Raw genomic sequence first — 57671 nt, 5'->3', positions numbered from 1 at the left:
GCGGAGTCCTGGTCGAGGAGATCGGTTTCGTCATTCCGCTCGATGACGGGGTGCAGGCTACCTATTCCCTGATGCGCGGCCGCGGCGGCTCGCCGTTCAGCGACGACGAACTGGAGCGCCTGAGGATCTACGAGCCGATCGTGCGAGAGGCCGTGCGCTCGAACTGGCGCCAGAAAAACCACGCCGCCCCGGCACCACCGAGGGATGACGACGCGATCGAGACCGCGTTCGACAGCCTCTGTGCCGATCGCCTGACCCGGCAGCAACGCAACATCGTGCGGCTGATCCTGCGGGGGCACAGCAACCTGTCGATCGGCAAGACGATGAACATCGCCGAAGGAACCGTCCGCATTCACCGCAAGAACATTTATCGCCGGCTCGACATTTCGAGCCAGGGCGCATTGTTTCGGATTTTCATTGATCATTTGAACCGGCGTCAGCTCTACTGACAGCCGGTTGAGGGCCGCTTCAGGCGGCGTGAGAGGTCGTGTCCTCGTTGAGCAGCGTGTAGATCGCGCTGGCGGAATCGCTCGATCGGATCTTTACCACCATGTCGTGGTCGCGCAATACGCGGGCGATGCGCGACAATGCCTTGAGATGGTCGGCGCCGGCGCCTTCGGGCGCCAACAGCAGGAAGACGAGATCAACCGGCTGGTCGTCGAGGGCTTCGAAATCGACCGGCGTGTCCAGTCGCGCAAAGATCCCGATGATCGAAGGCAGGTTGTTCAGCTTGCCGTGCGGGATGGCAATGCCGTTGCCCACACCCGTGGAGCCCAGCCGCTCACGCTGCAGGATGACATCGAAGATTTCGCGTTCCGGAAGTCCGGTAATCTTTGCCGCTTTAGCCGCCAATTCCTGAAGGAGCTGTTTTTTCGAGTTGGCCCTCATGGCCGGGATGATCGCATTTTGGTGCAGTAGACCTGCCAATGCCATTCTTTTGTCCTCGTTCGCCGGTTAGAGCCGGACAACATCATCACAAATGCGTCGCAATGGCTCTAACCATCTTTGTCTTGGCGGGCGCCATGCACAGAAAAGTCGTACTTTCCGGCCTGTCCGCTGATCCAAGTGGCGGGAGCGCCGACACACCGGCACTCCCTCTTTCCACTCATCCCTTGATATTGGCAGCGTCAATCCAGCCAATATTTCCGTCGTTGCGTCTGTAGACGATATTCAGTTCTGCCTTGCCGGGCGTGCGAAACATCAGGACGGGTTCATCCGTCATGTCGAGCGCCATCACAGCGCCCGCGACAGACATCGTCCTCAATTGTTTCGAGCTTTCGGCGACGATCGTCGGTGCGTAATCCTCGGGGACTTCGTCATCCTCGAACGGCACCGAGTCCATCACTGTGTAAGCCACCTCGGTACCTAGACCGTTACCGTTGTGGTGATCCTTGAGCTTGCGCTTGTAGCGACGAAGGCGCTTTTCGATGCGCTCCGACGCCGCGTCAAAGGCAGCCTGAGGGTCGTTCGCTTGTCCACTCGCCTGCATAACCACGCCCGTATCGAGATGAAGCTTGCAGTCGGCGCTAAAGCGCGGCCCAGACTTTTCCACAGTGACCTGGCTTGAATATCCTCCGTCGAAATATTTGGTAACGGCCTGCTCGATCTGGTCGCCGATGCGGGCGCGGAACGAATCGCCGATTTCCATCTGTTTACCGGATACACGCACACTCATGGAGTTTCCTCTCTCGTTCGTGATTTGCGTAGCCAGTCTATTCCAAGCGGTCCCGTCATCCAAGCCTTTCACGCTTGCGGGAGCCTCTCTGTCGCACCTGCCGGCCGTGCGGCCGCCCGAGGAAGACCGTGTCCTCGGCAATTGCGGCGGGCTCATATCCCCTGCGTCGCGGAGAGTCAATTGTAGGTCGCAAAAAAGTTAACGCGCCTTAACCTAAGCCATCGCCTCGGGCGTGCTTAGAAGCCCGATACTTTGGCCATTGCCCGCTTCTCGCGCCGTCGTTGCACGGACGAGGGGATGTTCATCGCCTCGCGATATTTCGCCACCGTGCGCCGCGCGATATCGACGCCGGCCTGCTTGAGGCTGTCGACGATATCGTCGTCGGAAAGCACCGCGTCGGCCCTTTCCTGCTGGATCATCGTGCGGATGCGGTGACGCACGGACTCTGCCGAATGGCTGTCGCCGCCCTCGGCCGAACCGATCGAAACGGTGAAGAAATACTTCAGTTCAAACAGCCCGCGCGGGGTCAGCATGTACTTGTTCGAGGTGACGCGGCTCACCGTCGACTCGTGCATCTTGATCGCATCGGCAACGGTTTTCAGGTTCAGCGGCCGCAGATGCCCGACGCCATGGACGAGGAATGCGTCCTGCTGGCGAACGATTTCGGTCGCGACCTTCATGATCGTCCTGGCGCGCTGATCGAGGCTGCGGGTCAGCCAGTTGGCGTTCTGCAGGCATTCGTTGAGAAACGCCTGGTCGGCGCTGTTCTTCTCGGTGCCGCGTGACACCGTGGTGAAATAGGCCTGATTGACGAGGACGCGCGGCAGGGCGTCGGGGTTGAGCTCGATGAGCCAGGTTCCGTCAGGCGCCGCCCGCACGACGATATCGGGAACGATCGCCTCGCTGACGCTGGTCTCGAAGCTCGTTCCCGGTTTCGGGTCGAGCTTGCGGATCTCGGCGAGCATGTCGATCAGGTCTTCTTCGTCGACGCCGCAGATCTTCTTGAGGCTGGCGAAATCGCGCCGCGCCAGAAGCTCGAGATTGGCGACGAGGGCCTCCATCGCCGGATCGAGGCGATCGCGAAGGCGCAGCTGAATGGCGAGACATTCGCTGAGTGTGCGCGCAAAGACGCCCGGCGGGTCGAACTGCTGCAGGGTGAGCAGGACGCGCGTAACGTCGGCACCGGATGCGCCGAGGCGTTCGGCGACCTCGTCCAGATCGGCCTGAAGATAGCCCGCCTCATCGAGTTGGTCGATCAGGTTCTGGGCAATCAGCCGGTCGGATGCGTCAGACAGCGCAAAGGGCAATTGCTCCAGAAGCGTCTCGCGCAGGCTCTTGCGGCCGGCAACGAAGTCATCGAAATCGTAGTCGCCGCCTTCGCCGCTGCCCGGCATCGATTTCCATTGGCCGAGCAGCTCCGGCGCGTCGGCGCGTTGCGGCGCCGTGTCGTCTTGGTAGACATTGCCGAAATCCGCATCGAGCTGTTCGTTGAGCCGCTCGCCGCCGGTCGCCATGGCGTTGTCGTAGAGATCGCGCTGGCCGGGCGTGTCATCCGTTCCGCCGAAGTCTTCACCGGATGTTTGCCCCGCGTCTTCGCGGCTGCCGTCCTCGTAGCTCGCACCGAACTCGTCGTCATTGCCGTGAAGCTCGAGCAGTGGATTCTTCTCGACTTCCTGCGCGATGAACTGATTGAGTTCGAGATGCGTCATCTGCAGCAGCTGAATCGATTGCATCAGCTGCGGGGTCATGACCAGCGACTGTGACTGGCGCAGATGAAGGCTGGCCGACAATGCCATGCGGACGTGAAACTCCCGATGAGATCTCCACCGGTCGCGTCATTGCACGGGCCGGTTTTTCATTTGGCCCAAAAATTGCTTATTGGAGGGGTTTGGTCAAGCGCGACCGCGGGGTGAGGTGCCGGATTCGCCCGCGGATCGCGTCAAAGGCTGAAATTATCGCCGAGATAGAGCCGGCGCACGTCCGGATTGGTGACGATATCGTTGGCGCGGCCGTGGGTCAGCACCTCGCCGGCATGGATGATATAGGCCCGGTCGATCAGGCCGAGGGTCTCGCGCACGTTGTGGTCGGTGATGAGTACGCCGATGCCGCGCGATGTCAGGTGCCGCACCAGTGCCTGAATGTCGGCGACGGAAATGGGGTCGACGCCGGCAAAGGGCTCGTCGAGCAGCATGAAGGTCGGGTCGGTGGCAAGCGCACGGGCAATTTCGAGACGTCGCCGCTCGCCGCCGGAAAGGGCAATCGCCGGCGATTTGCGCAGATGCGTGATGTTGAACTCGCCAAGCAGGTCGTTGAGCTTGCTCTCGCGCCGTTCCAGGTTCTTGTCGTGCACTTCCAGCACGGCGCGGATGTTTTCTTCCACCGTCAGGCCGCGAAAGATCGAGGCTTCCTGCGGCAGGTATCCGACGCCGAGGCGGGCACGGCGATACATCGGCATCGTCGTCACGTCGTTGCCGTTGATCTCGATCGAGCCTTCGTCGACCGGCACCAGGCCGGTGATCATGTAGAAGCAGGTGGTCTTGCCGGCGCCGTTCGGGCCGAGCAGGCCAACGGCTTCGCCCCGGCGAACGACCAGCGACACGCCGTTGACCACGCGCCGCTCACGATAGGCCTTGGTAAGGCCGCGGGCGATCAGCGTGCCGTCATAGCGCGCCTTGTCGACCGCGTGACCGGCTGCGGCAGGTGTGGCCGCCGACGGCTTGCGGACGCGCTTGCGCTTGTGAAGGAAGGGGAGTTGCACGAGCGGGTCTACGTCAGTTCTTTTTCTGCGACTTCGGGTCGAGCTGGATCTGCACCCGACCGCCACAGGCTTCGAGCTGCGCTTCACCCGTGTTCATCTGCACATTCAACTGGCAGCCGACGAACACGTTCTTTCCTTCCGACAGAACGACCTTGTCGCCCTTCAATACCAAGGTCTGCTTGGTCATGTCGAACTCGCCGCTGTCGGCGGTTGCCTGCTGGGTGCCGGAGCTGAGGAAGACGCGCTGGCTGACTTCGATGCGGTCGATGTCGGCGTCGCCGCTCGAAACCGAGCCGGCGCCGGACTTGTAGAAGACCGTCATGCTGCCGGCCTGGAGCGTCGTCGTGCCTTGCACGACCTTGACGTTGCCGGTGAAGATCGCCTTGCTTTCCGGATCCTTGATTTCAAGCTTGTCGCTTTCAATCTGGATCGGCTTGTCGTTCGACAATTCGAGGCCCTTCATCTTGCTCGATGTGGCCTGGGCGGCAGCGCCCGAAACAATCATCAATGCGCCGATGCCGGCAACGGCCAGGCTGGCTGAAATCCTGAAAAAAATAGCGGGTCTAACCGACATGGATGCACCAGATCCTAATTCGTGTTCTTGCGAATGGCGGTGGGTTCGAGATTGACCCGCACCATGCCCTCAAATGTTACTATGCGTCCCTTATCCGTCATTCGCAGCCGCTGCGCAATGATCGAACCGCCCTTCATGCTGATCGCAATCGGTTGTTTCGTTTCCATTTCGCCGGCATTGATGTCCAGATAGGCCGACTGGAAGTCGGCGTTGACGCCATTATTCATTGTAATCGTGAACGGGGCGTTCATATCGAGCGTGTTGGCGCCGCGGTCGTAAATGCCGTTGGTCGCGTCCACCGTGGCGATCAGCTTGTCGTTCACCGGCATTTCCGCATGGATCGTCTGCAGCGTGATGATATCAGGATTGGCGATATCCTGCAGCGCGCGCTGCGCCTTCATTGAATAGCTGATGCCCTGTTTGTTGCGACCGGCAATCGCCGGGTTCTGCATGACGATCTTGCCGTCCTCGATCGTTGCGCTATCGAGTTGCAGATCGACCGGCATGAAGGCGCGCACGAAGGAAATCACCGCAAAGATTGCCGCGATGATGCCGGCGACCACAGGCAGAATGATCTTCAAACGTCTGACGCGCGCCGAATGCCGCGCGGCGAGCGCGTAGGCGTCCGAAGAGCTCGCACCCGTATCGGCAAAGAAGCCGGGGGCTGGCGCATGATCTAACATGTGAAGACCTGTTGGTTCCGTTGCTTTTCCGCGGGCCCGCGCGAACCGCATTTTACATACATTCGTGTAAGTCGTCGCAAATATGGATACTTTTTGCCGCCGTACAATGGCGCCGCAAAAAACTTCGTGAAGACAGGAAAACGGCGGGCACGGCTTTTAACCGTGACCGACCGCGTCTATTGAATATGCCACTTGCCGCGCAGATAGCATGTTCCATCGGAAACTGACAGGAGCTGCGCCAACAAATTCGGGAGAACCCACATGGATGAACTTGCCATCGCCGATCGTCGCAGCCTGCGCAGGAAGCTGAGCTTCTGGCGCTGGATCGTCGCCGGCCTGCTCGCAGTCGTGGCTCTGGTAATCCTGTCCTGGTCGGGTTGGGCGGATACCGCAGGGCGCGCCCGTGCTCATGTCGCCCGCGTGAAGATCTCCGGATTGATCCAGGACGATCGCGAGTTGCTGGAGCGGCTGCAGCGGATCGAGGACAACGATTCCGTCAAGGCGCTGGTGGTCACTATCTCGTCGCCCGGCGGCACCACCTATGGCGGCGAGGTTATCTACAAGGCGATCCGCAAGGTCGCCGCCAAGAAGCCGGTCGTTTCCGATATTCGCACGCTGGCCGCCTCAGCCGGTTACATGATCGCGCTTGCCGGTGATACGATTATTTCCGGCGAAAGCTCGATCACCGGCTCGATCGGCGTCATCTTCCAGTATCCTCAGGTCAAGGAGCTGATGGACAAGCTTGGCGTTTCGCTGGAATCAATCAAGTCCAAGCCGCTGAAGGCCGAGCCGTCCCCCTTCCATCCGCCGAGCGATGACGCCAAGGCGATGATCCAGGCGATGATCGACGACAGTTATGGCTGGTTCGTCGATCTGGTCGCCGAGCGCCGCAAGCTGCCGCGCGCCGAGGCTCTCCTGCTTGCCGACGGGCGGATTTTCACCGGCCGCCAGGCGCTTGGCCTCAAGCTTGTCGACAAGCTCGGTGGCGATGACGAAATCCGCACCTTCCTCGCCGACAAGAAAGTGTCGAAGGACCTTCCTGTGGTTGATTGGGAGGCTCCGAGCCACACCCTGCCTTTCGGCCTCGGATCGGCCGTCTCCGAGTGGGTCAAGATGTTGGGATATGACGCTTTTCCGGCCATGAAAGGCCTCGAAAAAATCGGGGGTGACAAGTTGTTTCTTGACGGTCTTGTTTCGGTTTGGCAGGTTGATGCTCAATGAGGATGGCAGCATATGCCCAGCCTAATCCGTGACATGGCCGCCCGCGCCAGGTGAGCGCCGGCCATATTCTTGCGGCAATCACAATGCAGACCGAAAAAGCAAAACAAACAAGAATTTAAGGGGGCGATAGTGATCAAGTCAGAACTGGTGCAGATTGTTGCAGCGCGCAATCCGCATCTCTACCACCGCGACGTCGAAAACATCGTCAACGCGGTGCTCGATGAGATCACAGACGCGCTGGCTGCCGGAAACCGTGTCGAACTGCGCGGTTTTGGCGCTTTCTCGGTCAAGAACCGGCCGTCGCGCTCCGGTCGCAACCCGCGCACCGGCGATTCCGTTTTCGTCGAAGAAAAGTGGGTGCCGTTCTTCAAGACCGGCAAGGAGCTGCGCGAGCGGCTGAACCCGGGCATGAACGGGGACGATGAAGACTGATCATCCCGCCCGATCGTCATGAATCCGGATTGTCCTCATCGCCGCCATGGCCTGTGCGACGATCCGGAAAACTGGAGCGGCTGAATGCTCAAGAAACTGGTCAACATCGTTGTTCTCATTCCGGTCGGCGTCATCCTGATCGTGCTCAGCGTCGCCAATCGCCAGAGCGTCACGCTGGCCCTCAATCCGTTCCGTCCCGAAGACAGCGTCCTGTCCGTCAGCGCGCCGTTCTTTGTTTTCCTGTTTCTGGCGGTCGTCGTTGGTTTGATCCTCGGGGCCGCCGCCACCTGGTTCAGCCAGGGGAAATACCGTCGCCGCGCCCGCAATGAGGCGACCGAGGCGCTGAAATGGCACCGCGAAGCTGAAAAGCAGCGCAGCCAGGCCGAGAAGCTGGCCACCCAGGCGACACTCGCAGCCCCACAGAACTAGGGCATTTCCAGGAAAAGTGCGAAGCGGTTTTCCGTCAGGAAATGCGTAAAAACAGAGAGATAGAGCGTTTCTGCGACTCCGTCTGAATCGGAAACGCTCTACTGCATGTTTCCTTAAATCGTATCCGATTTAAGGACAAAAACATGCAGCGATTCAAAGTGCTACAGCGACCTTTGCGCGTCTGATAAGACGCGCGGCGCTGTAGGGTCGAGGGCGGCTATGCTCTTCAGCCGGCCGCTTCCGCCGGGCCGCCGACTGCGGCGCCGAAATCCGTAAAGAACTGCTGCGCCAGCTTCTTGGCGGTCGAATCGATCAGCCGGGAGCCGAGCTGCGCCAGCTTTCCACCGACCTGGGCCTTGACGTCGTAGCGCAGCAGGGTCTCCGCACCGTCGTCGACCAGGGTTACATCCGCACCGCCCTTGGCAAATCCGGCAATGCCGCCCTTGCCCTCTCCGGAGATCGTGTAGCTCTCGGGCGGATTGAGGTTCGACAGGATCACGTCGCCGGTAAACGAGGCCGAGACCGGGCCGATCTTGATCTTGACCACGGCCGAAAGCTCGGTCGGAGATTTCATCTCGATCGACTGACAGCCCGGGATGCATCGCTTCAAGATTTCCGGGTCGTTGAGGCCACGCCACACGGCATCGCGCGATGCCGAGATGCGTTCTTCGCCGGTCATGTCCATGCGCTTTCCTCCCCTTGACGGTGCCGCGCATCGAACAGGACGCGCGAGGTTGATGTAATCTTTTGAATTCGTTGTACAAACGTGTCCCGGCGTCGGTTCCGGCCGATTAAATTATGGCAGCGTCGCTCCCGCACTGATCTTGGCAAATCGGAAACGGCTTTGCCAAGAGCATGAGCGGTGCTATTTGCACCAACAGAAGACGCCATGCCTCGAAATCCGGGGTGCGGCGGCATACCTCATGGTGCCGGCTCATTCATATCCGATATTCGGGGGAGGGCAGGCGCCTCGTGACAAAACTAAGCCCAGGGATCTCAGCGTGAAGGAAAAGGATCGGCGGTCGAAGAATGCCTCCGTGACGACGGCTAAGGGCCGTGGAGCCGAGGCGCGCGGCGGTGGCCGCCATGAAAAGAAGCGTCCGCCTTTTGCCAAGTCAGGCGATTTCAAGGAACGCGCCGCCGGCCATGCGCCGGCGAAGGCCGCAGAGCCGCGCGAGAAGGCCACACGGGTGCAGCCCGAGAGCGAGGCTTCGGTTCGCCTCATCCCGCGGCGCTCCGGCGACAAGCCGGGCGAGCACATCCCGCTCATTCTCGAGACGTCAGGCGTTTCCGGTTATCACCTGATCGACAGCGGCGCTGGCGAAAAGCTCGAGCAGTACGGACCGTACCGCATCGTGCGCCCCGAGGCGCAGGCGCTCTGGCCGCGAAACCTGCCCGACGGCGTGTGGGCGAACGCGGACGCGATCTTCACTGGTGACACCGACGAGGACGGCATGGGCCGCTGGCGCTTCCCGGGCGCCGTTCTTGGCGAGACTTGGCCGATGCAGCTTCTCGGCACGGATTTCCACGGCCGTTTCACCTCTTTCCGTCATGTCGGCGTGTTCCCCGAGCAGCTTGCCCACTGGAGCTGGGTGAAGGATCAGGTGGAGGCGTCCCGCCGCCCCCTGAAGGTCCTCAACCTCTTCGGTTACACCGGGGTCGCCTCGCTGATCGCGGCCAAGGCCGGCGCCGAGGTCACCCATGTCGACGCCTCGAAGAAGGCGATCGGCTGGGCACGGGAAAACCAGGCGTTGGCGCGCGCGGAAAAGCTGCCGATCCGCTGGATCTGCGACGACGCGATGAAATTCATCCAGCGCGAGGAACGTCGCGGCAGCCGCTATGACATCATCCTGACCGATCCGCCGAAGTTCGGACGCGGTCCGAACGGCGAGGTCTGGCAGCTTTTCGATCACTTGGCCGCGATGCTCGACATCTGCCGCGAAATCCTGTCGCCCGAGGCGAGGGGCCTGGTGCTGACGGCCTATTCGATCCGAGCCAGCTTCTATTCGATCCATGAACTGATGCGCGAGACGATGCGCGGCCGCGGCGGCCGGGTGGAATCGGGCGAACTCATCATCCGCGAAGGCGGCCTCGACGGCCACGAGCCCGGACGGGCGCTTTCGACATCTCTCTTCAGCCGCTGGGTGCCGCAATGAGCAATGACAGAAGCGAACACGGCGCGGGCCGGGTCGGGCAGGTGAAGGAAGTCACCAGCCTCACCAATCCGATCATCAAGGACATCAAGTTGCTGGCGCAGAAGAAGCACCGCGACGAGACGCGGTCCTTCATGGCCGAGGGCTTGAAGCTGGTGATCGATGCGCTCGATCTCGGCTGGAAGATCAAGACACTGATCTACGCCAAGGCGGCCAAGAGCAAGCCGCATGTGGAGCAGGTCGCGGCAAAGACCTTTGCCCGCGGCGGGCTGGTGCTGGAAGTCAGCGAGAAGGTGCTCTCGACGATCACCCGGCGCGACAATCCGCAGATGGTTGTCGGCATTTTCGAACAGCGCTACCGGGCGCTGAAGGAGATCCGTCCGCAGCTCGGCGAGACCTATGTGGCGCTCGATCGCGTTCGTGATCCGGGCAATCTCGGCACGATCATCCGCACGGCTGATGCTGCCGGTGCCGCCGGCATCATTCTCATCGGCGAAACCACGGATCCGTTCTCGCTCGAGACGGTGCGGGCGACGATGGGCTCGGTTTTCGCCATGCCGGTCGTGCGCGCCAGCGCCGACGATTTCGTCAAATGGCAGAAGCAGGCCGGGGTGAAGGTCGTGGCCACGCATCTTGCCGGTTCGGTCGACTACCGGACGATCGACTACAAATCGAAACCGGTCGTGCTCCTGATGGGCAACGAACAGGCTGGCCTTCCTGAAGAACTTGCCCGTGAGGCCGGAGCGCTTGCCCGCATTCCGCAGGCGGGGCGCGCCGATTCCCTCAATCTGGCGATCGCCACCGGCATCATGCTGTTTGAGGCGCGACGCCATCTGCTGGCGCTGGATGCCGGCGCATGACCGAAAAGCAGGTGTTGTTTTCCCGGCCGCTGCCGATCGCGGTCTTCATCGTCCTTGCGCTCGCCGCCGACCAACTGATCAAGTATCTGGTCGAAGCCTATCTGCCGTTCAATGAAGCGGTTCCTGTCGTGCCGATGCTGGCGCTCTACCGCACCTACAACTACGGCGTCGCCTTCTCGATGCTGTCGGGCATGGAAGGCTGGTTTATCGTTGGCATGCGCCTTGTCGTCGTTGCCTTCGTTTTGTGGCTCTGGCGGCGCACGCCGAAGGACAGGTTCTTCGCGCATTTCGGCTATGCCTTGATCATTGCCGGCGCGCTCGGCAACCTCGTCGACCGGCTGATCTTCGGCTATGTCATCGATTATATCCTCTTTCATACGCAGACGTGGTCCTTCGCCGTCTTCAACCTGGCCGACAGTTTCATCACCGTTGGCGCCGGCGCGATCATTCTCGACGAGCTGCTGCAGGCGAAAAAGACCGACGCTTAAGATTTTATCGATGCGCTGAAGCCATTCGGAACGCTTGCCATGTTAACCCGGATGGCATGAGCGAGCCGTCACGATTGCTAGAGCAGATCGAATCCGGTTTCGGTGCGGGAGCCCGAGCCAGTGGTGCGAGACCTGCTGCCGGCATGGCGGATGGCACCAGGGCGATGTCGAAGCCCGCGGCGCCGGCTTACTCCCTGCGCCGCCTGTCGCTGGCATCTCTCGGGGTCATCGCCTCCGGCCTCGTGCTTGCGATCGGTATTGCCGCCGGTCTCTACCTGTTTTCCGCGGCGGTTGCGGCGGCCGGCCTTGCGGGCGTGCTGCTCCTGATAGCCGATGGCATCAGAGCGGTCGACGGCGACAGGCAGAGCGTGGAAACGAGGCAGGACGGCGACTGGGACCGCCTGGAAACCTCGACCCTGCTTTCGACCATTCATGATGCGCTCGGAGACCTTGCGATCATGCGTGGCATGGATGGCAAGATTGTCCACGCCAATGCGGCCTTTCATCGGGCCTGCGGCCTCGACGATGCCAGGGGGCTGACCTGCGCCGCCATCGGCTTGAACTTTGAGCCGAAGATTGAACCCAATCACTACCCCGTGCGGATTACCGCGCCCGAGGGCCTCCGCCTCTACGATTGGCACGACGTCATCGCCCGGGATCCGGCAAGCGGACGGCTGATGCGCCACAGCATCGCGCGAGACGTGACGGAGGAGGCCCGTGCCGCGCGTGAACGCGAAGACGCGCGGCGCCGCGCCGAAGAGGCAAGCCAGGCGAAATCTCGCTTGCTCGCAACCGTCAGCCATGAGATCCGCACGCCGCTTTCCGGCATTCTCGGCATGAGCCACCTGCTCGGCCAGACCCGGCTGTCGAGCGAGCAGAAGAACTATCTGGCCGGCATGCAGCAATCCGGCCGTGCCCTGGTACAGCTTGTCGAGGACCTGATCGATTTCTCGTCGCTGTCGGCTGGGCGGTTCCAGTTCCGCCCCTCGCGACAGGATCCGCGCGCCGTGATCGAGAGCGTCGTCGAGATGCTCTCCAATCGGGCGCATGAAAAGGGCATCGAGATCGGGGCAACCGTGACGGCCGACGTGCCGGCGTTGATGGAGTTCGACGCGGCGCGTCTGCGCCAGGTCCTGTTCAATGTCATCGGCAATGCGGTGAAGTTCACGGAGGTCGGCGGCGTCTTCGTCAGTGCCGACATCGTCGAGGATTGTGTGCGCATCCTCATCGACGACACCGGTCCGGGCATGGCGGGCGACGACCTGAAGCGCATCTTCGACGAGTTCGAGCAGGCCGGTAGTGACGAGCAGCGAGCCAAAGGCACCGGGCTCGGGCTGGCGATCTCGCGTCGGATCATGCAGGCCTGCGGCGGCAGCCTGACGGCATCGAGCGCCCCCGGCCGCGGCAGCCGCTTCGAGATCCGCCTGCCGCTTGCCGAAGTCGAGCGGGTAACGCCGGAACGACGCCTGAGGCTTGCACGATCGCACGTGCTGGTGATGGCGCCGGATGGGCCGGCGTCCGCAGCGCTCTCTGCCACCATTGCCACGCTCGGCGGACGCTGCCACCGGGCAACGACGCTGGCGGCCGCGCAGAATGTCATCTCGGATGTTCTCTCCGGCGGTGCGCCATTGACCGACATCATTGTGGACCATCGCCACGCCGACCAGTTCAAGCAGCTTCTCGCCCTGCAGCCGGCCGTCGCCCGCCTCGACGTCCGCCGGACTTATCTGATCAACCCGGAGGAGCGCAACACTCACCCGGTCGACCAGATGGACGGTTATGAGGCCTGGCTGATCCGCCCCTTGCGCGAGAAGTCGCTGGTCGAAGTGCTGCTTGGGCGATTGAAGGGCATCGAGAAGCGCGACGCCATCAATGACAACCGGCCGATCCTTCGCGAGGAGCCGACGATTGCTCCGGTCAAGTCGAGCCCGCGCGGCATCCTGTTGGCAGAGGACGATCCGGTGAATGCGCTGATCGTGCGCACCGTGCTGGAGCGTGCGGGACAGACAGTCCGGTTGGTGACCGATTTTGGCGCCGTCGATCAGATCCTTTCCGGGGCCGGCGATCAGGCTCAGCCGATGCCGAAACTGATCGTCACCGATCTCAACATGCCGGGCGGCGACGGATTTTCGATGCTGAAACGCCTGCGTGAGAACGAGGCGAGGGGATCGGAACGACGTCTTCCGGTGGTCGTGCTGACATCGGACGCGCGCCTGGAGATCAGGGACCGGCTCGTCGCGGCCGGTGCGGATGTCGTGTTGCCGAAGCCGGCCGATCCGCAGCGGCTGATGGCGGAAATCAGCAGCCTTCTCGAGATACGGTAAGCGCTCAGGTCGTAACGGTATCAACGTCCGAGCGGGGGTTGTATGCCGTTTTTCGTGTCACTATGTTGTTGCAGAAACGTGGTCTAAGCCCGGCAGATATGAATGATTCGGGATGACGCGGATGACGATCGAGCTTCTGGATTCGACGAGCGTGGTAGACACTTCTCAGGCTTGCGTCGGCAAGACAATGACCGCCCCGGCGACCGACGTTCTCGGCCGAATAGCGAACCTTGAGACCCGACTTGCACGCAGCGCATCGGAGATCGATGCGGCGCAGGCGGTGCGTTACAAGGTCTTCGTCGAGGAGATGAAGGCGCAGGTCGGCCCTGATCTCGATCGCCGCAAGCGCGACGTCGATAGCTGGGATGCGATCTGCGACCATCTGCTCGTGCTCGACACGGCGATCGAGGGCGATCCGGAAGATCAGATCGTCGGCACCTATCGCCTGCTGCGCCAGGACGTGGCCGAGCGTGCCGGCGGCTTCTACTCCGCTTCGGAATTCGATGTCGGCGCACTTCTCTCGCGCCATCCCAACAAGCGCTTCATGGAGCTCGGTCGCTCCTGCGTGCTGCCGGATTACCGCACGAAGCGTACGGTGGAGCTGCTCTGGCAGGGCAACTGGGCCTACGCGCTCAGATACGGCGTCGATGCCATGTTCGGCTGCGGTTCATTCCCGGGCGTCGTTCCCGCCGAGCATGCATTGGCGCTTTCCTTCCTTCACCACAATATCCGTGCTCGCGATGAATGGGCCGTCAGCGCCCGCGCCGAACTGCACCGGACCATGGACATGATGCCGGTCGAGGCCATCAATCCGAAGAAGGCGCTGGCCGCCTTGCCGCCTCTGATCAAGGGCTACATGCGCCTCGGGGCCATGGTCGGCGACGGCGCCGTGGTCGATCATGCGTTCCGCACCACCGACGTGCTGATCGTTCTGCCGATCAGCAATATCTCCGGCCGCTACCTCAATTATTACGGCGCGGATGCCGGACGGTTTGCCACGTCAGTATCCTGACAGGCGGTCGACGCAATTAACTAGATATTAAGGATGGGTTTGACTTTCGATCCCGAAAGAGAGACTAGTCTTGTCAAGAAGTGTTTTGGTTTCATGACGAAAGAATAGAACAAATAACGGAGAGAACCGCCAGCTTCACATGAGATTGGCGTATATTGCGCTCTATCTCCATATTATTTTCATCGCAGCGGAAGTAAGTCTTCCATTATGTATTGAGCTCGCCCCCTTTCCCAAGGGTGTCGAGCTCTTCTTTTGTGCGCAGATCCATGCAGTTTCTGCGTCGGCCCGACACACCCTGTTCGCCGATGGAGCAGGGTGTGTCCCGAAACCGGACAGCGGTTGCCGAATTTACATTCCGGCGTTGTAGGCGGCGATTGCGGCCATGTTGACGATGTCGGAATCCTTGGCGGACATCGAAACGATCTGCACCGATTTGTCGAAGCCGACGAGCAGTGGCCCGATAACGGTCGAGCCGCCGAGTTCCTGCAGCATCTTGGTCGAGATCGACGCGGAGTGGAACGCCGGCATGACGAGCACGTTGGCCGTGCCCGAAAGCCGGCAGAAGGGATACTGCTCCATCACCCGCGAATTGAGCGCCACGTCGGCGGCCATCTCGCCGTCATATTCGAAATCGACGCGGCGCTTGTCGAGAATGTTGACCGCCTCGCGGACCCGCTCGGAGCGTTCGCCCAAGGGATGGCCGAAGGTCGAATAGGCGAGCATCGCCACCCTCGGCACGTAGCCCAGGCGCTTGGCGAGACCGGCTGCTTCCTCGGCGATATCGGCGAGTTCTTCGGAAGACGGCATGTCGTGCACGGCCGTATCGGCCACCAGCACAGTCCGGCCGCGGCAGAGCGCGATCGATACGCCGATCACCCGGTGGCCCGGCTTCGGATCGATGCAGCGGCGCACGTCTTCGAGCGCCGTCGAATAGTTGCGGGTGATGCCCGTGACCATGCCGTCGGCATCGCCGAGCGCGACCATGCAGGCGGCAAAATGGTTGCGGTCGTTGTTGATCAGGCGCTGGGCATCGCGGAACAGGTAGCCCTTGCGCTGCAGCCTTGCGTAGAGATAGTCGGTATAGGCGCCGACCCGCTTGGAAAGCCGGGCGTTGACGATCTGGATGCCGGGGCGGTCGAGATCGATGCCCTCGCGCTCCGCCGTCTCGCGCATGCGCTCCTCGCGGCCGAGCAGGATCGCGGTGCCGAGCTGCTGGTTGGCATAGGCGATCGCCGAGCGCATGACCTGCACCTCTTCGCCTTCGGCAAAGACGATGCGCTTCGGCTGGCGCCGGACGCGCTCGTAGATCCGCTGCAGCGTCGAGGCGATCGGATCGCGGCGGGCGGAGAGCTGGCGGCCATAGGCTTCGAGATCGGTGATCGGTTTGCGTGCGACGCCGGTTTCCATCGCCGCCTTGGCAACCGCCATCGGGATCGCCGAGATCAGGCGTGGATCGAAGGGAACCGGGATGATGTACTGCGCGCCGAAGCGCGGACGGTTGCCCTGGTAGGCGGCCGCGACGTCGTCCGGCACGTCTTCCTTGGCAAGGCTTGCCAGTGCTTCGGCCGCGGCGATCTTCATCGCATCGTTGATGGTCGAGGCGCGCACGTCGAGTGCGCCGCGGAAGATATAGGGGAAGCCGAGCACGTTGTTGACCTGGTTCGGGTAGTCCGAACGGCCGGTCGCGACGATCGCGTCGTCACGGATGCGGGCGACTTCCTCCGGGGTGATTTCCGGATCCGGGTTGGCCATGGCGAAGATGATCGGCCGCGGCGCCATCGAGCGGACCATGTCTTCGGACAGCGCGCCCTGGGCGGAAAGACCGAAGACCACGTCGGCGCCGTCGATCGCTTCGGCGAGCGTGCGGCGGTCCGTCTTGACCGCATGCGCCGACTTCCACTGGTTCATGCCTTCGGTGCGGCCCTGGAAGATCACGCCCTTGGTGTCGCAGAGGATGACGTTTTCCGGGTTGAAGCCCATCGCCTTGATGAGTTCGATGCAGGCGATGGCCGCCGCCCCGGCGCCGTTGCAGACGAGCTTCGTCGTCTTGAAGTCGCGGCCGGTCAGCGCCAGCGCGTTGATGAGGCCGGCAGCGGCAATGATCGCCGTGCCGTGCTGGTCGTCATGGAACACCGGAATGTCCATGACCTCGCGCAGCTTCTGCTCGATGATGAAACAGTCCGGCGCCTTGATGTCCTCGAGGTTGATGCCGCCGAAGGACGGGCCGAGAAAACGCACGCAGTTGATGAACTCGTCGACGTTCTCTGTGTCGACCTCAAGGTCGATCGAATCGACGTCGGCAAAGCGCTTGAACAGCACCGCCTTGCCTTCCATGACCGGCTTGGAGGCGAGCGCCCCGAGATTGCCGAGGCCGAGGATGGCTGTGCCGTTGGAAATGACCGCGACCATGTTGCCGCGCGTCGTGTAGTCGTAGGCGGTGGAGGGGTCCGCGGCGATCGCCTTGACCGGTACGGCAACGCCGGGCGAATAGGCAAGCGACAGGTCGCGCTGCGTGGCCATGGCCTTGGTGGGGGAAATCTCCAGCTTTCCGGGACGACCCTGCGAGTGAAAGTCGAGTGCTTCCTGCGCGGTGACGCTCGTCATTGTGCGATCGGTCTTGTCGGTGGCCGGCATGTTTCCTCTATCCTCCTGTGGGCGACCCTATCGGGGCGCCTCTTTATGGTTGTCGTCTATAATTGCTTGCGGATAGTGTGCCATCTCTTTTTTCGGGACAATCATGAATTTCGTCACAGACCAATCGAGCCGCTCCGGCGAGGTGTTTTCTGCAGCCGATCTGGCGACCGAGGAGAGCCGTTCCTCGGCGACGCCGATGATGGAGCAGTTCATCGAGATCAAGGCGAACAACCCGGATTCGCTGCTTTTCTACCGCATGGGCGACTTCTACGAGCTGTTCTTCCAGGACGCCGTCGAAGCCTCGCGCGCGCTCGGCATCACGCTGACGAAACGTGGCCAGCACATGGGGCAGGAAATCCCGATGTGCGGGGTGCCGGTGCATGCGGCCGACGATTATCTGCAGAAACTGATCGGTCTCGGCTTTCGCGTCGCGGTCTGCGAACAGGTCGAGGATCCGGCCGAAGCCAAGAAGCGCGGCAGCAAATCGGTCGTGCGCCGCGACGTCGTACGGCTGGTGACGCCGGGAACGATCACCGAGGAAAAGCTGCTTTCGCCCTCGGAGACCAACTATCTGATGGCGCTCGCGCGCATCAAGAGTGGTTCGGAACCGGTCTATGCGCTTGCCTGGATCGATATCTCGACCGGCATCTTCAGGCTTGCCGAAACGGGCGAGAGCCGGCTGCTTGCCGATATCCTGCGCATCGAGCCGCGCGAACTGATCCTCGCCGACACCGTTTTCCACGATCCGGAACTGCGCCCCGTGTTCGACGTGCTCGGCCGCGTGGCCGTGCCGCAACCGGCCGTGCTGTTCGACAGTGCCACCGCCGAGGGCCGCATCGCCCGCTATTTCGGCGTCAAGACGCTCGATGGTTTTGGCAGCTTTTCGCGCGCCGAACTGGCCGCCGCATCCGCTGCCATCTCCTATGTCGAAAAGACCCAGCTTGCCGAACGCCCGGCGCTCGGCACGCCCGAGCGCGAGAGCGCGGCCTCGACACTGTTCATCGATCCGGCGACGCGGGCCAATCTCGAACTCGTCAAGACCCTGTCGGGTGCGCGCGAAGGCACGCTTCTGAAAGCGCTCGACCGAACCGTGACGAGCGGCGGCGCGCGGCTTCTGGCCGAACGGCTGATGTCGCCGCTGACCGATCCCGATCGCATCAACCAGCGGCTGGATTCGATCGAGCTTTTGGCCGGACAGCCGTCCTTTGCCGGCGACCTTCGCGATTCGCTGCGGCGCGCGCCCGATATGCCGCGTGCGCTGTCGCGACTGGCACTGGGCCGCGGCGGCCCACGCGATCTCGGCGCCATCCAGGCCGGCCTCAGGGCGGCGGCAACGATCTCGCGGCTGATGGCCTCGGGCAATCTTTCTGAGGAGCTTGTCGAGGCCCGCGCGGCGATCGACGCCTTGCCTTCGGCCGTCCTCAATCACCTCGATACGATGCTCGCCGACGAACTGCCGCTCCTCAAGCGCGACGGCGGCTTCCTGCGGGAGGGGGCAAGTGCCGATCTCGACGAGGTGCGCGGGCTGCGCGACCAGTCGCGCCGGGTCATCGCCGGGCTGCAGCTGCAATATTCCGAAGAGACCGGCATCAAGTCGCTGAAGATCAAGCACAACAACGTGCTCGGTTATTTCATCGAGGTGACGGCGGGCAATGCCGGCTCGATGACCGACACGGACGACGGCCGCGCCCGCTTCATCCATCGCCAGACGATGGCGAACGCGATGCGCTTCACCACCACCGCGCTTGCCGAGCTTGAGAGCAAGATCGCCAACGCCGCCGACCGGGCTCTGTCGATCGAACTGGCCGCCTTCGAGGCGATGACGGCAGACGTCGTGGCGGCGGCCGAGATCATCAAGGCCGCGGCGCTGGCGCTTGCGACGGTCGACGTTTCGGCTGGGCTGGCGACGCTTGCCGAAGAGCAGAACTATGCCCGCCCGGTCGTCGACCAGTCGCGCATGTTCGCCATCGAGGGCGGCCGCCATCCCGTCGTCGAGCAGGCGCTGAAGCGTCAGGCGGCCAACGCCTTCGTCGCCAATGGCTGTGATCTGTCGCCGCCGGCGGGCGAAGAGGGTGGGGCGATCTGGCTTCTGACCGGTCCGAACATGGGCGGTAAGTCGACCTTTCTGCGCCAGAACGCGCTGATCGCCATCATGGCGCAGATGGGCACCTTCGTACCCGCCGCAAGCGCCCATATCGGCATTGTCGATCGCCTGTTCTCGCGTGTCGGCGCCTCGGACGATCTCGCCCGCGGTCGCTCGACCTTCATGGTCGAGATGGTCGAAACGGCGGCGATCCTCAATCAGGCGACCGATCGCTCGCTGGTGATCCTCGACGAGATCGGTCGCGGCACCGCCACCTTCGACGGTCTCTCCATCGCCTGGGCGGCCGTCGAGCACCTGCACGAGGCGAACCGCTGCCGTGGCCTGTTCGCAACCCACTTCCACGAGCTGACCGTGCTTTCGGAGAAACTTGGCCGGCTCTCGAATGCGACCATGCGCGTCAAGGAATGGCACGGCGACGTGATCTTCCTGCACGAGGTCGGGCCGGGTGCCGCCGACCGTTCCTATGGTATTCAGGTCGCCCGTCTCGCCGGCCTGCCGGCTTCGGTCGTCGCCCGGGCCAAGGATGTGCTGGCCAAGCTCGAGGACGCCGATCGCAAGAATCCGGCAAGCCAGCTGATCGACGATTTGCCGCTGTTCCAGGTGGCGATCCGGCGCGAAGAGGCCAAACCCGCTGGGAACTCCAGGGTTGACGAGGCGCTGAAGGCGCTCAACCCGGACGATATGACGCCGCGCGAGGCGCTGGATGCACTTTACGCTTTGAAGAAGGAACTGAGTGCCCGTTGACGGGCATTCCGTTTTTCCTGTGCATGCGCCGGTGAAAAAGGCTATACAGCGCCGCGCGCCTTCAAAGGGCGTGGCGATGAGCCGGTAGTAATTTGAAATGCTGCACGGTCCCGGTTCGGCCTTGATCGGATGGGAGCATGCAGGAGCGCTCTTCATGCAGCGGACCACGCAACCAGTCGGACAGGACGCCCCTCGGCACTTCATGGGCAGACACGAAACTTCCTTTCCAGAAATTCTCGATGTCGCAGCGCTTCGGGCGAAATGCGACTTCATCGCCTCGGCGCATGCCGAGCAGCGCGAGCCGATGCGCCAGGCGCTGCTTGCCGCCTTCAAGCAGGCAAACCTTGCCGGCCGGGCCAAGGCGCGCGAGCTGCTTTCGGGCGACGGCGGCGGGATTCTCTGCGCCGAACGCATTTCCTGGCTGCAGGACCAACTGATCACCGTGCTGCATGATTTCGTGCTGAATGAAGTCTTCGACGCGGCCAATGCACCGCCGGCAAGCCGCATCGCCGTGGCCGCCGTCGGCGGCTACGGCCGTGGCACATTGGCACCGGGCTCGGACATCGACCTGCTCTTTCTGCTTCCGGTGAAGAAGGCCGTCTGGGCAGAGCCGGCGATCGAATTCATGCTCTACATTCTGTGGGATCTGGGCTTCAAGGTCGGTCACGCCACACGCACGATCGAGGAGTGCATCCGGCTCTCGCGCGCCGACATGACGATCCGTACCGCAATCCTTGAAACCCGCTACATCTGCGGTTCCGAAACGCTGGCCGCCGAACTCGAGACCCGTTTCGACCACGAGATCGTGCGCAACACCGGACCGGATTTCATTGCCGCCAAGCTGGCCGAGCGCGACGAGCGCCACCGCAAGGCCGGCGACACGCGTTACCTCGTCGAGCCCAACGTCAAGGAAGGCAAGGGCGGGCTTCGCGACCTGCATACGCTGTTCTGGATCGCCAAGTATTTTTATCGGGTCAAGGATTCGGCCGACCTCGTGAAGCTCGGCGTTCTCTCAAGGCAGGAGTACAAGCTGTTCCAGAAGGCCGAGGATTTCCTCTGGACCGTACGCTGCCACATGCATTTCCTGACCGGCAAGGCCGAGGAACGCCTGTCCTTCGATATCCAGCGCGAGATCGCCGAAGCGCTCGGCTATCACGACCACCCCGGCCTTTCGGCGGTCGAGCGCTTCATGAAGCACTACTTCCTGGTGGCCAAGGACGTCGGCGATCTCACCCGCATCTTCTGTGCCGCGCTCGAAGATCAGCAGGCCAAGGACGCGCCGGGCCTTTCCGGTATCATCGGCCGTTTCACCCATCGCAGCCGCAAGATCGCCGGCACGCTCGATTTCGTCGATGACGGCGGGCGCATCGCGCTGGTCAGCCCCGATGTGTTCAAGCGCGATCCGGTCAACCTTCTGCGCTTCTTCCATATCGCCGACATCAACAATCTCGAGTTCCACCCGGCAGCCCTGCGCCAGGTGACGCGCTCGCTCGGCCTGATCAAGCCGCAGTTGCGCGAGAACGAGGAGGCGAACCGGCTGTTCCTGTCGATCCTGACCTCGCGCCGCAAGCCTGAGCTGATCCTTCGCCGCATGAACGAAGCGGGCGTGCTCGGCCGCTTCATCCCGGATTTCGGCAAGATCGTCTCGATGATGCAGTTCAACATGTACCACCACTACACGGTGGACGAGCATCTGCTGCGGGCGGTCGATGTTCTCTCGCGCGTCGAACGTGGCATCGAGGAGGACGCCCATCCGCTGGTCGCCAAGCTGATGCCCGGCATCGAGGAGCGCGAGGTGCTCTATGTCGCCGTGCTTCTGCACGATATCGCCAAGGGTCGGCCGGAGGATCATTCGGTTGCCGGCGCCAAGGTGGCGCGCCGGCTCTGCCCGCGTTTCGGCCTGACGCCGAAGCAGACCGAGCTTGTCGCCTGGTTGATCGACGAGCACCTGACGATGTCGATGGTCGCCCAGACCCGTGACCTCAACGATCGCAAGACCATCGTCGATTTCGCCGAGCGCGTGCAGTCGCTCGACCGGCTGAAGATGCTGCTGATCCTCACCGTCTGCGACATCCGCGCCGTCGGCCCGGGTGTGTGGAACGGCTGGAAGGGGCAACTGCTCCGCACGCTCTATTATGAGACCGAACTCTTGCTTTCGGGCGGCTTCTCCGAGTTGTCGCGCAAGGAGCGCGCGGCGCATGCGGCGACGATGCTGAGCGATGCGCTGACCGACTGGCCGGCAAGCGAGCGCGAAGCCTATGTGCGGCTGCACTATCAGCCCTATCTGCTGACGGTGGCGCTCGAGGATCAGGTCCGTCATGCCCGCTTCATCCGCGAGGCCGATGTCGCCGGCAAGGCGCTGTCGACCATGGTGCGCACGCACCAGTTCCATGCGATCACCGAAATCACCGTCTTGTCGCCCGACCATCCGCGGCTGTTGACGGTCATCGCCGGCGCCTGTGCCGCGGCCGGCGCCAACATCGTCGACGCGCAGATCTTCACCACCTCGGATGGCCGGGCGCTCGATACCATTCTGGTCAATCGGGAATTTTCCGTCGACGGCGACGAGACGCGCCGGGCGGCCAGCATCGGCAAGCTGATCGAGGATGTGCTGTCCGGCCGCAAGCGTCTGCCCGAGGTGATCGCCAGCCGCACCAAGGTCAAGAAGCGCAACAAGGCCTTCACCGTCACGCCGGAGGTGACGATCAGCAACACGCTGTCGAACAAGTTCACGGTCATCGAGGTCGAGGGCCTTGACCGCCCCGGCCTGTTGTCGGAGATCACCGCCGTCCTGTCGGATCTTTCGCTCGACATTGCCTCGGCGCACATCACCACCTTCGGCGAGAAGGTCATCGACACCTTCTACATCACCGATCTCGTCGGCCAGAAGGTCACCAGCGAGAACCGCCAGATGAACATCGCCGCTCGCCTCAAGGCCGTCATGGCCGACGAGGCCGACGAGGTTCGAGATCGCATGCCATCCGGCATCATCGCGCCTGCCGCAGGCACGCCCTCCGCTCAAAGAACGACAAAAGCCGAAACATGAGTCTGGTCAAGAAATTTGCAACCGTCGGCGGCGCCACGCTCGGCAGCCGTCTGTTCGGCTTCATCCGCGAAACCTTCATGGCCGCAGCGCTTGGCACCGGCCCGGTCGCCGATGCCTTCAACACCGCCTTCCGCCTGCCCAACACCTTTCGCCGGCTCTTTGCCGAGGGCGCCTTCAATTCCGCGTTCGTGCCGCTCTTTGCCAAGGAGATCGAGGCGAACGGCATGGAAGGGGCGCGGCGCTTCTCCGAGGAAGTCTTCGGCGTTCTCTTCACCGTGCTTTTGTTCCTGACGGTGGCGATGGAACTGACGATGCCCTTCATCGTCAGCAACCTGATCGCGCCCGGCTTTGCCAACGATCCGGCAAAACTCGGCAATACCATCGTCTTCGCGACGATCATGTTCCCCTATCTCGCCTGCATGTCGCTCGCCGCGATGATGGCCGGCATGCTCAATTCGCTGCACCGCTATTTCGCCGCGGCGATCGCGCCGGTGTTCCTCAACATCATCCTGATCGGCATCCTCGGCTATGCCTGGTATATCGGCCAGGATCCGATTGCCGTCGGCTACGGCCTCTCCTGGGGCGTCATGGCCGCCGGCCTCGTGCAACTGGCGATCGTCTGGGTCGCGGTGCGCGATGCCGGTATCAAGATCGGCTTCCGCCGCCCGCGGCTGACGGCCAATGTCAGGCGGCTCTTGGTGCTGGCGTTGCCGGCCGCGATCACCGGCGGCATCACCCAGATCAACCTCCTGATCAACACCAACATCGCCTCGGCGCAGGAAGGTGCGGTGTCGTCGCTCGTCTATGCCGACCGGATCTACCAGCTCCCGCTCGGCGTCGTCGGCATTGCGGTCGCGACGGTGCTGCTGCCGGAACTGGCGCGCGCGCTGCGCTCCGGCAATATCAACGAGGCGTCGAACCTGCAAAACCGCTCCGTCGAGTTCACCCTGTTCCTGACGTTGCCGGCGGCGGCAGCGCTGCTCGTGATGTCCGAGCCGATCGTCCGGCTTTTATTCGAGCGTGGCGAATTCCAGGCGTCGTCGACCGTGGTCGTCGGCCATATCCTGGCAATCTACGGCCTCGGCCTTCCGGCCTTCGTGCTGATCAAGGCTTTCATTCCCGGCTTCTTCGCCCGCGAGGATACCCGCACGCCGATGATCTTTGCCGGTATCTCTGTTGCCGTGAACGTGTCTCTGGCGCTGACACTGTTTCCGCGGCTGGGCGCAAGCGGTATCGCCACGGCGGAAATCGTCGCCGGCTGGGTGAATGCCGTGCTCCTGTTCGGTATGCTCGTCTGGCGCGGCCATTGGGGCCGTGACATCTCGCTTCTGACCCGCATTCCCCGTCTCGTCATCGCCGCGGCCGGCATGGCGGCCGCTTTGCATTTTGCCCTGCAGTGGCTGACCTACGAAGTGTCGTCGGCAGCGCCTCTGATCGTGCGCGCAACCACGCTTTGCGGTCTGGTGGCCGCCGCCATGGTGATCTATTTCGCGCTCGCCTTCGCTATCGGCGGCGCCAATCTCGGCATGATCCGCCGCAACCTGAAGCGCAAGGCGAAGGCCAAGGTCGAACCGTCAACGATGCCTGACGCAGACGCCTGATGAACCTGACGATCACGCGGCGATGCCGACTCCAATCAGCGTCGACAACCCGCATTCGGACCACTTGATTGCGCTCCGCCCGACGTGCATAAGCCATGCCGTTAGCAACATGGGCGATCAGCCCTACAGCGCCGCGCGTCCTATGGGACGCGCAAGGGTCGCTGTAGCACTTTGAATTGCTGCATGTTTTTTTCTTAAATCGGTTGCGGTTTAAGGAAAAAACATGCGGAGGCCCTCCACCAGCCTATTGAGGACGACATGAACGAATTCAAGCCGCTCGTATTTTCCGGTGTGCAACCGACGGGCAATCTCCATCTCGGCAACTATCTCGGCGCGATCCGCAAGTTCGTGGCGCTGCAGGAAAACAACGATTGCATCTATTGCGTCGTCGACCTGCATTCGCTCACCGCGCAGCTCGTGCACGAGGACCTGAAGGGGCAGATCCGCTCGATCGCCGCCGCCTTCATCGCCTCCGGCATCGATCCGGAAAAACATATCGTCTTCAATCAGTCGGCCGTGCCGCAGCATGCCGAACTCGCCTGGATCTTCAACTGCGTCGCCCGCATCGGCTGGATGAACCGGATGACCCAGTTCAAGGACAAGGCCGGCAAGGATCGCGAGAACGCCTCGCTCGGCCTGCTTGCCTATCCGAGCCTGATGGCCGCCGACATCCTCGTCTATCGCGCCACCCATGTTCCGGTCGGCGACGATCAGAAGCAGCATCTCGAATTGACGCGCGACATCGCCCAGAAGTTCAACATCGACTTCATGGAGCATATCCGCGCCCGCGGCTATGGCGTCGATATGGTCGTCGGCGAAGAGCCGATCCATGCCTATTTCCCGCCGGTGGAGCCGCTGATCGGTGGCGCAACGCCGCGCGTCATGTCGCTGCGTGACGGCACCAAGAAGATGTCGAAGTCCGATCCGTCGGATCTTTCGCGCATCAACCTGATGGATGACGCCGAGACGATCTCCAAGAAGATCCGCAAGGCCAAGACCGACCCGGATGCGCTTCCGAGCGAACTCGACGGCCTCAAGGGACGCCCCGAGGCGGAAAACCTCGTCGGCATCTATGCAGCACTTTCCGACAAGACCAAGGAAGAGGTGCTGGGCGAATTCGGTGGCCAGCAGTTCTCGGTGTTCAAGCCGGCGCTGGTGGACCTGGCGGTCGAAGTTCTGTCGCCGATCACCGGCGAAATGCGCCGCCTGATGGGCGACACGGCTCACATCGATGCGATCCTTCGCAGCGGCGGCGAGCGTGCCCGGGCGCGTGCGGAAAAGACGATGGGCGAGGTTCGCGAAATCATCGGGTTTCTGCAGTAAAAGGCGAAAATGAGACCTTGCGGCGGTTTATCTGGAATGTAATGTTCGCCGTATGGTCTCGACCCGACTCTCACGACTTGAAGGTCACCGCCGCAAATTCATGGCGGGGATCGACGATACCCCGGAATGCGGCCGCGCTGTCCACTATGCTGGCATGCGCGCCAAAAATTCCAATGGCGGTCTCGTCCTGCTCTTTGTCATCGCCGACGGCGACTTCCAGCAATGGCTGGGGGTCGAGGAAATCATGCGTGCCGAAGCGCGCGAAGAGGCGGAAGCGACGCTTGCCAAGGTGGCGCAGTCCGTGCGCGAGCGCATCGGGATAGAACCCGAAATTGTCATCCGCGAAGGGGCTGCAACCGAGCAGATCCATTCGGCCATCGAGGAGGATCGCGACATCGCCATCCTGGTTCTGGCCGCAGGGTCGGCAAAAGAGGGCCCCGGTCCGCTCGTGTCGTCGATCGCCGGCAAGGCGGCGGCCTTCCCGATCCCGGTGACGGTGATACCGGATCTCTTGACCGACGAGGAAATCGACGCGCTCAGTTAGGGTCAGGACCTATCAAATTCATCCATTCTGCGTGGTGGATTTCGTGTCTGACAAGGAGGGAAGATGCAGGAAATGCACGAACATTTTCAAATCTTTCCGACGCAGTCAGGCGCGAAATCCGCCTCGCCCTTCGGGTTCAGGTCCATGGGCCGTCTGATCGCAAACAATGCTCGACAAGACCTTCGGGTCTTGCCTTGCGCTTGTTTCCTTCCATCCAATCCCATGGACCTGAACAGAATGGATGAATTTAATAGGTCCTGACCCTAAGCTGCGTCTCTTTGCGCCCTTGCGAGGGCCGAACGAAGCCCTTATATTCTTTTGAATTATTCTAAAGAGCCGGTTGAGAGCCTTCCCGGCGAGACGGAGAGAGACATGTTCATCCAGACCGAAGCCACGCCGAACCCGGCCACGCTCAAGTTCCTGCCGGGCAAGGTGGTTCTGGAAAACGGCACTGCCGAGTTCCGTGACGAGGAAGAAGCGCGCGCCGGTTCGCCGCTTGCTGCCCGGCTGTTCTCGATCCCCGGAGTCAGCGGCGTCTACTTCGGCTACGACTTCATCACCGTCAGCAAGGAAGGGCAGGAGTGGCAGCACCTGAAGCCCGCCATCCTCGGCTCGATCATGGAGCACTTCATGTCCGGCGCGCCGATCATGGCCGGAGCAGGCCGTGCCGAGCAGATGGATCAGGAAGACGAATTCTTCGAGCCGGGCGACGAGACCATTGTCGCTACCATCAAGGAACTGCTCGAAACCCGGGTTCGCCCGGCTGTGGCGCAGGACGGCGGCGACATCACCTTCCGCGGCTTCAAGGACGGCACCGTGTTCCTGAACATGAAGGGTGCCTGCTCGGGCTGCCCGTCGTCGACGGCGACCCTGAAGCATGGCGTGCAGAATCTGCTGCGGCATTTCGTTCCCGAAGTAGAAGCCGTCGAAGCCGTCTGATATCGCGATGGCGAGCGGCTGCGCCTTTCCGAGGCTGCGGCCGATCTCGAGTAAGCGTAACCGCGATGCCGATCGTGGCCTCGCGGGATGATGCGTCTGGAAATCGCTGCAACTGAAATGATCGTACTTGCCATCGACACATCAGGGTCCGGCTGTTCCGCTGCCATTTATGACAGTGGTTCGATGTCCATTCTCGGACAGTCCGGGGCCGATATCGGCCGCGGCCATGCCGAACGGCTGATGGAGTTCGTTGACGGGGCGCTCGAAGCCGCCGATCGCCCGCTTGGCGATATCGATCGCATCGCCGTGACCATTGGTCCGGGGTCGTTCACCGGCATCCGTGTCGGGGTTGCGACGGCGCGCGGCCTGGCGCTTGCGCTCGGCAAACCCGCGGTCGGTGTTTCCTCGCTTCACGTTATTGCGGAGGAAGCCCGCGCCGCGGCACCGGGCAAATCGGTGCTGGTCGCAATCGACGCCAAGCGCGACGAGGTCTACGTCCAGGCATTCGACGCAGCAGGCCATCCCGTCACCGAGCCGGAGGCGCTGTCGGTCACGGCCGCTCGCGACCGGTTTGCCGGTTTCGAGGGATTCATCGCCGGTTCGGGCGCTGGGTTCGTCACCGCGACGACGCCGGTCAAGACTTCCGATCTCGTCGATATCGCCTTGGTCGCGCGGCTTGGCGCGATCGCAGATCCAGCCTCGGCCAAGCCGAAGCCGCTATATCTTCGGGGTCCCGATGCCAAGCCGCAAGCGGGCTTTGCCGTTGCCCGAGCATAGACACCGATGAGTTTCACCGACTACTTCACGCGCCGTACCGAGTTCGACATCTTCCCGCTGGAGGAACCAGATCTCATCGCTGCCGCCGCTCTCCATCGCCAGCGCTTCGCGGCTCCCTGGAGCGATGGTGAAATCCACGCCTTGCTCGTCCAGGAAACGGTGTTCGGTTTTGTCGCCCGCCAGACCAATGGTTCGTTCCGGCCTGCCTTCGGCGGCTTCGTGCTGTTGCGTGCCGTCGCCGGCGAGGCCGAAATACTGACGATCGGCGTCGATCCGCGTTATGCCCGTTCCGGCCTCGGCTGGCGGCTGATGCAGGCCGCGATGCGCGAAGCTTCGGTCAAGGGGGCGGATAGGCTTTTCCTCGAAGTGGACGAGACCAATCAGGCTGCAATCGGGCTTTACCGCAAGCTCGGCTTCCTCAAGGTCGGCGAACGCCGTGCCTATTACCAGGACAAGGCAGGACAGCGCACTGCCGCGCTTGTCATGCGGCTCGATCTTCGCTAGTCCGAACCGGATTGGTTTGGCACGCCCCGGATGAGCCGGGCCCTCGCACAACCATGCGGAGTGGCGGGTGACCGGCGCAGGAAATCCTTTTCGATGATCAATTGGCTGCGGATCGCATTGTTCGCGTTGGTGCTGGCGCTGGCCTCGCTCGTGCTGATGCCGATCCAGATCGTCTGCCTTTGGCTGGATCTGAAGCCGCGGCGCCTGTTGCCGCGCTACTGGCACCGCATGGCCTGCTACCTGCTCGGCATCAAGGTGCGCGTCCATGGCATGCCGGAGCGCCGCCGACCGCTGCTTCTGTGCGCCAACCACGCCTCGTGGAAAGATATCCTGGTGCTGTCTTCGGTCGCCGACGTCGTCTTCGTCGCCAAGTCCGAGGTCAAGGAATGGCCGGTCTTCGGCATTCTCTCACGGTTGCAGGCGTCGATCTTCGTCGTGCGCGAGCAGAAGCGCGCGACGGGAAAGCAGGTCAGCGAGATCGGTCAGCGGCTCGCCGACGGCGAGATCGTCGTTCTTTTCCCGGAAGGCACGACGTCGGACGGCAACCGTCTGCTCGAGATCAAGACGTCGCTGTTCGGCGCAGCCGCGTCTGCCGTGCCGCATTCGCCGACGGGCATGGTTCACGTCCAGCCGGTCGCCATCTCCTATACGGGCATTCATGGAATGCCGATGGGACGCTTCAACCGGCCGATCGCCGCCTGGCCTGGCGATACCGGCCTGGCGCCGCATCTGCTCGGTATCCTGCGTGAGGGGGCGATCGAGGTCGATGTCGATTTCGGCGAGGCCGTCGATTACGACCACCACACCAACCGCAAGGAAGTCAGCCGCGTGATCGAGCAGCGCATTCGTTCGATGCTGTCGGACCGCCTGCGCGGACGGGCCTGACGCGGCCAGCGCGTGAAAGCCGACAGGCGAAAATACTTCAACTTTGGGCCGCTTTGCACTAAAGAACCGGCATGACCCAGGAAACAGCTCTTCTGACGACGCCCGCAACGGGCGACGAACGCACGCCGGCCCGCAAGGTTTTCGTAAAAACCTATGGCTGTCAGATGAACGTCTACGATTCCGACCGCATGTCGGATGCGTTGACGCGTGACGGCTATGTCTCGACGGATGTGCTGGAAGATGCCGACTTCGTCTTGCTCAACACCTGCCATATCCGCGAGAAAGCGGCAGAGAAGGTCTATTCCGAGCTCGGCCGGCTGCGCGATCTGAAAAAAGCGAAGGCGCTCGAGGGCCGCGAGATGGTGATCGGCGTCGCCGGCTGCGTTGCCCAGGCCGAGGGCAACGAGATCCTGCGCCGCGCGCCGGCCGTCGACCTCGTCATCGGACCGACCACCTATCACCGCTTGCCGGAAGCGCTGAAGCGCGCCCGCAACGGCGAGCGGGTCGTCCAGACTGACTATGCCGTCGAGGACAAGTTCGAGCATCTGCCGGCCCCCGACAAGGCCAGGACCCGCGCGCGCGGCGTCACAGCCTTCCTGACCGTGCAGGAAGGTTGTGACAAGTTCTGCACCTTCTGCGTCGTTCCCTATACGCGCGGATCGGAGGTTTCCCGTCCCGTCGCCCAGATCGTTTCGGAAGCGGAGAAGCTGGTCGAAGCCGGCGTGCGCGAGATCACCCTGCTCGGCCAGAACGTCAACGCCTGGCATGGTCTTGGTCCCGATGGCCGCGAATGGGGCCTTGGCGATCTCCTGCAGTGTCTCGGCGACATCGAGGGGTTGGCACGGCTGCGCTACACCACCAGCCATCCGCGCGACATGGACGACAGCTTGATCGAGGCGCATCGATCGATGCCGAAGCTGATGCCCTATCTGCACCTGCCGGTGCAGGCGGGGTCCGACCGCATCCTCAAGGCGATGAACAGGCGGCATACGGTGGCCGAGTATCTGGCGCTCATCGAGCGCATCCGCGCGGTGCAGCCGGATCTCGCGCTGTCGGGCGATTTCATCGTCGGCTTCCCCGGCGAGACCGACGAGGACTTCGAAGCGACCATGAAGCTGGTCGAGGCCGTGGGTTATGCACAGGCATTTTCGTTCAAATATTCCACCCGTCCGGGCACGCCCGGCGCGGAGCTCGACGACCAGGTTGCCGAGGACGTCAAAGCCAAGCGCCTGGAAAGATTGCAGGCTTTGCTGATTTCACAGCAGCGCGCCTTTGCCGAATCCTGTGTCGGGCGCGAAATAGATCTGCTTTTGGAGAAGCCGGGCCGCATGCCCGGGCAGCTCGTCGGTCGTTCGCCGTGGCTGCAGCCTGTGAATGTTGATGCAAAAGCATCGCAAATCGGTGACATTATCAAGGTGCGAATCATCAAGGCCGGGCCGAACAGTCTGTTTGCCGAGATGATCGGGTAAGGACCGAAAACAGGAGCCTGAACCGCTTGAACGGACACGAACTGATCTCTTCATCATCGCGCCAGTCGAAAACAACTGCGACAGACGCCAATCACTTCGTGCTCACTTTCGAGAACAACCGGTTCGCCAGCGAGCTCTTCGGGCAGTTCGACCAGAATCTGAAGCTCCTTGAGCAGCGGCTGCGGATCGAAGCGCATCCCCGCGGCAATTCCGTCGCGATCTCAGGTGATGTCGTCGCCACCAATCAGGCGCGTCGCGCACTCGATTTTCTCTATGGACGGTTGCAGAGTGGCGGATCGATCGATACGTCGGATGTGGAAGGCGCGATCCGCATGGCGGTTGCTGCCGATGACCAGCTGCAATTGCCGACCATGGAGAAAAAAGCCAAATTGACGATGGCGCAGATTTCAACGCGCAAGAAGACGATCGTCGCCCGCACGCCGATGCAGGATGCCTATATCCGCGCGCTGGAGCGTTCCGAGCTCGTCTTCGGCGTCGGCCCGGCCGGTACCGGCAAGACCTACCTCGCCGTTGCCCATGCAGCGCAGCTTCTGGAGCGTGGCGCGGTTGACCGCATCGTGCTCTCCCGTCCGGCCGTCGAAGCCGGCGAACGCCTCGGCTTCCTGCCGGGCGACATGAAGGAGAAGGTCGATCCCTATCTGAGGCCGCTCTACGATGCGCTCTATGACATGATGCCGGGCGACAAGGTCGAGCGTGCCATCACGGCAGGCGTCATCGAAATCGCGCCGCTGGCCTTCATGCGTGGTCGCACGCTCGCCAATGCCGCCGTCATCCTCGACGAAGCCCAGAACACCACATCGATGCAGATGAAGATGTTCCTGACCCGTCTCGGCGAGAACGGCCGGATGATCGTGACGGGTGACCCGAGCCAGGTCGACCTGCCGCGCGGCGTCAAGTCCGGGCTGGTCGAAGCCTTGCAGATCCTGCGGGGCGTCGAGGGCGTCTCGGTCATCCGGTTCAAGGACGTCGACGTCGTGCGCCATCCGATGGTGGCGCGCATCGTCCGGGCCTACGAGGCGCAGACGGCCGTGCACGATGAAAGCGAGCAGAGCGACCGCTGATTGGCGGTTGTCGCGATCATGACCGCATTGGATATCCAGATCAGCGTCGAAGAGGGCAATTGGCCCGACGAAGAGGCGCTTCTCGCCCTTTCGTCGCCGGTGCTCGAGGCTGCGGCCGCTTTCCTCGTCGCGGAAGAAGGCCAGCCGCTTCCGAAGATGCCGCCCGAAGTGTCGCTGGTTTTCACCGACGATGCCTCCATGCGGTCGATCAATGCCGAGTGGCGCAAGCAGGACAAGCCGACCAACGTGCTTTCCTTCCCGGCATTTCCGGTGACGCCCGGAAAAATGCCGGGGCCGATGCTTGGCGACATCATCGTGGCGCGCGAGACGCTGGAGCGCGAAGCGCAGGAATTGGAGAAGTCGTTCGACGCGCATCTGACGCATCTTCTCGTGCATGGATTCCTGCATCTTTTCGGTTATGATCATATGGTAGATGATGAAGCCGAAAGAATGGAAAGCCTGGAGACTCGCATTTTGGCGCGTCTTGGCTTATCTGATCCCTACGGGGACCGATCCCCGGATTAACAGTTTGGACCAATGAGCGACTTTAAAACACAGCCCGTCGCACTGGCGACCGAGGAGGCCGATGCCTCCGGAGAGGCGGAGGCGGGCAGTAGTAGCACCGCCACTCGACAAGAGGGCACCAAATCCACATCGTCCTTCTGGAGCCGAGCCGCGCGCATTCTGCGCGGTGCAAATCCTTCGAGCTTGCGCGAGGACCTTGCTGACGCGCTGCTGACCGACGCCGACAGCAACACGGCATTTTCCCCCGAAGAGCGGGCGATGCTCAACAACATCCTGCGCTTCCGCGAAGTCCGTGTCGAAGACGTGATGGTTCCGCGCGCCGATATCGAAGCCGTTGACCAGAGCATCACCATCGGCGAGCTGATGGTGATCTTCGAGGAGTCCGGCCGCTCGCGCATGCCGGTGTACAACGAAGGCCTCGATGATCCGCGCGGCATGGTCCACATTCGCGACCTGCTCGCCTATGTGACCAAGCAGGCCCGCAACCGCCGTCGCACCGGCAAGACGCAGGCCGCCAGCGCGTCCGCTTCGGCCGAAAAGGCCCCGAGGTCACCGAAGGCGACCTTCGATCTGTCGCGTGTCGATCTCGGCAAGTCGCTGGAGGAAGCGGGCATTATACGCCAGCTCCTGTTCGTGCCGCCGTCGATGCTCGCATCGGATCTGATGCAGCGCATGCAGGCCGCCCGCATCCAGATGGCGCTTGTCATCGACGAGTATGGCGGCACGGACGGTCTCGTTTCGCTGGAAGACATCGTCGAGATGGTCGTCGGCGACATCGAGGATGAGCACGATGACGACGAGGTCATGTTCGCCAAGACCTCCGAGGATGTTTTTGTCGCCGATGCCCGCGTCGAACTGGAGGAGATCGCAGAGGCGATCGGCTCCGATTTCGATGTCCGCGAACAGCTTGAGGATGTCGATACGCTCGGCGGCCTGATCTTCGCGTCGCTGGGGCGGATCCCGGTCCGGGGCGAGGTGGTGCAGGCGCTGCCTGGCTTCGAGTTCCAGATCCTCGACGCCGATCCTCGACGCGTCAAGCGCGTGCGCATCATGCGCAAGCGTCCGCCGGCGCGTCGCCGCGTGGTGCGCTCCGAAAGCGAACTGGCACAGGAACAGGTGCCGGCCAATCGTGGCAATGGCACCGAGTCGCAGCAGGCGTCGGCCAGCGAGCAATAGGCTTTCCGTGAACCGAATGCGCAGCGAAGCTCGATCTCGGTCTTCGCTGCGAACGGCCACCGATCGACGGTCGGTGGTCTCGCTTTTTCGCGTCAATTTCGACGCGCGGTGCTCCAAAGGGGACAAGCAGCCACTTTTTTGGAAGACTGCCGGCAACTGATTCGGTTGTTCTTCCCGCGCGGCGTCGTGTTCTGCGACCTGCGCCAACAGGAGGCTGCATGGAAAGACAGGCTGGCAGGATCATGCTTCTGTCGGGCGCGCCCCGGCTGTTTCTCGCATTTGTCGCGGGGCTCCTGGCTGTTCTCACACAGCCGCCGTTCGGCATCTTTGCGGCCGCCTTCCTCTCCTTTCCGATCCTCGTCTGGCTGCTCGATGGCGCAACCGGCCACCCGGACGGCGGCCTGATCCGGCGGCTCTGGCCGGCGGTCTCAATCGGCTGGGCGTTCGGCTTCGGCTATTTCCTCGGCGGCCTCTGGTGGCTTGGAAACGCGCTGCTGGTGGAGGCGGATACTTTTGCCTGGGCGTTGCCGTTGGCCGTCGTCGGCCTGCCAGCGTCCCTGGCCCTGTTCTACGCGCTCGCCGCGCTGATTGCCCGCATCCTCTGGTCGGATGGCGTGGGCCGGATCGCGGCACTGGCATTGGCCTTTGGCCTCGCCGAATGGCTGCGCTCCGTCATCTTCACCGGGTTTCCCTGGAATGCGATCGGCTATGCGGCGATGCCGATGCCGCTGATGATGCAGTCGGCAAGCGTCGTCAACCTCGCGACCATCAACATGCTGGCGGTCTTCGTCTTTGCAGCACCCGCCCTGATCGTGACAGGCAAGGGCAGCCGTATTGGTCTCAGCCTTGCCGTCGCGCTTTGTGCGGCACATATCGGCTTCGGCTTTTATCGGCTTGCGATGCCGGCCCCCTCCGGGCCGGATCAGCCGCTTGCCGTTCGCCTCGTCCAGCCGGTGATCGATCAGGCAAAGAAGCTCGATGATAGCGAGCGCGGGGCCATCTTCGAGGAGCATCTCGCTTTGACCGCGACGCCTGCCGAAGGCGGAGCCAAGAAGCCCGATCTCGTCGTCTGGCCGGAAACCTCGATCCCGTTCATCCTCACCGACAGCCCAGATGCGCTCGCGCGCATTGCCGAAGTGCTCGACGACGGACAGATCCTCATTGCAGGCGCGGTGCGAGCGGAAGATGCCGGCGCCGGCCTGCCGCCACGCTATTACAACTCGATCTACGTCATCGATGGACGCGGGCAGATCATCGGCGCCGCCGACAAGGTTCACCTTGTTCCTTTCGGCGAGTATCTGCCGTTCGAGGACTTGCTCTCGTCCTGGGGGCTGAGCTCGGTTGCAGCCGCCATGCCGGGCGGGTTCTCGGCCGCCAAGACCCGTTCCCTGCTGACCTTGCCCGGCGGGCGCACATTCTACCCGCTCATTTGCTACGAGGCGATCTTCCCCGCCGAGATCGGGGCTGATGCGCGCATCGCCGACGCCCTGCTCAACATCACCAATGATGCCTGGTTCGGCGACACGCCGGGCCCCCGCCAGCACTTCCATCAGGCGCAGTTGCGTGCAGTTGAGGGAGGAATACCCCTTATCCGTGCAGCCAATAATGGTATATCAGCAATTGTTGATGCACGTGGGGTTTTAGTGGTAGGATTAGCCTACAATTATAGGGGAGTGGTCGACACAATTCTGCCGGGAAGGATGCCTACGCCCACGGATGAGGTCACACGTAGCCGAATTTTTGGGTTGTGCGCAATTTTCCTCCTGCTGGTTGCAGTCTTCTCGCGCGTTAGTTTTAATATTAGGAAGAATTGACCTAAAACCCCTAAAATTGCATAGTGGTCCGAACCATTGGTTTGTGCTGTGGCGCCTCTTTTGTCTTCACCGTGGCGGTTGCAGCGGTGTGCGATGTCCTCACGCCAGCCGGTGGATGAACGAAACAGCGTGTTTAGGAACGCAGATATGATGGAAAATAAGAAGAAGCCGAACCCGATCGACATTCACGTCGGTAGCCGGATTCGCCTTCGCCGCACGATGCTTGGCATGAGCCAGGAAAAACTCGGCGAAAGCCTGGGGATCACCTTTCAGCAGATCCAGAAGTATGAAAAAGGCACGAACCGCGTTGGCGCCAGCCGGTTGCAGAACATTTCCAGCATCCTGAACGTCCCTGTTTCCTTCTTCTTCGAGGATGCTCCCGGCGAAAACACAGGCGCTTCCGGCCTGGCCGAAGCCTCGAGCTCGAACTACGTCGTCGACTTCCTCTCCTCATCAGAAGGGCTCCAGCTCAATCGCGCTTTCGTTAAGATCAACGATCCGAAGGTGCGCCGCAAACTCGTTGATCTCGTCAAGGCGCTGGCTGCGGAAGCAGAAAGCGAATAGTCCCAAAACCCATCGGGACTGAAAAACAAAGCGGCCATTTGCGCCGCTTTTTTCTTGCGCGCCGTTTTCCTCTGATATTCGAAGTGATTGGCGCCGATGTCGATATAAAGATATATTTATGTCGTTGTTCGCTTGTTTTTCGGTCGCAAAACCACTAACACGATGCCAGCGCTTATCTTCTTGAGGGGAATTCCCGCATGCGTGCAAACTACCTGTTCACGAGTGAATCCGTAGCCGAAGGCCATCCGGACAAAGTGTGTGACCGTATCTCCGACGAGATCGTCGATCTGGTCTACCGCGAAGCTGCCAAGACCGGTGTCGATCCCTGGGGCGTGCGTATTGCCTGCGAAACGCTGGCAACGACGAACCGCGTTGTGATCGCCGGCGAAGTCCGCCTGCCGCCGAGCCTTCTGAAGAAGGACAAGGACGGCAACGACGTCATCAACCCCTCGAAGTTCAAGTCGGCCGCACGCAAGGCGATCCGCGACATCGGTTACGAACAGGACGGTTTCCACTGGAAGACGGCGAAGATCGACGTTCTCCTGCACTTCCAGTCCGCACACATTGCCCAGGGCGTCGACAACGCGTCCGACAAGCAGGGTGAAGAGGGTGCCGGCGACCAGGGCATCATGTTCGGTTACGCTTGCCGCGAGACCTCGGAGCTGATGCCGGCGCCGCTTTACTATTCGCACCGCATCCTGCATCTGCTCGCTGCAGCCCGCAAGAAGGGCGACGGCGAAGTCGCCAAGCTCGGCCCGGACGCCAAGAGCCAGGTCACCGTGCGCTATGTCGACGGCAAGCCGGCTGAGGTCGTCTCGATCGTTCTGTCCACCCAGCATCTCGACGAGAGCTGGGATTCGGCCAAGGTTCGTGCGGTCGTCGAGCCCTATATCCGCGAAGCTCTCGACGATCTGAAGATCGCCGGCGATTGCACCTGGTACATCAACCCGACCGGCAAGTTTGTCATCGGCGGTCCCGATGGTGACGCCGGCCTGACGGGCCGCAAGATCATCGTCGACACCTATGGTGGCGCAGCTCCGCATGGCGGCGGCGCCTTCTCGGGCAAGGACACGACCAAGGTCGACCGCTCGGCTGCCTATGCAGCCCGCTACCTCGCCAAGAACGTCGTTGCTGCCGGTCTTTCCGACCGTTGCACGATCCAGCTTTCCTACGCCATCGGCGTTGCCCAGCCGCTCTCGGTCTATGTCGACCTGCACGGCACCGGCAAGGTCTCCGAGGACCAGGTTGAAGACGCGATCCGCAAGACGATGGACCTGTCGCCGACCGGCATCCGTCGCCACCTCGACCTCAACAAGCCGATCTACGCCAAGACCGCGGCCTATGGCCACTTTGGTCGCAAGGCCGGCCGTGACGGCTCCTTCTCCTGGGAGAAGCTTGACCTAGTCAAGCCGCTCAAGGACGCCATCGGGGCTTGACGCTTCGACATTTGCCGGACAGAGAACGTCCGGCCGCGTCTGCATAATTCCTTAAATCGGAATCGATTTAAGGAAAAAATTATGCAGCGAGTTGAAGCGATACAGCGTCCTTTGCGCGTCATACTTGACGCGCGGCGCTGTAGAGATAAAGGCGGATGCCCCAAAAGGGTGTCCGCCTTACTCGTTGAAGGAAGATTGTCATGACTGAACCGCGCCGCAGCCGCGCCACGGAAGCCTTCTTCGGACGCCGCAAGGGTAAGCCCCTGCGTGAGCGTCAGGCTGCTCATCTCGAAACCATTCTGCCGAAACTGAAGCTCGATCTCGGTACCGCCGCGCCGCAAGACATGAAGTCGCTCTTTCCCGAGCCGATCGATCGCCTTCGTATGGAAATCGGCTTTGGTGGCGGCGAGCATCTGATCCATCGCGCGGCCGAAGATCCGTCGACCGGTTTCATCGGCGTCGAACCCTTCGTCAATTCGATGGCGAAGCTGGTGGGGCAGATCGAGGAGAAGGGCGTTTCCAACGTTCGTCTCTACAATGACGACGCCACGCAGGTGCTGGATTGGATGCCGGCGGCTTGCGTCGACCAGATCGACCTGCTCTATCCGGACCCCTGGCCGAAGCGCAAGCACTGGAAGCGCCGCTTCGTCTCCAGCGTCAATCTCGACCGCTTCGCGCGTGTGCTGAAGCCGGGCGGTCTTTTCTGCTTTGCGTCCGATATCGATACTTACGTCAACTGGACGCTGCTGCACTGCGGCGACCATGCGGCCTTCGAATGGACGGCCCGACAGGCATCGGACTGGTTGACGCCTTACGAGGGCTGGCCGAGCACGCGCTACGAGGCCAAGGCACGCAGGGAAGGGCGGAGTTCCGCCTATCTCACCTTCCGCCGCGTTTAGAGCATGTCGCGCAAAAGTGTGCTGCGGTTTTGCGAAAACGACATGCGCGAAAACAAGAACTTAAAGCGCAGCAGGCGAATCTGAAAGATCGTGACGCGCTTTAGGCGGCGGTCTACCGCACAGACTATTCAGGACACTCGAAGCGTTGCTGCCTACGTTGCGCGTCAGAGTTGACGCGCGGCACTGTGGCGTTCCGTCGGCGACGTTCGCCGCGGCTGGCGATCAATGCAGGCTGACCGTGCGCAATTCGTCCTCAGCGGCCTTGTAGAAGGTGCTGGAGCGGTTGTCGGTCAACAGGATCGGCGTGCCGTCCGCACCGAACAGGGCCCACAGATCGATTCCCGGTCCCATTTCCGGTGCTTCCGGGAAGCAGCGGGAAACCTCTTCCGAACGCATCTTTCTGATATAGCCGACTTCGCCCTCGCCGAGATGTGCGAGGTCGTTCATGGACAATGACGAGGTGATGGCTTTCAGTCCCATGGTGGTACTCCGTGGTCGCCGGCCAGGGGAAAATCCCGCCGGTTATCCTACTCTGGAACTGAAATGTTAATTTTCTTTACCATACGCACCGGTTCCGGACGAACGAGATCGACCGAGAGCAGGCCGTTGCGCAATTCCGCGCCGAGGACTTTCATCCCGTCGGCAAGCACGAATGTACGCTGGAACTGCCGGGCGGCAATGCCGCGGTGCAGATAGTCGCGATCGCCGGTGTCGACCTGGCGGCCACGAATGACGAGCTGGTTTTCCTCGGTCGTCACGTCGAGATCTTCTTCGGAAAAGCCGGCGACGGCGAGCGTGATGCGCAAACGCTCCGGCGCGTCGACCGAATCGTCCCCGCGGATACGCTCGATATTGTAGGGCGGGTAGCCGTCATTTCCCTTGGCGATGCGCTCAAGGGTCTTTTCCATCGTGTCGAAACCCAGCAGCAGTGGGCTCGTGAAGGGCGTAATTCTGCTCATTCCCAAGTCCTTGTAAGATCAAGCGACCATTAACCGGACCTGCCAAGCAGCATCCTCTCCTCAATATGGTAGCTGTGCGCAATGAGCGCAAGCCGCTTGCCTCCGACGTGCACGCAAATCATAGTCCGCAGCGCGAGAATCCAAGGAGGAACACAAGCGTGCCCGTGCCGAGAAAAATAATCATAGACACTGATCCCGGGCAGGACGATGCCGCCGCTATCATGCTTGCTTTCGGCAGTCCGGAAGAAATCGACCTCCTGGGGATCACGACGGTAGCCGGCAACGTTCCCTTGGCAATGACCGCGCGCAACGCCCGCATCATCTGCGAACTGTGCAACAGAACCGACGTCAAGGTTTTCGCCGGCGCCGACCGGCCGATCGCTCGCCCGCTCGTCACCGCCGAGCACGTGCATGGCAAGACCGGTCTCGACGGTCCGACACTCGACGAGCCGAAGATGGCGCTCGAGGCCCAGCATGGCGTCGATTTCATCATCGAGACGCTGCGCGCTGAGGCGCCGGGCACGGTCACGCTCTGCACGCTTGGTCCGCTGACCAACGTCGCTCTCGCCCTTCAGAAGGCGCCGGACATAGCGCCGAGGGTGCGCGAGCTGGTGATGATGGGGGGCGGCTTCTTCGAGGGCGGCAACATCACGCCGGCTGCCGAGTTCAACATCTATGTCGACCCGGAAGCGGCCGACATTGTCTTCCGTTCGGGCATTCCGATCGTCATTATGCCGCTCGACGTCACCCACCGGGTGCTGACGCACAAGGCGCGCGTGCTAAAAATCCGCGAGATCGGCAGCGCACCGGCGATCGCCATGGCGGAGATGCTGGAATTCTTCGAGCGGTTCGACATCGAGAAATACGGCACGGACGGCGGCCCGCTGCACGATCCGACCGTCATCGCCTACCTGCTGCGGCCTGAGCTTTTCACCGGTCGCGACTGCAACGTCGAGATCGAAGTTCAGTCGCCGCTGACTGCGGGCATGACCGTGGTCGACTGGTGGCAGGTGACGGGCCGCAAGCACAATGCCAAGGTCATGCGTTTCATCGACGATCAGGGCTTCTTCGACCTGTTGACGGAGCGGCTGGCACGCATCTGATCGCATTGAGCATGTCGCGCAAAAGTGTTCAGCGGTTTTGCGACAAGGACATGCGAAAAAACAAGAACCTAAAGTGCAGTGGCGGATCTGAAAGATCGCGACGCGCTTAAGGCCGAAATCACAAAAGAAAACGGCGCCCCGAGAGGCGCCGTTTTTTTTGTTTTATGGGCTTCCGATCAGAATTCTTCCCAATTGTCCTGGGCGAGCGCGTTGGCGCCTGATGTCTGAGTCAGGACGCGCTGTGTCGACGGCGTATAGCCGGTGCGCGCAGCGCTCTGTGCCGGACGCGCGTCGCGGCCAGGGGCGGCGGCCGGGGCGGGTGCCGGGCGTTCCGCCGCGCGCATGCGCTCGGCCGTGCCGCGCAGCATCTCCGTTGAGGTCGGCTGAGCCGCCTGCGTCGAACGCTGTGCGACGCGGAACCGGGCGACCAGCGTGCTGAGCGAGCGTGCTTCCTCGTTGAGCGCCATGCCGGCAGCGGTGGTTTCCTCTACCATCGCGGCGTTCTGCTGGGTCACCTGGTCCATCTGGTTGACGGCCGAGTTGATTTCCTTGAGGCCGACCGCCTGTTCGGAAGCAGAGCTCGAGATCTGGCGGATAAGGCCGTTGATCTGGACCACCTGTTCGGCGATCTTTTCAAGCGCACCACCGGCGCGACCGACGAGGTCGACGCCTTCGCGCACCTGGCCCGCCGAGGTGTTGATCAGCGTCTTGATCTCCTTGGCGGCGTTTGCCGAGCGTTGAGCAAGTTCGCGGACTTCCTGTGCGACGACGGCAAAACCCTTGCCGGCATCGCCGGCGCGGGCTGCTTCGACGCCAGCGTTGAGCGCCAGCAGGTTGGTCTGGAAGGCGATCTCGTCGATGACGCCGATGATGCGGCTGACCTCGTGCGACGACTGCTCGATGCCCTTCATCGCGGCAATCGCCTTCTGCACGACCTCGCCCGACTGGCCGGCATCGCTGCTGGCCACTTCCACCGACTTGGCGGCGACCTTGGCGTTCTCGGCGCTGGCGTTGACCTGCGAGGTCAGCTCGTCGAGGGCTGCGGCGGTCTCTTCCAGGCTTGCCGCCTGCTGTTCGGTGCGGTGCGACAGATCGTTGGCGGCACTGCTGATCTCGCTGGTGCCGTTGCCGATGTTGACGACCGAGTGGTTGACGGTGCGGATCGTCTCTTCGAGGCTATCCATCGTCGCGTTGAAGTCGCGCTTCAGCTGGGCGTATTCACCGGGGAATTCGTCGGTGATGCGGAAGGCGAGGTCGCCGGAGGAGAGGTGCGACAGGCCCTTGCCGAGCCGGGCGACGATGTCGCGCTGAAGGGCGCTGGATTCAGCCCGCTCGGTCTCGGAGCGGCTGCGCTCGTGCTCGGCCTGCTCGCGTTCGTGACGAGCCTCGCCTTCCAGGCGTTTGGTGTCGGCCAGCTGGTGGCGGAAGCCTTCGAGCGCCTTTGCGACCTGGCCCGTCTCGTCGGAGCGGTCCTGGCCGGTGATCGAATTGCTGTAGTCGCCGTTGCTGAGGTTCCTAACGTCTTTGACGAGGCCGGCGAGCGGCTTCTGAACGAAACCGCGGACAGCGAAATAAAGGCCGAGCAGCACCGCGCCGAGCACGACGAGGCCGCCGATGATCATCATATAGGTCTGGTCGCGGACTGGCGCGTTGATCGCCGTGCGCGGTACGTCGACGAGCACGACCCAGCTGGCGTTCACGCCGGAAACGGCGAAGGGATAGACGACGCGGTCGAAGGGCTCGTGGCCATCATAGGATAGGTTCTTGATGACGCCCGACGTACCGGATGCCAGTGCCTTCTTGACGATCTCGTTGCCTTCGCCGTCATAATCCTTGAGCAAAAGCTCCGGGATCGGCGCGACCAGCCATTTGCCGGACTCGGAGAGCAGATAGACGCGGCCGGTATCGAACGGCTTCAGCTTGGAGAGGCCGTCCGCCAGCGAGGCGAGCGAGATGTCGACGCCGGAGACGCCGATCAGCTTGCCTTTCGACATGACGGGATAGGCGATCGAGCTCATCGCGGTCGGGACGTCGGTGTCCTGCGCGGTATAGGGCGGCGTGATCGCGCCCTTGCCGCTCTTTGCGGCAAGGCTGTACCATTCTGCAGCGTAGTCCGCGCGGAAGGTCGAGAACTGGATTTCGTTGTTGCGGTTCTTGGACCAATAGGGGGCGAAGATGCCTTCCTCGTTTGCACCCAGCTCCTTGTTGTTGGCCACCTCCTCCTTGCGGCCGTCGAAGGCCTTGGGTTCTTCGGCGAACCAGCTGCCGAAGGCAAAGGGGTTCTGCTCGAGATTGGCCCGCAGGATGTTGATCACGCCGGCGCGTTCCATCGACTTTTCCGCGTGGCTGCGGCCAAGGATGCCGGCCATCGAGCGCGACGCGCTTGCCAGCTCGCCGATGCCGCCGGCGATATCAGAGGCGATGGCTTTTGCTTCGCCGCTTGCCTGGTCGAGCACCAGCGTTTCGACGCGGTCCTGTGTTTGGGAGATGAGAACGAAGTTCGAGGCGAGCAACACGAGCGCGATCGTGCCGCCCGTCACCGCGATCAGCTTGGTCGCCAGCGATTTGGCTTGGAACTTGAACATGAAATCCTCACGTGCTGGGAGGTCCGCAGGCGGAAACCTGCGGCAAACGCATTTCACAATGTGGGTGAAACTCCATCATGGAGCGCCAGATGCCGACCGGCATTAAGGAGACTGCCCATCCCTTCGGAACCGGCTTTCTCATGGTCTTGAATAGACGACCAAATCTTAAGATAGGGCCAACGCGATGGCTAATTCATGCCCCGCTGATGGAGATTCTGCGCGCGAAGTTCTATCTCCGCGACAAAGACTGTCCGGATTGCGCAAAGGTCGGCGATAACGTGAATTTAGACCAGTCGCATCGCGCGCCTGATGGCTTTGGCGCGAGGGCGAGCCGCAAGCTGCGCCGTGCGATGCTCCTCACACGACGCGCGTCAAGGCCGAAGCCGCGACATCAGATGCGCGGCTCTACCTCCGAGGCGACCGGGATCGAAGGCTGCGCACCACGCTTGAGGCAGGCAAGCGATCCGGCGACCGCCGCGCGTCTTAGCGCGTCGGGAAACGCCAGCTTCTCGTCAAGGCTTGCGGCCAGATAACCGCAGAACGTATCGCCGGCGCCGACGGTATCGACCGGATCGATCTTGAGACCCCGGGCATGATGGATCTCGCCCTCGTGCACCGCGACGACGCCTTCGGCACCCAGCGTGACGATGACCGTATGCCCGGTTTCGGCATGCAATCTTTTCATCGCCTCTTCGCGCTCGGAACCTTCGATGCCCGACTTGCCGGCCAACAGTTCAAATTCCGTCTCGTTGGCGATGACGATATCGGCCAGCCGGCCGAGGCGCGCCGCTTCAGGGGTCAAGGGCGCGATGTTGATGACCGAACGAATGCCCTTGCGCCGGGCTTCGGCAAGTGCCTTTTCGACCGAGGTCGCCGGTATTTCCAGCTGCAGCATCAAGGTATCGCCGGCGTTCATGCCGTCGACGGCGGCAACAGCGTCGGCCTCATTGACCGTTGCGTTGGCGCTGGCAACGACGACGATGACATTCTCGCCGTCACCGCCGACGAGAATATGCGCCGTGCCCGTCGGCTCCTCGACGGTCTTGGTCAGCGACAGGTCGGCGCCGGCCTCCCGGAGCAATTCGAGTGCGCCATCGGCAAAGCCGTCCGAGCCGACGGCGCCGGCCATGTGAACGGCAGCGCCGGCACGCCGAGCGGCCAGCGCCTGGTTGGCGCCCTTGCCGCCGGCGGCGGTCGAAAAGCCAGAGCCGGCAACGGTTTCGCCGGGCTTCGGCAGGCGCGCGGTCGTGGCGATCAGGTCCATGTTGATGGACCCAAGAACAGTGATCATGAAGATGTCCCGTCGAATTGCTGATTTTGGCCGGAGAGTGCCCGAGACCGTCAGTCCTCGTCAACCACCCTGAGGCGCAATTGCCCGACGCGATTGTCGACGGCATGGCGCGGTTCGTCGTCCGGCCGCGCCGCGCCTTCCGCCTCAAGTTCCAGCGCTTCGATCTTGGCGCCGCGGCGCGCAAGCTTGCCCGAGGAGATGAGGATCTCTTCAACGTCCTTCTGGCTCATGGCGAAGTGTCCCTGCAGCTTGCGCACCCGTTCGTCGAGACGCGTCAGGTCTTCCATCAGCCGAGCCACTTCGCCCTGGATGAGGTGTGCCTGCTCGCGCATGCGGGCGTCCCTGAGGATTGCCTGGATCACCTGGATCGACAGCAGCAGCAGTGACGGCGAGACGATGACGATCCGCTGCCGGTGCGCCTTCTGGACGATCGCCTCGAAATGCTCGTGGATCTCGGCGAAGATCGATTCGGACGGAACGAAGAGGAAAGCCGTCTCCTGCGTTTCGCCGGGGATCAGGTATTTGCTGGCGATATCGCGGACATGCACCTCCATGTCGCGGCGGAAGAGTTGCGCCATCTGCTGGCGGCGTTCCGGGGTTGCCGCATCCCGCATGCCGTTCCAGGCTTCCAGCGGAAATTTTGCGTCGATCACCAGCGGCGGCTGGTCGTTCGGCATGCGGATGGTGCAGTCCGGGCGGGCGCCGTTGGAGAGCGTCGTCTGGAAGGCAAAGGCGCCCATCGGCAGGCCGTCGGCGACGATCGTCTCCATGCGCGACTGGCCGAAGGCGCCGCGCGTCTGCTTGTTCGAAAGGATGGCCTGTAGCCCCGCCATGTCCTTTGCCAGCGACTGGATGTTGTTCTGGGCGGTGTCGATCACCGCCAGACGCTCCTGAAGTCGCCGCAGGTTTTCGTGCGTCGCCTTGGTCTGCTCGCTGATCGAGGCGCCGATCCGGTGCGTCATGCCGTCGATCCGCTGGCTCAGCGTCTGGTTCAACTCCGCCTGGCGGGTGCCGAACACGTCGGCCATCGCCGCGATGCGGCCCTGCATTTCCGTTTGCGCTGCCAGAAGCATGGCCATCTGTTCATGGCGCTCGTCGTCACCAGCCCGCCGCCGCCGCGAAAGGGACATCAGCACGAAGCCGACTGCCAGCACGGCCAGAACCATGCAGAGATGGGCGACAGTGACCGGCACGGTGCCGATGAGAAAAACGGGCTGATCGAACGAAATTGGCGCAGGTTCCATGCGGCAAGCCTAACAGATTCTCTTTTCAACACTAGATCAAAACAAGAACATTCGCCCGGCGCGGTTAACGCGAGGCGACATTGCCGGGACGCCTGCAGAGTGCGCGCCAATTTTCTTGCACCCGGACGGAAAGATCGGTTATGGGAGCGATATGACGATCAAGCCGCTTATCATCCTCCCCGATCCTGTCCTGCGTCAGGTCTCGACCCCGATCGAAACCATCGATGCCGACATCCGTCGCCTGGCCGACGATATGCTCGAGACCATGTACGACGCCCCGGGCATCGGGCTCGCTGCCATCCAGATCGGTGTGGCGAAGCGCATGCTCGTGCTCGACGTCTCCAAGGAAGGGGACGAGAAGACCCCTCGCGTCTTCATCAATCCCGAAATCGTCGATTCATCCGACGAGTTCTCGGTGTATGAGGAAGGCTGCCTCTCCATTCCGGACTATTACGCCGAAGTCGAGCGTCCGGCGATGGTTATCGTCAAGCACCTCGACCGCGACGGCAAGGAGCAGATCGTCAAGGCCGATGGCCTGCTGGCGACCTGCCTGCAGCACGAGATCGATCACTTGAACGGCGTGTTGTTCATCGACCACATCTCCAAGCTCAAGCGCGACATGGTGATCCGCAAGTTCACCAAGGCCGCAAAGACCCGCGGCGCCAAGGCGATCTGATTCCCGCACAAAGCGCCCGCAGGGCGCTTTGTCCTCGAAGGGCTTGATTTGAGGCGCGTAAACCCGTTTGAAGGGGCCTGATTTCAAACGGTCGGAGTATCCGCCTTGTCGCTTCGCATCATCTTCATGGGAACGCCGGAATTTTCCGTGCCGACGCTGGCCGCACTCGCGGGAGCCGGCCACGAGATCGTTGCCGTCTACACCCAGCCGCCCAGGCCCGGCGGACGCCGGGGGCTCGATCTGCAGAAGTCGCCGGTGCACCAGGCTGCCGAACTGCTCGGCGCTCCCGTGCTCACGCCCGTCAACTTCAAGGACGAGGCCGACCGCCAGACTTTCCGCGCGTTCAACGCGGACGTTGCCGTCGTCGTCGCCTATGGCCTGCTGTTGCCGGAGGCGATCCTGACCGGAACACGGCTCGGCTGCTACAATGGCCACGCCTCGCTCCTGCCGCGCTGGCGCGGTGCGGCTCCGATCCAGCGCGCCATCATGGCCGGCGACCGTGAGACCGGCATGATGGTGATGAAGATGGATAAGGGGCTCGACACCGGCCCGGTCGCGCTCACCAAGGCGGTGCAGATCGGCGAGACGATGACGGCTGGCGAGCTGCACGACCGGCTGATGCAGGTCGGTGCCACGCTGATGAAGGAAGCGATCGGCAAGCTCGAAGCGGATGATCTGCCGCTGACCGAGCAGGCGGGGGAGGGCGTCGTCTACGCCGCCAAGATCAGTAAGGCCGAGACCCGCATCGATTTCGCCAGGACGGCGCGCGAAGTGCACGACCACATTCGCGGCCTGTCACCCTTTCCGGGCGCCTGGTTCGAGCTCGACATCGCCGGCAAGCCGGAGCGCGTCAAGGTTCTGAATTCCGAGCGCGTGACCGCAGAAGGAACCGCCGGAACCGTGCTCGACGATAATCTCACCATTGCCTGCGGCGAAGGAGCCGTACGGCCGACGCGGCTGCAGCGCGCGGGCGGCAAGGCGCTTGCCGTTGGCGACTTCCTTCGCGGCACGCCGGTTGCCGCCGGCACGAGGGTTGGCTGATGCCGCGGTTTCGACTGACCGTCGAATATGACGGCTCGAACTACGTCGGCTGGCAGCGGCAGGACAACGGTCCCTCCGTCCAGGGCGCGATTGAGAAGGCGATCCTGTCGCTGACCGGCGAGACGGTCTCGATCCGCGGTGCCGGGCGCACCGATTCCGGCGTTCATGCCATCGGGCAGGTGGCGCATGCGGACCTGACGCGCCAGTGGAAGCCCCACACACTGCGCAATGCGCTGAATGCGCATCTGGGCATGGCCGGCGAGGGCGTCTCGATCCTCGAAGCGCAGGAGGTCACCGACGCCTTCGATGCGCGGTTTTCCGCCCTGCGCCGACATTACCTCTACCGCATCATCTGTCGGCAGTCGCCGTTGGCACTGGAGGCGAAACGCGCCTGGTGGGTGCCGAAGCCGCTCGATCAGCAGGCGATGCATGAAGGCGCGCAGCGGCTCGTCGGCCATCACGACTTCACCACCTTCCGCTCCGCCCATTGCCAGGCGACGAGCCCGATGCGCACGCTCGACCGGCTGGATGTCACCCGGACCGGCGATCTGATCGAAATTCGCGCCACCGCGCAGAGTTTCCTGCACAATCAGATCCGCTCCTTCGCCGGCTCGCTGAAGCTGGTGGGCGAGGGAAAGTGGACGCCAGACGAGCTGCAGGCGGCACTCGAGGCGCGCGATCGCAAGGCCTGCGGCCCGGTGGCGCCGCCCGACGGGCTTTATTTCATGCAGGTCGATTATTGAGAAGGAGACCGTCGCGCGCAGAGGGCGCGTGACGTTTTTCGGGCTTGTCGTGTTGTTTGTCAGGCCGGGATCAGGCCGAAGAACCGCTGCAGCAATTCGCCCATCATCATTGACGGCAGCAGAAAGAGCGCCGTCAGTGCCGACGCCAGCAGCGTCTGGTTTCCGGTGATGATGCGGAGCAGCCGGAAGAGCACGCCGATGCTGGCGAAGAGCAGCACCAGCCAGATCAGGCTCGTCAGCCCCTCGCTGCCGGGAATGACCAGGCGGATCGCCGCCGGCACCGCCATCGCATAGGACAGCGGCACGGAAAGCCAGTTGGTGGTGACGACGATCGGGACGACGGCGGCGGCAAAGCCGAGTGGGCGCGCCAAGATAAAAATCAACACGAGCGGCAGCAGCCAGCTGACGAGGTCGACGACCAGCAGCTTGAAGGCGAAGCCGAAGCCGACCGTGGTTCCGGTCGGCATCGCCGAGAGATAATAAAGCCGCCAGGATGCCCAGGTGACGGCAATGGCCGGCAGGCACCAGAGCATCGCCGCAAACGAGCGCCACAATCCGCTCTCGCTGAAATCGAGCCAGCGGAAACCTTCACCGTTGCCCTGGACCAGCAGCCAGAGGCCCTTGATATAGGCAAGAACCTCCTCAAGCAGCGGCATGGCCGAACCATCGGGCGATGAAGGTTTCGTAGATGCCCGTCAGTGTTTCGAGATCGGCGACGGCGACGCGCTCGTCGACCATGTGCATGGTCTGGCCGACAAGGCCGAATTCGACGACCGGGCAATAGTCCTTGATGAACCGCGCATCCGAGGTGCCGCCGGTGGTCGAAAGCTTCGGCTGCTGGCCGGTGACCGCTTCGACGGCGCCCGAGAGCGAATCAATCAGCGCATTGTTGCGCGTCAGGAAAACATGGCTCGGCCGCTCGTTCCAGGTGATCTCGTACCGGACCGGATCGCGGCCCGCCCGCAGCGCACCGTCGGCCGCCGCGCGGTCGAGCCGGGCGATGATCTCCGCCATCAGGCTCTCGGCGGTCCAGGTGTCATTGAAGCGGATGTTGAAGGCGGCGCTTGCCTTCGCCGGAATGACGTTGACGGCGCTGTTGCCGACGTCGATCGTCGTCACTTCCAAATTCGACGGCTGGAAGTTTTCCGTGCCGTTGTCGAAGGGCGGATCCATCAGTGCTTGGGTCAGCTGCAGGATGCCCCGCACCGGATTGTCGGCAAGATGCGGATAGGCGGCATGGCCCTGGATGCCGTTGACGGTGATCCGGCCCGAAAGCGAGCCACGGCGGCCGATCTTGATCATGTCGCCGAGCCGGTCCGGATTGGTCGGTTCGCCGACCAGGCAGGCATCCCAGCGCTCGCCCTTGGCGGCCGCCCAGTCGAGAAGCTTCGTCGTGCCGTTGATGGCAGGGCCTTCCTCGTCGCCGGTGATGAGGAAGGAAACCGAACCCTTCGGAGGTCCGTGCTTTTCGATGTAACGCGCGACGGCGGCGACGAAGCAGGCGATACCGCCCTTCATGTCGACGGCGCCACGGCCATACATTTCGCCGTTGGCGATATCGGCGGAAAACGGGCCGTGGGTCCACGCACTTTCGTCGCCGACCGGCACCACGTCGGTATGGCCGGCAAACATCAGATGCGGGCCATCGCTGCCGAGCCGGGCATAGAGGTTCTCGATATCGGGCGTGCCCGCTTCCTTTGCCGTGACCCGGTCGACGGCAAAGCCGAGCGGCTGCAGCATGGCTTCGAGCGCCGAGAGCGCACCGCCTTCGGCAGGCGTAACGGAAGGGCAACGGATGAGGGTGGCGAGATTGGCGATCGGATCGGTGGGGGTCATGTAGCGATATGCCGTCTGCGTGGCGCTTGGGCCGATGGGATTGAGGGTGCTGGTTTATCCGATCGTTGCGCGGCTGTCACGCAGGATGGACGTGCAGCCGACGGCTGAGGCTACCGATCTGTCTTCAACGTAAGCGGGCCGGAAAGATCCGGCCCGCTCGAAGCGCATATGGGGCAGGTTGGTATCACCTCATTCTCCGGGCGCGAGATGAGGTGCTTCGATATGCGCTCCGGCGTGCTTCAAAGGCCGCTCGCCCGAAAGCTTGCGGATCAGCACGTAGAACACCGGCGTCATGAAGATGCCGAAGGCGGTGACACCGATCATGCCCGCAAAGACCGCGACGCCCATGGCCGAGCGCATTTCGGCGCCGGCGCCGGTGGACGTCACCAGGGGAACGACACCCATGATGAAGGCCATCGAGGTCATCAGGATCGGGCGCAGACGCAGCCGGCTCGCCTCGATCGCCGCCTGGACGGCGGTGCTGCCGGATAGTTCCAGTTCGCGGGCGAACTCGACGATCAGGATCGCGTTCTTGGCCGATAGCCCGACAAGCACGATCAAGCCGATCTGGGTGAAGACGTTGTTGTCGCCTCCCGTCAGCCAGACGCCGGCAAGGGCTGCCATGATGCCCATCGGTACGATCAGGATGATCGCTATCGGCAGGGTCAGGCTCTCATATTGCGCAGCCAGCACGAGATAGACCAGCAGCAGCGCCAGCGGGAAGACGAGCATGCCCGAATTGCCGGCAAGGATCTGCTGGTAGGTCAGATCCGTCCATTCGAACGAGATACCCGGAGGCAGCGTTTCGGCGGCGATCTTCTCGATGGCGGCCTGGGCCTGGCCCGAGGAGAAGCCCGGTGCCGGGCCGCCGTTGATGTCGGCCGACAGGAAGCCGTTGTAGCGGATCGCCCGCTCGGCGCCGACCGTCTGCTCGACCTTCAACAGCGCCGACAGCGGGATCATCTCGCCCGATTGCGAGCGCACCTTCAGCTTGCCGATGTCGTCGGCGTGGCTGCGGTAGTTGGCATCGGCCTGGACGCGAACGCTGTAGGTGCGGCCGAAGGCGTTGAAGTCGTTGACGTAGAGCGAACCCAGATAGATCTGCAGCGTCTCGAAGACGTCGGTCACCTCGACGCCGAGCTGACGCGCCTTGACGCGATCGAGATCGGCATAGAGCTGCGGCACGTTGATCTGGAAGCTCGAGTAGATGCCAGCCAGCTCCGGCGTCTGGTGGGCCTTGGCAAGGAAGGCCTTGGTCGCCTCGTCCAGTGCCTGGTAGCCGAGGCCGTTCTTGTCCTCGATCTGCAGCTTGAAGCCGCCGGTGGTGCCGAGACCCTGGACGGGCGGCGGCGGGAACATGGCGATGAAGGCATCCTGGATCGCGCCGAACTCCTGGTTCAGCTGCATGGCGATCGCCCCGCCCGAAAGCTCGGGCGTCGTGCGCTCCTCGAACGGCTTCAACGCCACGAAGACGATGCCGGAGTTCGACGAGTTGGTGAAGCCGTTGATCGACAGGCCCGGGAAGGCGATGGCGTTTTCGACGCCGGGATGCTTGAGCGCGATGTCACTCATGCGGCGGATGACGTCTTCAGAGCGGTCGAGCGTCGCTGCGTCCGGCAACTGCGCAAAACCGATCAGATACTGCTTGTCCTGGGCCGGCACGAAGCCGCCGGGAACGGCACGGAACAACACGAAGGTAACGCCGAGCAGCACGATATAGACGCCCATGATCAGCGACTTGCGCGACAGGATCCTGCCGACGCCGCGGCCATAGGCTTCCGAGCTGCGCCCGAAGAAGCGGTTGAAGCCGCGGAAGAACCAGCCGAACACCTTGTCCATAGCGCGGGTCAGCCAATCCTTCGGCGCGTGGTGATCGCGCAGAAGCAGGGCGGCGAGCGCCGGGGAAAGCGTCAGCGAGTTGATGGCGGAGATCACCGTCGAAATGGCGATCGTCAGCGCGAACTGGCGGTAGAACTGCCCGGTCAGGCCGGTGATGAAGGCAAGCGGCACGAACACGGCGACGAGCACCAGCGCGATGGCGATGATCGGTCCGGAGACTTCCTGCATCGCCCGGTAGGTCGCCTGGATCGGCGACAGACCTTGCTCGATGTTGCGTTCGACGTTTTCGACGACGACGATGGCGTCGTCGACGACGATACCGATCGCCAGCACCAGACCGAACAGGCTGAGCGCGTTGATCGAGAAGCCGAAGACGTACATCACCGCGAAGGTGCCGACGATCGACACGGGAACCGCCACGAGCGGGATGATCGAGGCACGCCAGGTCTGCAGGAAGACGATGACGACGATGACGACCAGCGCGATCGCTTCGAGCAGGGTGTGGATGACGGACTCGATCGAGGCACGCACGAACTGGGTGGTGTCGTAGACGATCTCGTAGTCGACGCCGTCAGGCATGGTCAGCTTCAGCTCGGCCATCGCCTTGTGGATGTTTTCCGAGATCTGGATCGCGTTCGAGCCCGGCGCCTGGAAGACGCCCATGCCGACCGCGGCCTTGTTGTCGAGCAGCGAGCGCAGCGAGTAGTCGGCAGCGCCCATTTCGACGCGTGCGACGTCGCCGAGGCGCGTAACCTCACCGCCGGCGCCTGACTTGACGACGATGTCGGCAAAATCCTCAGGCGTCTGCAGGCGCCCTTGCGCGTTGACGGAAAGCTGCAGGTCGAGGCCGGGAACCGACGGCGAGGCGCCGATGACACCGGCAGCCGCCTGGACGTTCTGCGCCCGGATGGCGTTTGCCACGTCGCTTGCTGCAAGGCCGCGTTCGGCAGCCTTCTGCGGGTCGATCCAGATGCGCATGGAATAGTCGCCGCCGCCGAAGATCTGCACCTGGCCGACACCATCGATGCGAGCGAGCCGATCCTTGACGTTGAGGACGCCGTAGTTGCGCAGATAGTTGATGTCGTACTGGCCGTTGGGCGACAGGAGGTGCACGACGAGCGTCAGGTCCGGCGAGCTCTTGACGGTGGTGACGCCGAGACGGCGCACTTCCTCGGGCAGGCGCGGCTCGGCCTGCGAGACGCGGTTCTGCACCAGCTGCTGGGCCTGGTCCGGGTCGGTGCCGAGTTCGAAGGTGACGGTCAGCGTCATCAGACCGTCGGCCGTCGCCTGGCTCTGCATGTAGAGCATGCCTTCGACGCCGTTGATCTGTTCCTCCAGCGGCGTTGCCACTGTTTCGGCGATGACCGCCGGGTTGGCGCCCGGATATTGCGCCCTGACGACGATCTGCGGCGGCACGACTTCGGGATATTCGGAGATCGGCAGACCGGTCATGCCGATCAGGCCGCCCACGAAGATCAGGACCGAGAGAACGCCCGCGAAGACCGGGCGGTCGACGAAGAAGCGTGAGAAGTTCATTGACGTATCCCCCTTGGGACGAGTTCAGGCAAATCTCCGGCTGTCGCGGCAAGAACACTCGCCGCGCGCCGGGATCTGCAGAGTGATGTCAGGGCGGCCAATCCCGCCTCGGCGACAGCCGAAGCCGGGGCCGTCATGTCCTATTTGGTGGCAATCGACGCCGTCGTTTCTTCCACCAGCTGCGGTGCCACGAGCACACCCGGGCGCACGCGCTGCAGGCCGTTGACGACGATGTTTTCGCCGGACTTCAGGCCGCTCTCGACGATGCGCAGCCCGTCGGAGTTTGGACCGAGCTTCACCTGGCGATACTCCACCTTGTTGTCCGAGCCGACGACGAACACGAACTTCTTGTCCTGGTCGGAGCCGATGGCGCGATCGCTGATCACGAGCTTTTCTTCAGGCTCGGGTTCGCCGATGCGAATGCGCACGAACTGGCCCGGGATCAGCCGCCCGTCGGCATTCTCGAGTGCGGCGCGAACGCGGATCGTGCCGGTTGCCGCATCCACCTCGTTGTTGATGAGCTGAATATGGCCGGAGATCGGCGTGCCCTCGTCGGCGGCGGTGCCGATCTGGACCGGGATGCGCTCGATCGCGCTGCCGCCGGCCGAAGCCTGGAGCCGGGCGAGTGCGGTGGTGACGACTTCTTCGCTGGCGCTGAAGCTTGCATAGATCGGGTCAACCGAAACCAGCGTCGTCAGCACCGGCGAGGCGGAGCCGGCGGCGACGAGATTGCCGGCGGTCACCTCCAACCGGCCGACGCGGCCGGAGATCGGTGCTTTCACCTGGGTGTATTCCAGATCGAGTTCGGCCGTCCGCAACGCCGCCTTGGCGGAGCGCACGCTTGCCTGCGCCTCGTCGAAGGCGCTGAGGCGCTGGTCGACGCCGCTTTGCGGGATCGCACTCGTGGTCACCAGTTTGCGTCCGCGGTCGAGCTCGGTCTTGGCGAGCGCCACCCGCGCCTCGGCCGCTGCGACCTCGGCTGCGGCCCGGTCGACGGCCGCGGCATAGGGCTCGGGGTCGATGGTGAGCAGCAGGTCGCCCTTCTTCACCAAAGCGCCCTCGCGGAAGTGGGCTTGGAGAATGGCGCCGCCGACGCGGGGACGAACCTCGACGCGTTCGATCGCTTCAAGCCGCCCGGAAAAGTCTTCCCAGGTGGTGATGCGACGCGACTGCGCCTTGGCCACCGAGACCGGCACGGCCGGGGGCGGTGCGGCCGCCGTTTCGGTTGCGGCATCCGCCTCGAAGTGCTGCGGCAGGCCGAAAAGAATGGCGGCTCCGCCAGCAGTGGACAATAGGATGCTCAGGCCGGCGCCCCAAAGGGCCCGGCGGGTCACTGTCGATGTCATTTTTCTCTCCTTGCCGGTTGGGAGCCGGCTTTTTTGCTGCTGTCGTCAGCGGAAGGGAAAGGCCGGCGGCCTTGTTGTCCTCGGCTAACGCATCGTCATTTCCGCCGGCTTCGCCCCCGCCTGTTGAAAGAAGCGGGAAAAGATGCCGGTAATCGTTTCTTCCTGGGATGCCCAGGTTTCCGCGCTCACCGTGTTTTCCGGTATCCACCCGGCCCGGCCGGGAAGGATATGGGATTGAACGCTCACGCCCGCCTGGCGAAGGCGGTCTGCATAGGCCGCAGTCTCGTCGCGCATCGGGCATTCCTCGCTGGTCAAGATGAGCGAGGGAACAAGGCCGGCCAGCCGCGTACAGTGGGCCGGGGCGGCATAGGGATGCGTGAAGCCACCGCATTCACCGAGATAGCGTTGCCACCCCTCGGCGATCGATTGCACCGACGTCTCGGGACAGTATTTGCGAAACGACGCGGTCGCCAGGCACGGATCGAGCATCGGCGACAGCAGGATCTGCCCCTTGAGGTCGGTGAGGAACTGGTCGCGGGCCATCAGCGCCACGCCGGCAGCTATGTTGCCGCCCGCTTCCTCGCCGGCGATAAACAGCATCGACTTTTTATGCGCGAACTGCGGGCAACGCGCGCGCATCGAGGACAGCATGGAATAGGTCACGTCGAGTGCGGCCGGAAACGGATTGAGGCAGGCCGAGGAATATTCCGGCGAGATGACGACGGCACCGGCAGCCGCAAGCGCCTTGGCGACGCGCTCGCCGGCGGCGATCGAACTGCCGACGAAGGAGCCGCCATGCAGGTGCAGCACCACGGGCGGCGGATTGAGCAGCGTTTCGCCACTATAGACACGTGCCGGGCACGAGCCTTTGCCCGTCTGCATCGTCTCTACTGTAAAGCGTTCGCCCATCTCTCTTGCCTTTGCCACGGGGCCATCCCACATGAGGCGGCAACCCGCCATGATGGGAGAATAACATTGTCTTCTGTCTGGAATAGTCCGTCCAATCCGACTACACTATTCAGCATCTCGAACAATCACGGCTATTGAAAATGGACCAGCTCACGGCCATGCGCGCGTTTCTCCGCGTTGTCGAAACCGGCAATTTCACACGTGCTTCCGCTTCGCTCAATATGCCCAAGGCAACCGTCACCAATCTCATCCAGGGATTGGAAGCGCATCTGCGCACCAAGCTGCTCAACCGAACGACCCGGCGGGTTCTGGTGACGCCGGATGGCGCGCTTTATTATGAACGCGCCGCGCGGCTCGTGACCGACCTCGATGAGCTCGACGGCAGCCTGTCAAGCGCCCAGACCCTGCCGAAGGGGCGGCTGCGCGTGGAGATGGCCAGCGCCATTGCCAACCTCGTCGTCATCCCGGCGCTGCCCGAGTTCCACAAGCGCTACCCCGACATCCAGATCGACCTCGGCGTTTCCGACCGCACGGTCGACTACGTCGCCGAGAATGTCGACTGCGCCATCCGCGTCGGCACCTTGACCGACCAGTCGCTGATTGCCCGGCGCATCACCGACATGAGCTTCATCGCCTGCGCGGCGCCCGACTATCTCGATCGCTGCTCGACGCCGCAACACCCCTCCGACCTTTCGAAGAATTGTTACGTCGTCGGCTACTTCCGCCCGCAGACCGGCCAGCAGATGCCGTTCTACTTCAAGCGCGGCGCCGAGGAGATCGAGGTCCATGGCCGCTATGCAGTGGCGGCAAATGAATCGACGACGTATCTCGCTGCGGCGCGGGCCGGCCTCGGCGTTGTCCAGGCGCCGCGCTTCATGGTGCGCGACGATCTGCAGACCGGCGCCATGCGGCCGGTGCTCACGGACTGGCAGATCGACTCAATGCCGATCTATCTGGTCTATCCGCCCAACCGGCATTTGAGCAGCCGCCTGCGGGTCTTTGCCGATTGGGTGGTGAAGGTTATCGCCCAGTCGCAGCTCGACGGAGAATAAATCTATCGTTCGCGCTCGGCGTCGTAGCGTTCACGCGCCGCATCCAGCGTGGCGAAATGCGTTTCGGCCCAGCGGTCGAGCACCAGCAGGGTTTCACTGAGCGAACGGCCGACGGGGCTGAGGCTGTATTCCACATGCGGCGGCACCGTCTTCTTGTCCTCGCGAATGACGAGGCCGTTGCGCTCCAGCTCCTTCAGCGTCTGGGTCAGCATCTTCTGGGAGACATCGCCAAGGCGGCGCATCAGTGCGGCGTTGCGCATCGGCCCTTCTTCGAGCGCCGAGATGATCAGCATCGCCCATTTGCTGGCGATCAGCTCGAGCGCATGGCGTGAGGAGCATGTCGGGTCGAAGACATCTGGGATCGATGTCGTGGGCGCTTCAGTCAGGTCTATCGTCATTTCTATAGTTACCAAAAGGTGCGTAATTGCTCTTCGGTGCCTACCTTACCAGATTGTTCTTCAGATGAAAATTTTTGATGGAGACGGTAATGGCATGGATCATCCTGATAGCGGCGAGCCTGATTGAAATCATCATGGGCCTGGCGCTCAAATATGCCGAAGGCTGGACCAAACTGGTGCCGAGCGTCATCGGTATCGCGGCGGCTCTGGGCAGCGTCTACCTCCTGACGATCGCCATGCGCGACCTGCCGGCCGGCACCGCCTACGCCGCCTGGACCGGCATCGGCTCCGTCGGCATCACCGTGCTCGGCATCGTGCTTTTCGGCGACCCCGTGTCCTGGATGCGGATCACCTGTATCGCCATGATCATCGTCGCGGTCGCCGGCCTCCGCTTCCTCGAAGCCTGAGACGGTCGGCGTCCGTAACCGAAGACGAAAA

At 62.7% G+C, this 57671-nt stretch carries 51 protein-coding genes (1 of these 51 only partly in view); 32 read left to right on the top strand and 19 right to left on the bottom strand.

Translation table 11 applies throughout. The features are described from left to right. Positions 1-449 carry the 3' portion of a helix-turn-helix transcriptional regulator gene (locus AC244_RS11215; protein ID WP_053248899.1) on the top strand. It extends 358 nt beyond the left edge of the window, so the window shows 449 of its 807 coding nt (coding positions 359-807); its start codon lies beyond the left edge, outside the window; the stop codon is at positions 447-449. Between the two features lie 19 nt (positions 450-468). Here the strand turns inward: AC244_RS11215 and ptsN are convergent, their stop codons facing one another. From ptsN to lptC, 6 genes are all read right to left on the bottom strand, one after another. Then, positions 469-933, bottom strand: coding sequence for a PTS IIA-like nitrogen regulatory protein PtsN (gene ptsN, locus AC244_RS11210; protein WP_053248898.1), 465 nt, complete (start codon positions 931-933; stop codon positions 469-471). A 172-nt stretch (positions 934-1105) separates the two neighbouring features. Then, entirely contained in the window at positions 1106-1675 is a 570-nt protein-coding gene (hpf, locus tag AC244_RS11205) for a ribosome hibernation-promoting factor, HPF/YfiA family (RefSeq protein ID WP_053248897.1), read from the bottom strand. 236 nt (positions 1676-1911) lie between these two features. Continuing rightward, positions 1912-3471 carry an RNA polymerase factor sigma-54 gene (gene rpoN, locus AC244_RS11200; protein WP_053248896.1) on the bottom strand — a complete coding sequence of 520 codons (1560 nt, stop codon included), beginning with the start codon at positions 3469-3471 and terminating at the stop codon, positions 1912-1914. 143 nt (positions 3472-3614) lie between these two features. Beyond that, positions 3615-4433, bottom strand: a complete 819-nt coding sequence (gene lptB, locus AC244_RS11195) for an LPS export ABC transporter ATP-binding protein (protein WP_053248895.1) — start codon at positions 4431-4433, stop codon at positions 3615-3617. 13 nt (positions 4434-4446) lie between these two features. Next, positions 4447-5007 (bottom strand): LptA/OstA family protein, encoded by a 561-nt coding sequence (locus tag AC244_RS11190; protein WP_053248894.1) that lies wholly within the window; start codon positions 5005-5007, stop codon positions 4447-4449. A 14-nt stretch (positions 5008-5021) separates the two neighbouring features. After that, entirely contained in the window at positions 5022-5690 is a 669-nt protein-coding gene (gene lptC / locus AC244_RS11185; protein ID WP_053248893.1) for an LPS export ABC transporter periplasmic protein LptC, read from the bottom strand. A gap of 261 nt (positions 5691-5951) precedes the next feature. Here lptC and sppA point away from each other — a divergent pair, with 261 nt between their 5' ends. The 3 genes from sppA (at position 5952) to AC244_RS11170 (ending at position 7772) form a co-directional block, all read left to right on the top strand. Next, a complete protein-coding gene (gene sppA, locus AC244_RS11180) occupies positions 5952-6911 on the top strand; it encodes a signal peptide peptidase SppA (RefSeq protein WP_053248892.1) in 960 nt (319 codons plus the stop codon). A gap of 129 nt (positions 6912-7040) precedes the next feature. Further along, positions 7041-7343: an integration host factor subunit beta gene (locus AC244_RS11175; protein WP_025425688.1), complete on the top strand. Its 303-nt coding sequence runs from the start codon at positions 7041-7043 to the stop codon at positions 7341-7343. An 84-nt stretch (positions 7344-7427) separates the two neighbouring features. Continuing rightward, entirely contained in the window at positions 7428-7772 is a 345-nt protein-coding gene (locus AC244_RS11170; RefSeq protein ID WP_053248891.1) for a hypothetical protein, read from the top strand. A 226-nt stretch (positions 7773-7998) separates the two neighbouring features. Here AC244_RS11170 and AC244_RS11165 read toward each other — a convergent pair whose 3' ends face one another. Then, the gene (locus AC244_RS11165; protein ID WP_053248890.1) at positions 7999-8457 is read right to left on the bottom strand and encodes an SRPBCC family protein; all 459 of its coding nucleotides are present in this window, start codon (positions 8455-8457) and stop codon (positions 7999-8001) included. A 316-nt stretch (positions 8458-8773) separates the two neighbouring features. Between AC244_RS11165 and AC244_RS11160 the strand changes: the two genes are divergently transcribed. From AC244_RS11160 to AC244_RS11140, 5 genes are all read left to right on the top strand, one after another. Beyond that, positions 8774-9928, top strand: coding sequence for a class I SAM-dependent rRNA methyltransferase (locus AC244_RS11160; RefSeq protein ID WP_053248889.1), 1155 nt, complete (start codon positions 8774-8776; stop codon positions 9926-9928). Beyond that, positions 9925-10785 (top strand): TrmH family RNA methyltransferase, encoded by an 861-nt coding sequence (locus AC244_RS11155; protein WP_053248888.1) that lies wholly within the window; start codon positions 9925-9927, stop codon positions 10783-10785. The genes AC244_RS11160 and AC244_RS11155 overlap by 4 nt, the downstream gene beginning before the upstream one ends. Then, positions 10782-11273 (top strand): signal peptidase II, encoded by a 492-nt coding sequence (lspA, locus tag AC244_RS11150; protein ID WP_053248887.1) that lies wholly within the window; start codon positions 10782-10784, stop codon positions 11271-11273. The genes AC244_RS11155 and lspA overlap by 4 nt, the downstream gene beginning before the upstream one ends. A 56-nt stretch (positions 11274-11329) precedes the next feature. Further along, positions 11330-13597 (top strand): hybrid sensor histidine kinase/response regulator, encoded by a 2268-nt coding sequence (locus tag AC244_RS11145; protein WP_053248886.1) that lies wholly within the window; start codon positions 11330-11332, stop codon positions 13595-13597. 121 nt (positions 13598-13718) lie between these two features. Beyond that, positions 13719-14609: a GNAT family N-acetyltransferase gene (locus tag AC244_RS11140; protein WP_053248885.1), complete on the top strand. Its 891-nt coding sequence runs from the start codon at positions 13719-13721 to the stop codon at positions 14607-14609. A 348-nt stretch (positions 14610-14957) separates the two neighbouring features. Here AC244_RS11140 and AC244_RS11135 read toward each other — a convergent pair whose 3' ends face one another. After that, a complete protein-coding gene (locus AC244_RS11135) occupies positions 14958-17243 on the bottom strand; it encodes an NADP-dependent malic enzyme (RefSeq protein ID WP_053248884.1) in 2286 nt (761 codons plus the stop codon). Positions 17244-17346: 103 nt separating this feature from the next. On the opposite strand from AC244_RS11135, the gene mutS reads away from it, so the two are divergent. The 17 genes from mutS to trmB all read left to right on the top strand — a co-directional run bounded on the left by mutS (position 17347) and on the right by trmB (position 38675). Further along, positions 17347-20091, top strand: a complete 2745-nt coding sequence (gene mutS, locus AC244_RS11130) for a DNA mismatch repair protein MutS (RefSeq protein WP_053248883.1) — start codon at positions 17347-17349, stop codon at positions 20089-20091. Positions 20092-20293: 202 nt separating this feature from the next. After that, entirely contained in the window at positions 20294-23137 is a 2844-nt protein-coding gene (locus tag AC244_RS11125; RefSeq protein ID WP_082366821.1) for a [protein-PII] uridylyltransferase, read from the top strand. Beyond that, entirely contained in the window at positions 23134-24738 is a 1605-nt protein-coding gene (gene murJ, locus AC244_RS11120) for a murein biosynthesis integral membrane protein MurJ (protein WP_053248882.1), read from the top strand. Before AC244_RS11125 ends, murJ begins: the two co-directional genes overlap by 4 nt. Before the next feature lie 258 nt (positions 24739-24996). Then, a complete protein-coding gene (gene trpS, locus AC244_RS11115; protein ID WP_053248881.1) occupies positions 24997-26061 on the top strand; it encodes a tryptophan--tRNA ligase in 1065 nt (354 codons plus the stop codon). A 52-nt stretch (positions 26062-26113) separates the two neighbouring features. Beyond that, a complete protein-coding gene (locus AC244_RS11110; RefSeq protein WP_053248880.1) occupies positions 26114-26605 on the top strand; it encodes a universal stress protein in 492 nt (163 codons plus the stop codon). A gap of 372 nt (positions 26606-26977) precedes the next feature. Then, entirely contained in the window at positions 26978-27544 is a 567-nt protein-coding gene (locus AC244_RS11105; protein WP_053248879.1) for a NifU family protein, read from the top strand. A 117-nt stretch (positions 27545-27661) separates the two neighbouring features. After that, positions 27662-28321 carry a tRNA (adenosine(37)-N6)-threonylcarbamoyltransferase complex dimerization subunit type 1 TsaB gene (tsaB, locus tag AC244_RS11100; RefSeq protein ID WP_053248878.1) on the top strand — a complete coding sequence of 220 codons (660 nt, stop codon included), beginning with the start codon at positions 27662-27664 and terminating at the stop codon, positions 28319-28321. Between the two features lie 6 nt (positions 28322-28327). Beyond that, positions 28328-28825, top strand: a complete 498-nt coding sequence (locus tag AC244_RS11095; RefSeq protein WP_053248877.1) for a GNAT family N-acetyltransferase — start codon at positions 28328-28330, stop codon at positions 28823-28825. Between the two features lie 93 nt (positions 28826-28918). After that, on the top strand, positions 28919-29710 hold the full coding sequence (locus AC244_RS11090) for a lysophospholipid acyltransferase family protein (protein WP_053248876.1): 792 nt from the start codon (positions 28919-28921) through the stop codon (positions 29708-29710). A 71-nt stretch (positions 29711-29781) separates the two neighbouring features. Next, a complete protein-coding gene (miaB, locus tag AC244_RS11085; protein ID WP_053248875.1) occupies positions 29782-31179 on the top strand; it encodes a tRNA (N6-isopentenyl adenosine(37)-C2)-methylthiotransferase MiaB in 1398 nt (465 codons plus the stop codon). Positions 31180-31205: 26 nt separating this feature from the next. Next, positions 31206-32261 (top strand): PhoH family protein, encoded by a 1056-nt coding sequence (locus AC244_RS11080; protein WP_053248874.1) that lies wholly within the window; start codon positions 31206-31208, stop codon positions 32259-32261. A gap of 18 nt (positions 32262-32279) precedes the next feature. Beyond that, on the top strand, positions 32280-32786 hold the full coding sequence (gene ybeY / locus AC244_RS11075; RefSeq protein ID WP_053248944.1) for an rRNA maturation RNase YbeY: 507 nt from the start codon (positions 32280-32282) through the stop codon (positions 32784-32786). A gap of 12 nt (positions 32787-32798) precedes the next feature. Beyond that, positions 32799-33962 (top strand): hemolysin family protein, encoded by a 1164-nt coding sequence (locus AC244_RS11070; protein ID WP_053248873.1) that lies wholly within the window; start codon positions 32799-32801, stop codon positions 33960-33962. A 218-nt stretch (positions 33963-34180) separates the two neighbouring features. After that, positions 34181-35776, top strand: a complete 1596-nt coding sequence (gene lnt / locus AC244_RS11065) for an apolipoprotein N-acyltransferase (protein WP_053248872.1) — start codon at positions 34181-34183, stop codon at positions 35774-35776. A gap of 147 nt (positions 35777-35923) precedes the next feature. Continuing rightward, positions 35924-36340, top strand: coding sequence for a helix-turn-helix domain-containing protein (locus AC244_RS11060; RefSeq protein WP_053248871.1), 417 nt, complete (start codon positions 35924-35926; stop codon positions 36338-36340). Between the two features lie 197 nt (positions 36341-36537). Next, positions 36538-37776 (top strand): methionine adenosyltransferase, encoded by a 1239-nt coding sequence (gene metK, locus AC244_RS11055; protein WP_053248870.1) that lies wholly within the window; start codon positions 36538-36540, stop codon positions 37774-37776. Positions 37777-37976: 200 nt separating this feature from the next. Then, entirely contained in the window at positions 37977-38675 is a 699-nt protein-coding gene (gene trmB / locus AC244_RS11050) for a tRNA (guanine(46)-N(7))-methyltransferase TrmB (protein ID WP_053248869.1), read from the top strand. A 222-nt stretch (positions 38676-38897) separates the two neighbouring features. On the opposite strand, the gene AC244_RS11045 is transcribed toward trmB, so the two are convergent. Both AC244_RS11045 and AC244_RS11040 read right to left on the bottom strand, forming a co-directional pair. Continuing rightward, positions 38898-39155 carry a DUF1150 family protein gene (locus AC244_RS11045; protein ID WP_053248868.1) on the bottom strand — a complete coding sequence of 86 codons (258 nt, stop codon included), beginning with the start codon at positions 39153-39155 and terminating at the stop codon, positions 38898-38900. A 47-nt stretch (positions 39156-39202) separates the two neighbouring features. Next, a complete protein-coding gene (locus AC244_RS11040; RefSeq protein WP_053248867.1) occupies positions 39203-39634 on the bottom strand; it encodes an Hsp20 family protein in 432 nt (143 codons plus the stop codon). A 158-nt stretch (positions 39635-39792) separates the two neighbouring features. On the opposite strand from AC244_RS11040, the gene AC244_RS11035 reads away from it, so the two are divergent. After that, positions 39793-40737 carry a nucleoside hydrolase gene (locus AC244_RS11035; protein WP_053248866.1) on the top strand — a complete coding sequence of 315 codons (945 nt, stop codon included), beginning with the start codon at positions 39793-39795 and terminating at the stop codon, positions 40735-40737. Positions 40738-40913: 176 nt separating this feature from the next. Here the strand turns inward: AC244_RS11035 and AC244_RS11030 are convergent, their stop codons facing one another. The 3 genes from AC244_RS11030 to AC244_RS11020 form a co-directional block, all read right to left on the bottom strand. Next, entirely contained in the window at positions 40914-43322 is a 2409-nt protein-coding gene (locus AC244_RS11030; protein WP_053248865.1) for a methyl-accepting chemotaxis protein, read from the bottom strand. Positions 43323-43713: 391 nt separating this feature from the next. Further along, positions 43714-44613 (bottom strand): ribokinase, encoded by a 900-nt coding sequence (locus AC244_RS11025; protein ID WP_053248864.1) that lies wholly within the window; start codon positions 44611-44613, stop codon positions 43714-43716. Positions 44614-44663: 50 nt separating this feature from the next. After that, complete coding sequence (locus AC244_RS11020; protein WP_053248863.1) at positions 44664-45857, bottom strand: DNA recombination protein RmuC; 1194 nt, start codon at positions 45855-45857, stop codon at positions 44664-44666. 151 nt (positions 45858-46008) lie between these two features. Here AC244_RS11020 and def point away from each other — a divergent pair, with 151 nt between their 5' ends. The 3 genes from def (at position 46009) to truA (ending at position 48317) form a co-directional block, all read left to right on the top strand. Then, the gene (gene def / locus AC244_RS11015; protein WP_053248862.1) at positions 46009-46533 is read left to right on the top strand and encodes a peptide deformylase; all 525 of its coding nucleotides are present in this window, start codon (positions 46009-46011) and stop codon (positions 46531-46533) included. 105 nt (positions 46534-46638) lie between these two features. Continuing rightward, positions 46639-47574: a methionyl-tRNA formyltransferase gene (gene fmt / locus AC244_RS11010; RefSeq protein WP_053248861.1), complete on the top strand. Its 936-nt coding sequence runs from the start codon at positions 46639-46641 to the stop codon at positions 47572-47574. Continuing rightward, positions 47574-48317: a tRNA pseudouridine(38-40) synthase TruA gene (gene truA, locus AC244_RS11005; RefSeq protein ID WP_053248860.1), complete on the top strand. Its 744-nt coding sequence runs from the start codon at positions 47574-47576 to the stop codon at positions 48315-48317. Before fmt ends, truA begins: the two co-directional genes overlap by 1 nt. Before the next feature lie 59 nt (positions 48318-48376). Here the strand turns inward: truA and AC244_RS11000 are convergent, their stop codons facing one another. From AC244_RS11000 to AC244_RS10980, 5 genes are all read right to left on the bottom strand, one after another. Next, positions 48377-48973, bottom strand: coding sequence for a hypothetical protein (locus AC244_RS11000; protein ID WP_053248859.1), 597 nt, complete (start codon positions 48971-48973; stop codon positions 48377-48379). Next, positions 48960-50153 carry a succinyl-diaminopimelate desuccinylase gene (gene dapE, locus AC244_RS10995; RefSeq protein ID WP_053248858.1) on the bottom strand — a complete coding sequence of 398 codons (1194 nt, stop codon included), beginning with the start codon at positions 50151-50153 and terminating at the stop codon, positions 48960-48962. Before dapE ends, AC244_RS11000 begins: the two co-directional genes overlap by 14 nt. A 189-nt stretch (positions 50154-50342) precedes the next feature. Beyond that, positions 50343-53528, bottom strand: a complete 3186-nt coding sequence (locus AC244_RS10990; protein ID WP_053248857.1) for an efflux RND transporter permease subunit — start codon at positions 53526-53528, stop codon at positions 50343-50345. 140 nt (positions 53529-53668) lie between these two features. After that, positions 53669-54874 carry an efflux RND transporter periplasmic adaptor subunit gene (locus tag AC244_RS10985; protein WP_053248856.1) on the bottom strand — a complete coding sequence of 402 codons (1206 nt, stop codon included), beginning with the start codon at positions 54872-54874 and terminating at the stop codon, positions 53669-53671. Positions 54875-54958: 84 nt separating this feature from the next. After that, positions 54959-55783, bottom strand: a complete 825-nt coding sequence (locus tag AC244_RS10980) for an alpha/beta hydrolase (RefSeq protein WP_053248855.1) — start codon at positions 55781-55783, stop codon at positions 54959-54961. 140 nt (positions 55784-55923) lie between these two features. Between AC244_RS10980 and AC244_RS10975 the strand changes: the two genes are divergently transcribed. Then, positions 55924-56835 (top strand): LysR family transcriptional regulator, encoded by a 912-nt coding sequence (locus AC244_RS10975; RefSeq protein ID WP_053248854.1) that lies wholly within the window; start codon positions 55924-55926, stop codon positions 56833-56835. 2 nt (positions 56836-56837) lie between these two features. On the opposite strand, the gene AC244_RS10970 is transcribed toward AC244_RS10975, so the two are convergent. Next, a complete protein-coding gene (locus tag AC244_RS10970; protein ID WP_053248853.1) occupies positions 56838-57233 on the bottom strand; it encodes a winged helix-turn-helix transcriptional regulator in 396 nt (131 codons plus the stop codon). A gap of 89 nt (positions 57234-57322) precedes the next feature. Here AC244_RS10970 and AC244_RS10965 point away from each other — a divergent pair, with 89 nt between their 5' ends. Continuing rightward, on the top strand, positions 57323-57640 hold the full coding sequence (locus tag AC244_RS10965) for a DMT family transporter (protein WP_053248943.1): 318 nt from the start codon (positions 57323-57325) through the stop codon (positions 57638-57640). Positions 57641-57671: the final 31 nt, after the last annotated feature.

The organism is Ensifer adhaerens, assembly GCF_001270265.1.
GTDB lineage: Bacteria > Pseudomonadota > Alphaproteobacteria > Rhizobiales > Rhizobiaceae > Ensifer > Ensifer adhaerens_B.
Note: the sequence above shows the minus strand (reverse complement) of the source record. Positions and strands in the feature narration are given on the sequence as shown.

Excerpts from the sequence above, each read along its gene's own strand:
- ptsN (WP_053248898.1), bottom strand. The coding sequence starts at position 933 with ATGGCATTGGCAGGTCTACTGCACCAAAATGCGATCATCCCGGCCATG.
- hpf (WP_053248897.1), bottom strand. The coding sequence starts at position 1,675 with ATGAGTGTGCGTGTATCCGGTAAACAGATGGAAATCGGCGATTCGTTC.
- rpoN (WP_053248896.1), bottom strand. The coding sequence starts at position 3,471 with ATGGCATTGTCGGCCAGCCTTCATCTGCGCCAGTCACAGTCGCTGGTC.
- AC244_RS11190 (WP_053248894.1), bottom strand. The coding sequence starts at position 5,007 with ATGTCGGTTAGACCCGCTATTTTTTTCAGGATTTCAGCCAGCCTGGCC.
- lptC (WP_053248893.1), bottom strand. The coding sequence starts at position 5,690 with ATGTTAGATCATGCGCCAGCCCCCGGCTTCTTTGCCGATACGGGTGCG.
- sppA (WP_053248892.1), top strand. The coding sequence starts at position 5,952 with ATGGATGAACTTGCCATCGCCGATCGTCGCAGCCTGCGCAGGAAGCTG.
- AC244_RS11170 (WP_053248891.1), top strand. The coding sequence starts at position 7,428 with ATGCTCAAGAAACTGGTCAACATCGTTGTTCTCATTCCGGTCGGCGTC.
- AC244_RS11165 (WP_053248890.1), bottom strand. The coding sequence starts at position 8,457 with ATGGACATGACCGGCGAAGAACGCATCTCGGCATCGCGCGATGCCGTG.
- AC244_RS11155 (WP_053248888.1), top strand. The coding sequence starts at position 9,925 with ATGAGCAATGACAGAAGCGAACACGGCGCGGGCCGGGTCGGGCAGGTG.
- lspA (WP_053248887.1), top strand. The coding sequence starts at position 10,782 with ATGACCGAAAAGCAGGTGTTGTTTTCCCGGCCGCTGCCGATCGCGGTC.
- AC244_RS11145 (WP_053248886.1), top strand. The coding sequence starts at position 11,330 with ATGAGCGAGCCGTCACGATTGCTAGAGCAGATCGAATCCGGTTTCGGT.
- AC244_RS11140 (WP_053248885.1), top strand. The coding sequence starts at position 13,719 with ATGACGATCGAGCTTCTGGATTCGACGAGCGTGGTAGACACTTCTCAG.
- AC244_RS11135 (WP_053248884.1), bottom strand. The coding sequence starts at position 17,243 with ATGCCGGCCACCGACAAGACCGATCGCACAATGACGAGCGTCACCGCG.
- mutS (WP_053248883.1), top strand. The coding sequence starts at position 17,347 with ATGAATTTCGTCACAGACCAATCGAGCCGCTCCGGCGAGGTGTTTTCT.
- AC244_RS11125 (WP_082366821.1), top strand. The coding sequence starts at position 20,294 with ATGGGCAGACACGAAACTTCCTTTCCAGAAATTCTCGATGTCGCAGCG.
- murJ (WP_053248882.1), top strand. The coding sequence starts at position 23,134 with ATGAGTCTGGTCAAGAAATTTGCAACCGTCGGCGGCGCCACGCTCGGC.
- trpS (WP_053248881.1), top strand. The coding sequence starts at position 24,997 with ATGAACGAATTCAAGCCGCTCGTATTTTCCGGTGTGCAACCGACGGGC.
- AC244_RS11110 (WP_053248880.1), top strand. The coding sequence starts at position 26,114 with ATGGTCTCGACCCGACTCTCACGACTTGAAGGTCACCGCCGCAAATTC.
- AC244_RS11105 (WP_053248879.1), top strand. The coding sequence starts at position 26,978 with ATGTTCATCCAGACCGAAGCCACGCCGAACCCGGCCACGCTCAAGTTC.
- tsaB (WP_053248878.1), top strand. The coding sequence starts at position 27,662 with ATGATCGTACTTGCCATCGACACATCAGGGTCCGGCTGTTCCGCTGCC.
- AC244_RS11095 (WP_053248877.1), top strand. The coding sequence starts at position 28,328 with ATGAGTTTCACCGACTACTTCACGCGCCGTACCGAGTTCGACATCTTC.
- AC244_RS11090 (WP_053248876.1), top strand. The coding sequence starts at position 28,919 with ATGATCAATTGGCTGCGGATCGCATTGTTCGCGTTGGTGCTGGCGCTG.
- miaB (WP_053248875.1), top strand. The coding sequence starts at position 29,782 with ATGACCCAGGAAACAGCTCTTCTGACGACGCCCGCAACGGGCGACGAA.
- ybeY (WP_053248944.1), top strand. The coding sequence starts at position 32,280 with ATGACCGCATTGGATATCCAGATCAGCGTCGAAGAGGGCAATTGGCCC.
- AC244_RS11070 (WP_053248873.1), top strand. The coding sequence starts at position 32,799 with ATGAGCGACTTTAAAACACAGCCCGTCGCACTGGCGACCGAGGAGGCC.
- lnt (WP_053248872.1), top strand. The coding sequence starts at position 34,181 with ATGGAAAGACAGGCTGGCAGGATCATGCTTCTGTCGGGCGCGCCCCGG.
- AC244_RS11060 (WP_053248871.1), top strand. The coding sequence starts at position 35,924 with ATGATGGAAAATAAGAAGAAGCCGAACCCGATCGACATTCACGTCGGT.
- metK (WP_053248870.1), top strand. The coding sequence starts at position 36,538 with ATGCGTGCAAACTACCTGTTCACGAGTGAATCCGTAGCCGAAGGCCAT.
- trmB (WP_053248869.1), top strand. The coding sequence starts at position 37,977 with ATGACTGAACCGCGCCGCAGCCGCGCCACGGAAGCCTTCTTCGGACGC.
- AC244_RS11045 (WP_053248868.1), bottom strand. The coding sequence starts at position 39,155 with ATGGGACTGAAAGCCATCACCTCGTCATTGTCCATGAACGACCTCGCA.
- AC244_RS11040 (WP_053248867.1), bottom strand. The coding sequence starts at position 39,634 with ATGAGCAGAATTACGCCCTTCACGAGCCCACTGCTGCTGGGTTTCGAC.
- AC244_RS11030 (WP_053248865.1), bottom strand. The coding sequence starts at position 43,322 with ATGTTCAAGTTCCAAGCCAAATCGCTGGCGACCAAGCTGATCGCGGTG.
- AC244_RS11025 (WP_053248864.1), bottom strand. The coding sequence starts at position 44,613 with ATGATCACTGTTCTTGGGTCCATCAACATGGACCTGATCGCCACGACC.
- AC244_RS11020 (WP_053248863.1), bottom strand. The coding sequence starts at position 45,857 with ATGGAACCTGCGCCAATTTCGTTCGATCAGCCCGTTTTTCTCATCGGC.
- def (WP_053248862.1), top strand. The coding sequence starts at position 46,009 with ATGACGATCAAGCCGCTTATCATCCTCCCCGATCCTGTCCTGCGTCAG.
- truA (WP_053248860.1), top strand. The coding sequence starts at position 47,574 with ATGCCGCGGTTTCGACTGACCGTCGAATATGACGGCTCGAACTACGTC.
- AC244_RS11000 (WP_053248859.1), bottom strand. The coding sequence starts at position 48,973 with ATGCCGCTGCTTGAGGAGGTTCTTGCCTATATCAAGGGCCTCTGGCTG.
- dapE (WP_053248858.1), bottom strand. The coding sequence starts at position 50,153 with ATGACCCCCACCGATCCGATCGCCAATCTCGCCACCCTCATCCGTTGC.
- AC244_RS10990 (WP_053248857.1), bottom strand. The coding sequence starts at position 53,528 with ATGAACTTCTCACGCTTCTTCGTCGACCGCCCGGTCTTCGCGGGCGTT.
- AC244_RS10985 (WP_053248856.1), bottom strand. The coding sequence starts at position 54,874 with ATGACATCGACAGTGACCCGCCGGGCCCTTTGGGGCGCCGGCCTGAGC.
- AC244_RS10980 (WP_053248855.1), bottom strand. The coding sequence starts at position 55,783 with ATGGGCGAACGCTTTACAGTAGAGACGATGCAGACGGGCAAAGGCTCG.
- AC244_RS10975 (WP_053248854.1), top strand. The coding sequence starts at position 55,924 with ATGGACCAGCTCACGGCCATGCGCGCGTTTCTCCGCGTTGTCGAAACC.
- AC244_RS10970 (WP_053248853.1), bottom strand. The coding sequence starts at position 57,233 with ATGACGATAGACCTGACTGAAGCGCCCACGACATCGATCCCAGATGTC.
- AC244_RS10965 (WP_053248943.1), top strand. The coding sequence starts at position 57,323 with ATGGCATGGATCATCCTGATAGCGGCGAGCCTGATTGAAATCATCATG.